This is a genomic window from Nocardia sp. JMUB6875 (assembly GCF_041154655.1).
GTDB lineage: Bacteria > Actinomycetota > Actinomycetes > Mycobacteriales > Mycobacteriaceae > Nocardia.
Genome location: NZ_BAAFGR010000047.1, coordinates 1 through 47,045 on the forward strand (window position 1 = coordinate 1; position 47,045 = coordinate 47,045).

The 47,045-nt window shown below is 66.5% G+C and carries 53 protein-coding genes and 4 tRNA genes; 38 read left to right on the plus strand and 19 right to left on the minus strand.

Features of this window, described 5'->3' with window-relative positions:
* From ACAM49_RS14465 to ACAM49_RS14480, 4 genes are all read left to right on the plus strand, one after another.
* Window positions 1–307: transposase (locus ACAM49_RS14465; RefSeq protein WP_369636007.1), on the plus strand; the 307-nt coding region annotated here is incomplete at its 5' end.
* Window positions 308–765: 458 nt separating this feature from the next.
* Entirely contained in the window at window positions 766–1,302 is a 537-nt protein-coding gene (locus ACAM49_RS14470) for a hypothetical protein (protein WP_369636008.1), read from the plus strand.
* A 311-nt stretch (window positions 1,303–1,613) separates the two neighbouring features.
* Window positions 1,614–3,194 carry a hypothetical protein gene (locus ACAM49_RS14475; RefSeq protein WP_369636009.1) on the plus strand — a complete coding sequence of 527 codons (1,581 nt, stop codon included), beginning with the start codon at window positions 1,614–1,616 and terminating at the stop codon, window positions 3,192–3,194.
* Between the two features lie 11 nt (window positions 3,195–3,205).
* The gene (locus ACAM49_RS14480) at window positions 3,206–4,390 is read left to right on the plus strand and encodes a hypothetical protein (RefSeq protein ID WP_369636010.1); all 1,185 of its coding nucleotides are present in this window, start codon (window positions 3,206–3,208) and stop codon (window positions 4,388–4,390) included.
* 35 nt (window positions 4,391–4,425) lie between these two features.
* Here ACAM49_RS14480 and ACAM49_RS14485 read toward each other — a convergent pair whose 3' ends face one another.
* Entirely contained in the window at window positions 4,426–5,202 is a 777-nt protein-coding gene (locus ACAM49_RS14485; RefSeq protein ID WP_369636011.1) for a maleylpyruvate isomerase family mycothiol-dependent enzyme, read from the minus strand.
* A gap of 219 nt (window positions 5,203–5,421) precedes the next feature.
* Window positions 5,422–5,940, minus strand: a complete 519-nt coding sequence (locus tag ACAM49_RS14490) for a hypothetical protein (RefSeq protein WP_369636012.1) — start codon at window positions 5,938–5,940, stop codon at window positions 5,422–5,424.
* A 372-nt stretch (window positions 5,941–6,312) separates the two neighbouring features.
* Here ACAM49_RS14490 and ACAM49_RS14495 point away from each other — a divergent pair, with 372 nt between their 5' ends.
* Window positions 6,313–6,726: a hypothetical protein gene (locus ACAM49_RS14495; RefSeq protein WP_369636013.1), complete on the plus strand. Its 414-nt coding sequence runs from the start codon at window positions 6,313–6,315 to the stop codon at window positions 6,724–6,726.
* 48 nt (window positions 6,727–6,774) lie between these two features.
* Here the strand turns inward: ACAM49_RS14495 and ACAM49_RS14500 are convergent, their stop codons facing one another.
* Entirely contained in the window at window positions 6,775–7,278 is a 504-nt protein-coding gene (locus ACAM49_RS14500; RefSeq protein ID WP_369636014.1) for an ML domain-containing protein, read from the minus strand.
* Between the two features lie 153 nt (window positions 7,279–7,431).
* On the opposite strand from ACAM49_RS14500, the gene ACAM49_RS14505 reads away from it, so the two are divergent.
* Entirely contained in the window at window positions 7,432–8,730 is a 1,299-nt protein-coding gene (locus ACAM49_RS14505; RefSeq protein WP_369636015.1) for a PucR family transcriptional regulator, read from the plus strand.
* A 19-nt stretch (window positions 8,731–8,749) separates the two neighbouring features.
* On the opposite strand, the gene ACAM49_RS14510 is transcribed toward ACAM49_RS14505, so the two are convergent.
* Entirely contained in the window at window positions 8,750–9,796 is a 1,047-nt protein-coding gene (locus ACAM49_RS14510; RefSeq protein WP_369636016.1) for an alpha/beta hydrolase, read from the minus strand.
* 297 nt (window positions 9,797–10,093) lie between these two features.
* Here ACAM49_RS14510 and ACAM49_RS14515 point away from each other — a divergent pair, with 297 nt between their 5' ends.
* Window positions 10,094–10,459, plus strand: coding sequence for a hypothetical protein (locus ACAM49_RS14515; protein ID WP_369636017.1), 366 nt, complete (start codon window positions 10,094–10,096; stop codon window positions 10,457–10,459).
* A 9-nt stretch (window positions 10,460–10,468) separates the two neighbouring features.
* On the opposite strand, the gene ACAM49_RS14520 is transcribed toward ACAM49_RS14515, so the two are convergent.
* The 3 genes from ACAM49_RS14520 to ACAM49_RS14530 all read right to left on the minus strand — a co-directional run bounded on the left by ACAM49_RS14520 (window position 10,469) and on the right by ACAM49_RS14530 (window position 14,987).
* Entirely contained in the window at window positions 10,469–11,875 is a 1,407-nt protein-coding gene (locus tag ACAM49_RS14520; protein WP_369636018.1) for a serine/threonine-protein kinase, read from the minus strand.
* Window positions 11,876–12,136: 261 nt separating this feature from the next.
* Window positions 12,137–13,888 carry a hypothetical protein gene (locus ACAM49_RS14525; RefSeq protein WP_369636019.1) on the minus strand — a complete coding sequence of 584 codons (1,752 nt, stop codon included), beginning with the start codon at window positions 13,886–13,888 and terminating at the stop codon, window positions 12,137–12,139.
* Between the two features lie 595 nt (window positions 13,889–14,483).
* The gene (locus tag ACAM49_RS14530; RefSeq protein ID WP_369636020.1) at window positions 14,484–14,987 is read right to left on the minus strand and encodes an NADPH-dependent FMN reductase; all 504 of its coding nucleotides are present in this window, start codon (window positions 14,985–14,987) and stop codon (window positions 14,484–14,486) included.
* 129 nt (window positions 14,988–15,116) lie between these two features.
* Between ACAM49_RS14530 and ACAM49_RS14535 the strand changes: the two genes are divergently transcribed.
* Both ACAM49_RS14535 and ACAM49_RS14540 read left to right on the plus strand, forming a co-directional pair.
* A complete protein-coding gene (locus tag ACAM49_RS14535; RefSeq protein ID WP_369636021.1) occupies window positions 15,117–16,319 on the plus strand; it encodes an LLM class flavin-dependent oxidoreductase in 1,203 nt (400 codons plus the stop codon).
* Between the two features lie 12 nt (window positions 16,320–16,331).
* Entirely contained in the window at window positions 16,332–17,699 is a 1,368-nt protein-coding gene (locus ACAM49_RS14540; protein WP_369636022.1) for an NtaA/DmoA family FMN-dependent monooxygenase, read from the plus strand.
* Window positions 17,700–17,744: 45 nt separating this feature from the next.
* Here ACAM49_RS14540 and ACAM49_RS14545 read toward each other — a convergent pair whose 3' ends face one another.
* Window positions 17,745–18,557, minus strand: coding sequence for an IclR family transcriptional regulator (locus ACAM49_RS14545; protein WP_369636023.1), 813 nt, complete (start codon window positions 18,555–18,557; stop codon window positions 17,745–17,747).
* A gap of 107 nt (window positions 18,558–18,664) precedes the next feature.
* On the opposite strand from ACAM49_RS14545, the gene ACAM49_RS14550 reads away from it, so the two are divergent.
* From ACAM49_RS14550 to ACAM49_RS14590, 9 genes are all read left to right on the plus strand, one after another.
* Window positions 18,665–19,681, plus strand: a complete 1,017-nt coding sequence (locus ACAM49_RS14550) for an ABC transporter substrate-binding protein (protein ID WP_369636024.1) — start codon at window positions 18,665–18,667, stop codon at window positions 19,679–19,681.
* 28 nt (window positions 19,682–19,709) lie between these two features.
* Window positions 19,710–20,726 carry an NrtA/SsuA/CpmA family ABC transporter substrate-binding protein gene (locus tag ACAM49_RS14555; RefSeq protein WP_369636025.1) on the plus strand — a complete coding sequence of 339 codons (1,017 nt, stop codon included), beginning with the start codon at window positions 19,710–19,712 and terminating at the stop codon, window positions 20,724–20,726.
* Window positions 20,723–21,568, plus strand: a complete 846-nt coding sequence (locus ACAM49_RS14560) for an ABC transporter permease (protein ID WP_369636026.1) — start codon at window positions 20,723–20,725, stop codon at window positions 21,566–21,568. Before ACAM49_RS14555 ends, ACAM49_RS14560 begins: the two co-directional genes overlap by 4 nt.
* Window positions 21,565–22,272: an ABC transporter ATP-binding protein gene (locus ACAM49_RS14565; RefSeq protein ID WP_369636027.1), complete on the plus strand. Its 708-nt coding sequence runs from the start codon at window positions 21,565–21,567 to the stop codon at window positions 22,270–22,272. Before ACAM49_RS14560 ends, ACAM49_RS14565 begins: the two co-directional genes overlap by 4 nt.
* A complete protein-coding gene (locus ACAM49_RS14570; protein ID WP_369636028.1) occupies window positions 22,269–23,459 on the plus strand; it encodes a M20 family metallopeptidase in 1,191 nt (396 codons plus the stop codon). The genes ACAM49_RS14565 and ACAM49_RS14570 overlap by 4 nt, the downstream gene beginning before the upstream one ends.
* Window positions 23,456–23,974, plus strand: a complete 519-nt coding sequence (locus ACAM49_RS14575; RefSeq protein ID WP_369636029.1) for an LLM class flavin-dependent oxidoreductase — start codon at window positions 23,456–23,458, stop codon at window positions 23,972–23,974. The genes ACAM49_RS14570 and ACAM49_RS14575 overlap by 4 nt, the downstream gene beginning before the upstream one ends.
* Complete coding sequence (locus ACAM49_RS14580; protein ID WP_369636030.1) at window positions 23,964–25,094, plus strand: LLM class flavin-dependent oxidoreductase; 1,131 nt, start codon at window positions 23,964–23,966, stop codon at window positions 25,092–25,094. The genes ACAM49_RS14575 and ACAM49_RS14580 overlap by 11 nt, the downstream gene beginning before the upstream one ends.
* Window positions 25,091–26,005, plus strand: a complete 915-nt coding sequence (locus ACAM49_RS14585) for an ABC transporter substrate-binding protein (RefSeq protein ID WP_369636031.1) — start codon at window positions 25,091–25,093, stop codon at window positions 26,003–26,005. The genes ACAM49_RS14580 and ACAM49_RS14585 overlap by 4 nt, the downstream gene beginning before the upstream one ends.
* Before the next feature lie 117 nt (window positions 26,006–26,122).
* The gene (locus ACAM49_RS14590; RefSeq protein WP_369636032.1) at window positions 26,123–26,254 is read left to right on the plus strand and encodes a hypothetical protein; all 132 of its coding nucleotides are present in this window, start codon (window positions 26,123–26,125) and stop codon (window positions 26,252–26,254) included.
* Window positions 26,255–26,303: 49 nt separating this feature from the next.
* On the opposite strand, the gene ACAM49_RS14595 is transcribed toward ACAM49_RS14590, so the two are convergent.
* Complete coding sequence (locus ACAM49_RS14595) at window positions 26,304–26,786, minus strand: SRPBCC family protein (RefSeq protein WP_369636033.1); 483 nt, start codon at window positions 26,784–26,786, stop codon at window positions 26,304–26,306.
* The gene (locus ACAM49_RS14600; protein ID WP_369636034.1) at window positions 26,783–27,118 is read right to left on the minus strand and encodes an ArsR/SmtB family transcription factor; all 336 of its coding nucleotides are present in this window, start codon (window positions 27,116–27,118) and stop codon (window positions 26,783–26,785) included. Before ACAM49_RS14600 ends, ACAM49_RS14595 begins: the two co-directional genes overlap by 4 nt.
* Window positions 27,119–27,310: 192 nt before the next feature.
* Between ACAM49_RS14600 and ACAM49_RS14605 the strand changes: the two genes are divergently transcribed.
* Window positions 27,311–27,775: a nitroreductase family deazaflavin-dependent oxidoreductase gene (locus ACAM49_RS14605; RefSeq protein WP_369636035.1), complete on the plus strand. Its 465-nt coding sequence runs from the start codon at window positions 27,311–27,313 to the stop codon at window positions 27,773–27,775.
* 255 nt (window positions 27,776–28,030) lie between these two features.
* On the opposite strand, the gene ACAM49_RS14610 is transcribed toward ACAM49_RS14605, so the two are convergent.
* Complete coding sequence (locus ACAM49_RS14610; RefSeq protein WP_369636036.1) at window positions 28,031–29,167, minus strand: Fic family protein; 1,137 nt, start codon at window positions 29,165–29,167, stop codon at window positions 28,031–28,033.
* 266 nt (window positions 29,168–29,433) lie between these two features.
* Here ACAM49_RS14610 and ACAM49_RS14615 point away from each other — a divergent pair, with 266 nt between their 5' ends.
* The 5 genes from ACAM49_RS14615 (at window position 29,434) to ACAM49_RS14635 (ending at window position 35,111) form a co-directional block, all read left to right on the plus strand.
* On the plus strand, window positions 29,434–30,357 hold the full coding sequence (locus ACAM49_RS14615) for a TIGR03564 family F420-dependent LLM class oxidoreductase (RefSeq protein ID WP_369636037.1): 924 nt from the start codon (window positions 29,434–29,436) through the stop codon (window positions 30,355–30,357).
* Between the two features lie 171 nt (window positions 30,358–30,528).
* Window positions 30,529–31,176, plus strand: a complete 648-nt coding sequence (locus ACAM49_RS14620) for a hypothetical protein (RefSeq protein WP_369636038.1) — start codon at window positions 30,529–30,531, stop codon at window positions 31,174–31,176.
* Between the two features lie 310 nt (window positions 31,177–31,486).
* Window positions 31,487–31,786 carry a hypothetical protein gene (locus tag ACAM49_RS14625; RefSeq protein WP_369636039.1) on the plus strand — a complete coding sequence of 100 codons (300 nt, stop codon included), beginning with the start codon at window positions 31,487–31,489 and terminating at the stop codon, window positions 31,784–31,786.
* A gap of 91 nt (window positions 31,787–31,877) precedes the next feature.
* Window positions 31,878–33,083, plus strand: coding sequence for an AI-2E family transporter (locus tag ACAM49_RS14630; protein WP_369636040.1), 1,206 nt, complete (start codon window positions 31,878–31,880; stop codon window positions 33,081–33,083).
* A 48-nt stretch (window positions 33,084–33,131) separates the two neighbouring features.
* Window positions 33,132–35,111 carry an APC family permease gene (locus ACAM49_RS14635; protein WP_369636058.1) on the plus strand — a complete coding sequence of 660 codons (1,980 nt, stop codon included), beginning with the start codon at window positions 33,132–33,134 and terminating at the stop codon, window positions 35,109–35,111.
* A gap of 45 nt (window positions 35,112–35,156) precedes the next feature.
* Here ACAM49_RS14635 and ACAM49_RS14640 read toward each other — a convergent pair whose 3' ends face one another.
* The 3 genes from ACAM49_RS14640 to ACAM49_RS14650 form a co-directional block, all read right to left on the minus strand.
* Window positions 35,157–35,954, minus strand: a complete 798-nt coding sequence (locus ACAM49_RS14640; protein WP_369636041.1) for a DUF1206 domain-containing protein — start codon at window positions 35,952–35,954, stop codon at window positions 35,157–35,159.
* Between the two features lie 135 nt (window positions 35,955–36,089).
* Complete coding sequence (locus ACAM49_RS14645; RefSeq protein WP_369636059.1) at window positions 36,090–36,329, minus strand: hypothetical protein; 240 nt, start codon at window positions 36,327–36,329, stop codon at window positions 36,090–36,092.
* 74 nt (window positions 36,330–36,403) lie between these two features.
* Window positions 36,404–36,559, minus strand: a complete 156-nt coding sequence (locus ACAM49_RS14650) for a hypothetical protein (protein ID WP_369636042.1) — start codon at window positions 36,557–36,559, stop codon at window positions 36,404–36,406.
* A 516-nt stretch (window positions 36,560–37,075) separates the two neighbouring features.
* On the opposite strand from ACAM49_RS14650, the gene ACAM49_RS14655 reads away from it, so the two are divergent.
* Window positions 37,076–37,249, plus strand: a complete 174-nt coding sequence (locus tag ACAM49_RS14655) for a CsbD family protein (protein WP_369636043.1) — start codon at window positions 37,076–37,078, stop codon at window positions 37,247–37,249.
* Window positions 37,250–37,385: 136 nt separating this feature from the next.
* Here the strand turns inward: ACAM49_RS14655 and ACAM49_RS14660 are convergent, their stop codons facing one another.
* Window positions 37,386–38,063: an RNA polymerase sigma factor SigF gene (locus ACAM49_RS14660; protein WP_369636044.1), complete on the minus strand. Its 678-nt coding sequence runs from the start codon at window positions 38,061–38,063 to the stop codon at window positions 37,386–37,388.
* Between the two features lie 410 nt (window positions 38,064–38,473).
* Between ACAM49_RS14660 and ACAM49_RS14665 the strand changes: the two genes are divergently transcribed.
* The 4 genes from ACAM49_RS14665 to ACAM49_RS14680 all read left to right on the plus strand — a co-directional run bounded on the left by ACAM49_RS14665 (window position 38,474) and on the right by ACAM49_RS14680 (window position 40,373).
* Entirely contained in the window at window positions 38,474–38,854 is a 381-nt protein-coding gene (locus ACAM49_RS14665; RefSeq protein WP_369636045.1) for a low affinity iron permease family protein, read from the plus strand.
* A 43-nt stretch (window positions 38,855–38,897) separates the two neighbouring features.
* Complete coding sequence (locus ACAM49_RS14670) at window positions 38,898–39,566, plus strand: class I SAM-dependent methyltransferase (protein ID WP_369636046.1); 669 nt, start codon at window positions 38,898–38,900, stop codon at window positions 39,564–39,566.
* 417 nt (window positions 39,567–39,983) lie between these two features.
* Entirely contained in the window at window positions 39,984–40,136 is a 153-nt protein-coding gene (locus ACAM49_RS14675) for a hypothetical protein (protein ID WP_369636047.1), read from the plus strand.
* 18 nt (window positions 40,137–40,154) lie between these two features.
* On the plus strand, window positions 40,155–40,373 hold the full coding sequence (locus ACAM49_RS14680) for a hypothetical protein (RefSeq protein WP_369636048.1): 219 nt from the start codon (window positions 40,155–40,157) through the stop codon (window positions 40,371–40,373).
* 279 nt (window positions 40,374–40,652) lie between these two features.
* On the opposite strand, the gene ACAM49_RS14685 is transcribed toward ACAM49_RS14680, so the two are convergent.
* A complete protein-coding gene (locus ACAM49_RS14685) occupies window positions 40,653–40,943 on the minus strand; it encodes a putative quinol monooxygenase (RefSeq protein WP_369636049.1) in 291 nt (96 codons plus the stop codon).
* 192 nt (window positions 40,944–41,135) lie between these two features.
* A complete protein-coding gene (locus ACAM49_RS14690; protein WP_369636050.1) occupies window positions 41,136–41,576 on the minus strand; it encodes a MarR family winged helix-turn-helix transcriptional regulator in 441 nt (146 codons plus the stop codon).
* A 100-nt stretch (window positions 41,577–41,676) separates the two neighbouring features.
* Between ACAM49_RS14690 and ACAM49_RS14695 the strand changes: the two genes are divergently transcribed.
* From ACAM49_RS14695 to ACAM49_RS14705, 3 genes are all read left to right on the plus strand, one after another.
* Entirely contained in the window at window positions 41,677–42,261 is a 585-nt protein-coding gene (locus ACAM49_RS14695; protein WP_369636051.1) for a cysteine hydrolase family protein, read from the plus strand.
* Window positions 42,258–43,418 (plus strand): FUSC family protein, encoded by a 1,161-nt coding sequence (locus tag ACAM49_RS14700; protein ID WP_369636052.1) that lies wholly within the window; start codon window positions 42,258–42,260, stop codon window positions 43,416–43,418. The genes ACAM49_RS14695 and ACAM49_RS14700 overlap by 4 nt, the downstream gene beginning before the upstream one ends.
* 247 nt (window positions 43,419–43,665) lie before the next feature.
* Complete coding sequence (locus ACAM49_RS14705) at window positions 43,666–44,049, plus strand: hypothetical protein (RefSeq protein WP_369636053.1); 384 nt, start codon at window positions 43,666–43,668, stop codon at window positions 44,047–44,049.
* On the opposite strand, the gene ACAM49_RS14710 is transcribed toward ACAM49_RS14705, so the two are convergent.
* Window positions 44,046–44,180 (minus strand): hypothetical protein, encoded by a 135-nt coding sequence (locus ACAM49_RS14710; protein ID WP_369636054.1) that lies wholly within the window; start codon window positions 44,178–44,180, stop codon window positions 44,046–44,048. The genes ACAM49_RS14705 and ACAM49_RS14710 overlap by 4 nt on opposite strands.
* 156 nt (window positions 44,181–44,336) lie before the next feature.
* Window positions 44,337–44,411 (minus strand) — tRNA-Val (locus ACAM49_RS14715).
* 354 nt (window positions 44,412–44,765) lie between these two features.
* On the opposite strand from ACAM49_RS14715, the gene ACAM49_RS14720 reads away from it, so the two are divergent.
* The 6 genes from ACAM49_RS14720 to ACAM49_RS14745 all read left to right on the plus strand — a co-directional run.
* Window positions 44,766–44,838, plus strand: a tRNA-Gly gene (locus ACAM49_RS14720).
* A gap of 23 nt (window positions 44,839–44,861) precedes the next feature.
* A tRNA-Cys gene (locus ACAM49_RS14725) sits at window positions 44,862–44,932 on the plus strand.
* 27 nt (window positions 44,933–44,959) lie between these two features.
* Window positions 44,960–45,034 (plus strand) — tRNA-Val (locus ACAM49_RS14730).
* A 103-nt stretch (window positions 45,035–45,137) separates the two neighbouring features.
* Window positions 45,138–45,713 carry a chorismate mutase gene (locus tag ACAM49_RS14735; protein ID WP_369636055.1) on the plus strand — a complete coding sequence of 192 codons (576 nt, stop codon included), beginning with the start codon at window positions 45,138–45,140 and terminating at the stop codon, window positions 45,711–45,713.
* Between the two features lie 104 nt (window positions 45,714–45,817).
* Window positions 45,818–46,597 carry a hypothetical protein gene (locus ACAM49_RS14740; protein ID WP_369636056.1) on the plus strand — a complete coding sequence of 260 codons (780 nt, stop codon included), beginning with the start codon at window positions 45,818–45,820 and terminating at the stop codon, window positions 46,595–46,597.
* 123 nt (window positions 46,598–46,720) lie between these two features.
* Window positions 46,721–47,045 (plus strand): hypothetical protein (locus tag ACAM49_RS14745; protein ID WP_369636057.1); only part of this gene is annotated, 325 nt, incomplete at its 3' end.

Genomic DNA, 47,045 nt, shown 5'->3' on the forward strand with positions numbered 1-47,045 from the left:
CAACTACGGCACCCACAAGACCCCCGCGGTCAAGAAATGGCTGCTGCGTCACCCACGCTTCCACGTGCATTTCACTCCGACCTCGGCCAGCTGGCTCAACCTGGTCGAACGCTGGTTCGCCGAGCTGACCAACCGCAAGCTGCGCCGCTCGGCCCACCGCAGCGTCACCGAACTCAAAGCCGACGTCCAAGCCTGGATCAACGCCTGGAACGCCGACCCGAAACCCTTCCTCTGGACCAAGACCGCCGACGAGATCCTCGAAACTCTCGCCGCCTACTGCCAACGAATCAACGACTCACGACACTAGGGCGGTGAGAATTCCGGACACTATCGGCATAGCTCCGCTCCTGTCTGCGTGGCAGAACATTCCTGCGGTTCCGGCGGTGCTCGTACGCTTGATAGGTTAGCCGGTCGAGCGGTCGACGCGGTCGATCAGCCGGATCCATTGCGAACGTGTCGGGCAGCGAGCTCGCCCTGAACTCTGACCCGATGCCCAGACCTTGTGCCACTGCAGCAAACTCGCAGCGGACAATAGAGGACACCTACTCCGCAGCTTCCGCCGCCACCCTGTCGCGTTGTACGGTTTCGGCACGCCAGGTCGGCGTCATGCTGGCCAGGGCGTGTTTCACATGTTCGATGACCAACTCGAATATTGTTGTCGTGGTTCGTTTTCCGGCTACACGATTCAAACTTCGGGTAGCCGCTGAATCTCGGTGCTCCGTCCAGTTGCGCTAGCGAATCGTCCCCCGCGACAGGAGGTTCGGCATGGTGGTCAAGGCATTTTCAAATTGCGTGCTACTCACGGTCGTCTGCACCGGCATCGGTGTGGCTACCGCCCAGGCGGTACCGCCCTCTGAGGAGTCGAGTGTGCACGGATCCGACGACGGTGTGTCCTATACGGCGAACTGGCCCACAGACCTTTCAAACGTGGCGATAACGCTCGACTCCGGTCGATTCGCCGTCGCGGCCGATACCTCCGCCGTCGATATCGTTTCCGCGGACGGCAAGGTGTCCGGCACGGTGCCGATGGTGTATCGCAGCACCGACCAAGAGTTCCGGCTCGTCCCGCAGGTGAACCCGACCGCAACCACACTCACGATTCAACGGCCCATCACACTCCCTGTCGTCAATTCCAATACGCCACTGCTGCACGACGTTTCCGCAACAGGAGCGGTGATCGGCGCGGCCATCGGCTGCGTGGTCGGCGTGGTGCTCGGTATCCCGTTCTTCATCATCGGCGCCCTACCCGGCTGCGCTCTCGGTGGACTCGCCGGCGGAGTTATCGGCAGCATGGCGCCGTGAAACCGCAGTCGTGAGCGACTGGCGTCGGTCTCGGGTCTATTGCTGAAAGAGTAAGCGGACCGCAGGAGTCTCCTGCGGTCCGCTTTCCGCATCCAGCAGCATTCCGAAAGACCCACCGACCAGCGACGGCCATAGATATCCGTGTACAACGATGCGCGAAATGGCCGTCTGGGTTGCGGGCGGATGCGACACGGCATTCTGAAATCCCGGGATTCGGGCCGGGCGGGCATACACTGGCGGCCAGTTTCTGGCACTCGCGAGTATTTCGGCAGGAAATCGGCTCGGCGCACCCAAATTCCCACGGAGAACGGATGCATTCGACGAGCGGTGGATCGGTCTCGGGACTGTCCCGGCGAATGCTGCTGCGAGGCGGCATGATGGCGGCGGCGCTGACGGCGGCGGGATCGCCGGTCGCGGCCGCCGATCCGGCGGCCGGGCTGCCCACCGTGGACGAACTGTGGGACGCGCAGCTGCGATTGAACGATCTCGGTCCGCGGTTCACCGGCAATGCCGCGCATCGCGGATTTGTCGACTACATCGATACGTCGTTGCGGGACATGGGAATCCAGGTGATCCGAGATCGGGTGTCGTTCACCCGATGGGAGGCCGGGCGGTTCGATCTGCGGCTCGATGGGACACCGTTGCGGACGGCAGGGTATGTGCCGTATTCGGGCAGCACCGGTCCCGAGGGCGTGGAGGGCGAGCTCGTCTATGCGGGAACCGATCCCCGCGACGGGTTCCCGCCGGGCAGTCTCCAGGATCGGATCGTGGTCACCGACGCGCGGTCGGTGCTGCTGCCGGTGTCGATGGTGCGGCCGGTCTTCGAATACCTGCATGATCCCGACGGCACCGTCGCCGACAGCGAGACCATCAGTGGTATCGCACTGAGTTTCAGTACGCCGCTGACCGTTTTCCGGTTGGCGGGTGCGCGGGCGGTCATTCTTGTTCTCGATGCGTCGCCGGAAAACGCCGCGGGACAATATGTTCCGTTCCTTTACCCGCTCGCGGGCATGCCCGGCCTGATCGTCGACCGGGAGACCGGCGCGCGCCTGCGGGAGCGCGCCCGCACCGGGGGACGCGCGCACCTCACGCTCGAAGCGACGGTGGAGCCCGGCGCGACCACCGACGACGTGATCGGGTTGCTGCCCGGTGCGAGCGATGAGATCAGCCTGATCAACACCCATACCGACGGGCCGAACGCGATCGAGGAGAACGGCCCGCTCGCGCTGCTGGCCCTGGCGCGCAAGCTGAGCGCGATTCCGCGTGAGCAGCGTCGTCGCAGCTACGCGTTCCTCTTCGCCACCGGGCACATTGCCGTGGAGGTCGGCGACACTCAGCGCTTCATCGGCAATCACCCGGACCTGATCCGCCGCGCCGCGTCGGCGCTGACCATCGAACACCTCGGCGGGCTGCAGTGGATCGACGATCCCGTCCTCGGCTACCACGCCACCGGGCAGCCGGACTTCCTGCCGCTGCTCACCTCGCAGAATCCGGCCCTGTGGACCACGGCGCGAGATGCCGTGCAGGCCAACGACCTTCGCCGCGGCGTGGTTATCCGCGCCATCATGAACGCCGGGATGCCCGGGGTGGGATCGGTACTCAACGCGGTCGGGGTGCCGACCGTGGCCGCGCTCGGCACTCCGCCCTACCTGCTCTCCTGGGCGGACAACGGCCATATCGACAAGCTCGATCCGCATCTGCTCCACCGCCAGGTCCGCACCTGTGCCGACATCCTCGATCGGCTCGATGCCGCGCCCCGGCTCGACCTCGCCCTCGGCGGCACGCTGTTGCAAGGTGGCGGGCAGTTGCTGCCGGAGGTGCTGGGTGCGGGTTGGAACGCGGCCCGTTCGATTCTTCCCTTCGCCGGCCAGTTCGGCATCGTCTCGCAGTGAAAGGAATCCGCATGAGCCGCTCCGGTTTTCGAGCGACCGGCACCGCACTCCTCACGCTGGCACTGGTCCTGGCCGCGTCCGTTGCAGCGCCCTGGGCCACCGCGCACGATCCTCAGCCCCGTGTTCCGCAACCCGCTGTTCCGCAGGCCGGTGCGCAGCCATCCGTTGTCCCGCAACAGAAACCACCTCGCGCCGGAGCGCAACAATCCATCCTGCCACCCCCCTCCAAACCTGTTGCGCCACAGGCGGCCACGCCGCAGGCGGGTGTTCCCAAACCCGGCGAGCTGCCGCCCGGCATCACGGCCCAGGCCGTCTTCGGCGCCATGGGCCCGTACGCGGTCGCCAGCACGGCCGTCCTGCATCCCTGTAAGGAATCCATCTGGGGCTTCGTCCAGGAACTCGTCATCCGCGCCTTCGGCAACAACTCCGAACCCACCTGCACGTATGCCTTTCCGCAGGGCGGGGATTCGCCGATCGCGGTGACGCTGTACTACCCGCAGGACATTCGCGACCTGTCGGCCGCGCCGCCGATCGTGTTCGTCCCCGGCATCGACTCCGATGTGGGCATGCACGATGCGAGTGCCCGGCACTGGGCCAGCCACGGCTTCGTGGTCGCTCTCGCCTCCGACTTCTCCAACTCCCTGCTCGAAATGCCGGCGCTGGGGCTGGCGACGGTCGTGTCCGCCAACCGCGACGAAAAGTCGCCCTTGCACGGGAAGGTCGACCTGTCCCGCACCGTGTTCGCCGGACATTCCGCCGGGGGGCAGGCCGCCCAGCAGTCCGGCGCCGCGTTCCCGGCGATCGCGCACCTGATCGACCCGCAGTTCAAGGTGGCCGCGGTGATGGCCCTCGAACCCGGACCACTGGCACTCGGTTCGATGATCTCGGTCCCGACGCTCATGCTCACCGGCCACGACGATTTCGTGGTCTTCGACGTCGCCTGGCCCCGGCTCTGGCAGTACAACCTCGTGAATGCCCCCGCCTACCTCGTGAATGCCAAGGGCGCCACCCACTTCAACCCCCTCGACGACCTCGAACACAACAAGTTCACCGGCATCATGATGGCCTGGCTGCTGCACATCACCATGCATGACGAAACCGCCGGGAAATTCTTCCTCGGACCGGAGTGGCTGCTGCCTTCCGACACGAGCTTCCTCGAGGTCTACCGCAACGAGGTGGCCGAACGACTGCACTGATACACCGGATCATTCGGACCCGCCGCGGGCTCAGGTCAGGCGGGTAAGAAACGGTCTCGGAAGCTCGAGGCGAGCCAGGGCTTTCGACCCCACGTGAGCACCCGACCGGTGAGAACCGGCCACCACTGACCGATCCTGCCGTAGTTGAGCAGGAGCATGGTGACCGGATCCGCACTGATATGTGCGTCGGCGGGCGGGGCATCCGTCGGGTCGACGGTCAGTATGCCGTTCCGGAAAACGTATGTGTAGCTGGTGAATCCGCGCAGTCGTAGGTCATAGGTAGCGGTATGCCCGGTGGAGTTGCCCGAATTGACCCAGCCGGGCACCACCTGGTTCAGGCCGTCGAAGACCAGCGGTACGTGCGCGGGGTCGATCGGCCATGGGCGTCCGAGCATTCGGGCGATGTCGTAACCATGGACGATCAGTTCGCCGAGAAAGGTGCCGCGGGCGCGATCGGCCCGGATCCGCTGATCACCGTCGAACATCATCAGCGGCGCATCCGCGCCGAACCCGTCGATGGTGGTGAGCAGCGCGTGGGTTCCCGCCACCAGTTTGGCCGCGAGCGCATGCGAATCGCGGGTGGCCAGGGTGCGAATCTGCTCGGCATTGAAGGCGGGCAGGTCGGCGGCCCGCGCCGGCCAGGTGCCGCGCCCCAGGGCGAGCTCGCGGTACCGGATCGACTCCTCCGCCACGTGCCCGAGCACGTCGACGATGCTCCAGCCCGGCGTGGCGGTCACCTCGCGATCGGGATCGGGTGCGGTAGAGGTCAATTCGGCGAATTGTCGCGCCAGCGTGCGGATCGCATCGGCCATCGCATCCATGAAACTGTCTCGAACTCCTTGATCAGACCCCTCCGGGGCCGGACTGATCAGCGAATGGCTCGGCGAAACTCATTCGCCCACAGCAATTCCCCCTGCAATACGTTCCACAACGCTAGCGACAACATCGCCATCACACAAATGGAGACGCTCAGCCCACGATTCGGCCAGAAATTGCGCCCCACCGGAGCGGAATTTGCGTTGGCGAATTTCTCAGAACAGCCGTTTGGTCTCGCGAGCTATCTCGAATCCGTGGCCGGTGGCGTCGTGGGTGCAGGTGACGCCGGTGCGCGCCGAGGTGCAGATGTAGCCGTTGACAGCCAGGCTGGTGTCGTAGGGCAGCTCGGTGGCGGCCGTGAATCTGTTGGCCCAGCGGTGCGATCCGCTCTCACAGGTCTCGCGTGCGCCGTCGGGGCCGACGCCGAGGCCCCACCGGCCATCCGGCGCCGCTTCACAACCGACGTGCTGGGCAGCCAGCGGCAGCGCGTTCGGCGCGTAGCAATTGACCGCGACATTGCGCTCGGCATCCGGGAAAAGCAGCATCCCACAAACGATTCCGGCAGTCGGCGAACGGAAGAAATACCCCGGATCACCGAACATTCCGATGCTCGCATAGGACGCGGGATCTGCCGCGACCGGACCATTTTCGCCCGGCTGCGCGGCGGCGTTCACACTGGCGGCCACGCCGAGAACACCCATCGACAACGTCGCGAGAACCACTCGTAGAAACATCGCGCACCCCTTCGGATCGCTGCCGTACCCCGGGCTTCCCGGTATTTCGATCCTGCGACACCTCCGCACCCGTACACGTGTGAGCCTCCACCACGAATTTCCGCCGGCCTGTGCCCGATCACAACCTCCCCAAGCGTCTCCGAATCTGACGGCGGCATCCTTCAGAGAATGGAGTCCGGCTTGAATGGAGTGTCGCTGAGGCGGTCTGATGCCCCCGACCCATGACAATGGTGCGCATGAATCATTGCCAGCGGATTGCTATGGCCTGTCTCGCGGCCGCTCTGGTAACGGTCATTTACGCGCCGGTAGCAGGTGCACTGCCAGCCGAGGGCACTCTGCCCACGATCGACCCCGCGCTTGTCAATGGGGGCCATGTGCGCGGAATGGGACTTCACGACCGATGGTCTGAAGGCCGCGGAAGCGGCTGAAAACATGTCTCCCGCCGATTTCGGGGGCAAGTCGCCCACCGCGGATGCCCGCTTCCAGATGTTCAAAACCCGGGAACTCACGAACGCCACACGGCTCGCGATGTGCGATAGATTCCGCGACTACTGGAAGCTGGTCGACAAGCTGAGGATGCAGTACTCGGAGGGACACCCGGTCAAGCCCGAGTACCGAGACGAAGCGATGTTTCAACAACTACCGGCGGAGAAGAACGCGGCGTACGCGCGGGCGGCTTGCCAAGACCTGCCGCGGGTCAAGCAGGCCGGTGGCCCCGCCAAGGACACCGATCTGTTCGCCGAAGTCTGGGCCGCATGCGTGGACGCGAAGCTGATCTCGAAGTAGCCGCCATCGGCGCTGTGGTCGCGATCAATCGTGGCCTTGGGCAGTCGATTACTTGGTCCGAAGTGGGATTGACACGCAGGCCAGACGTCGGCTGTCCCCACCACTCGCCCCAGTGAGCACGATCTGGAGCTGGATCGCCGTGTTCCGCGGGCTCGCCGTGAATCGGGGAGGGAAGAATATGCGTGGTTTGTAGCGGTATAGCTTACCGGCCTCGACCGGGCACGGCATATCCTGACATGCGCCAACCGTCCAATTTTCCGTTCGCTGTTTGGCATCGGTCATGGAGAGGGTGGACTCTGCTGTCCGCGCCGAAGCTCGACTAGTGAAAGTCAGAGTGAGGTCGAGTTCTTCGACCGGCGACACTTCGCAAACTGCATCGTTACAGCCAGCGATGTCGAGGCCAGTGACCTCATGGTCACCTTCGCCGCAGTTGGCGAACCGAGGGACTGCGTCGGCGGCGGGGGCTACGAACACGGCCGCTGCGAGGGCCAGTGCGATAAAGATGGGGCCGCGGTGAGGCACCACTCGCCCGATGCACATCAGATTTGCCATGGAAAGTATTGCACCACCGTGAATGCGCACGGCCCGGAAATGCAAGGGGCGGGTGTGTCGGGCAGGTTGGACGGGCCACCGCGGCACACAACCCGGTAACGGGTGGCCGCGGCAGCCGATGAATTTGCCGGATATTCGCTAGCCTGACTGGCTGTGGACCGCGAAATGCAGCCGTCATCCACGGTGGTGGCGGATACGAAATGGGTCCGGCTGGCGGATCGGCTCGCTCAGAGGACCAATGGGCTGGTGTCGGACACGCTCGACGAGGTCAGGCGTCAGCTCGAGACCTACCGGGCCTTGCCCGAAGAGGCCATGGCCGGTGACATCAAGCGCGTGACGCGCAAGAACATCGAGTTGTTGATCGCCATGATCCGATCCGGCGAGCTGCCCGAGCGTGCGGCGTTCGCGGAGATCGAGGAGTCGGCGCGCAACCGCGCCGAGGAGCGGCTGCCGCTGGCCGACATCGTCGCCGCGTACCACGTTGCGGGCCAGGTGTGGTGGCAGGCGATCACCAACGCGGCCTCCGTCACCGGGGACGCGGGCTCGCTGGTGCAGATCGGCGTTCTCGTGCACCGCTATCTGCGGGAGGCCGTCGCGGCGGTGCTGCGCGGCTACGCCGCGGACGAGGCGCCGCTGCCCGCCGTCGATCACGATCGGAAAATGCTGTATCAAGCCTTGGTTTCGGGCTCCGATCCAGCCGCGACGGCGCAGCGATTCGGGCTGCGGCCGGCAACGACATATTGGGTGATCGCGGTTCGGGTGCAGGCGAAGTACGCCGCACCCAGCGAGGTCGGCGCCAAGGTGGCGGCGCGCCGGGCGGCTCGGCGGCTGGAACGCGAACTCGATCGGGCCGGCCGCGGCACCACCCTGCGCAATGTCAGCCAATCCGGTGGCGTCGCACTGATTCCGATCGTCGACCCGCTCGACGGCGAGCGTGAGATACCGATCGAGGAATGCTTCGCCAAACTCGAGCGCGAACTGCTGAGCATCGAACGCGCCCTCGGCGCACCGGTACTGTTCGCGGTCGATCGCGCCGCCATCGACGACATTCCCGTCGCGGTCGTGGAGGTGCAACAGCTACTGGGCGTCGCGCAGTACGGACAGCGCGACTCCGGCGTCCTGCGATTCCGTGACCTGGCCGTCGAATACCAGCTCAGCCGCCCCACCCGGGTCACGCGGCTACAACGAAACATTCTGTCCCCGTTGGACGTCGATCCGGTCCTGCGCGAAACGCTGGAGGCCTACATCTGGCACCAGTGCAGCGCCAACGCGGCCGCCACCGTCCTGCACGTCCACCCCAACACGGTCCTGAACCGCCTCCGCAAGATCGCCGAGCTGATCAACCTCGACCTCAACCGCCCGCGCGACCTCATGCGTATCTTCGCCGCCATCATGGCCGCCAATTTCGGCCCGGACCCCGCCGCCTCCCAACGCGACATCTACTTCGACTGATGCCGAGGGGTCCGTCGGCTCAGTCAAGCGGTAGCCCCAGTCCGGCCGCCAGTACCGGCCACGATCTGGGGAGCTCGTCGGACCAGTAGCCCCACGAGTGAGTGCCGGTCGGCTGGAAGTCGAACGTTGCGGGGATGCCCAGCTCGTTGAGGCGGCCCTGGAGGTTGTGGGTGCACAAGTTGGTCGCCGCCTCGATGCCGCCGCCGAGGACGAGTTGATTCACCAGTCCGCCGAGCCCGGGCGGGCCGTGTGGATCGTCGAGCAGATCGTACTGTCCGGGCAGGCCGCTGCCAGTGGAGACGTACAGGTTCACCCCGCGCAACCGATCGGCGTGCAGCACCGGATCGTTGTCCGCCCACAGCGGATCGCCGGGTGGGCCGTACATGTGTGTCGCGTCGGTGGCGCCGCCGGTGGCCCACCAGATCGACAGGTTCACGAAGCCCATGCCCATCGGGTCGCTGATCTGTGCGCAGCCACTGTAGGCGGCCACACCGCGGTACAGGTCGGGGCGCGCGACTGCCAGTTGCAGCACCGACGTGCCCGAAGTCGACAGCCCGGCAATGGCATTGACTCCGGTGGTGCCGAGCGCCGCATCGATCAGCGGCGGTAGTTCGGCGGTGAGGAAGGTGCGCCACAGGTTCGTGCCCAGCACCGGGTCGGGTTCGCGCCAGTCCGTGTAGTACGAGGCGAATCCGCCCAGCACCTCGACGACATTGACGTTCTTCGTGGACAGGAACTCGAGCGCGCCGGATTTCAGATGCCAGGACGCGGTGTCCTCGCCGCCGCCCGCGCCATTGAGCAGGTACAGCGTCGGTCGCGGGGCCGAGCGGTCGGCGGGCAACTGCACGAGGATCGGCACCTCACGGTCCATGGCCGCCGAATACACGCTCCACACCGTCGAGCCGGCGGGCACCGGATCCGACGGCGGGGCCGCCGCCGTGGTGGACACGATGTGCGGCCCCTCCGCCGCGTGCGCGTCGAACTCTGCCGGTGCGAAACCGAGCGCGAGTGTGAATACGGTCGCCGACAGGGCAAACAACACCGGTCGCCAGGCCTTCGAAATCATCGTGGTCTCGTTTCGATTCGGCTGCCCGGCATGGCAGCGGCTATCGAAATGGTCGAGCACGCGAGTGTGGCCTCGATTGTGAGTGCGAGACAGATTTCGGCGGTGGGGTTGTGTAGCCCCACATATGCGCCATCGAGCAGCGAATTGGGACGCCGCCCAAAGCATCGCGCAATTCTTGTGGGCAACTCGAAGTCCGCTCCGTCTCCGGACGGTCAGCATTGCCAATACAGTCACTCCAGGGAAAGGCGAGGAATGAGAATCACATTCGCAACAGCGCGGGCCTCTGTGCTTCGTGCGGTGGGTGCCGGAGCGGTCATCGTGGCCGTCGTCGCGCCGAGTGTGCTTGCCGCACCGGCGGGTTCGGCCGCGCCGACCGGCAGCGTCGATGCCGGCAGTCTGGCGGCGGGCAGCGCCGCGGCGGGCAGCGGCCTCGCCTCGGGTAGCGCCGGTGGCGGCAGCGTGGCGACCACGCTGGAGGCGGTCGTCCAGAGCTTGATCGTGCAGGGCATCATGTTCGGGCTGGGCGTCGGCAGCAGCGCACTATCCGGTGCGGGAACCGGGACGACCACGAACCACCCGGCGCAGAGCGATGACCCGCACGCCGACAATTGCGTAGGGCCGCAGGGACAGTCCCAGAACTGTCGTTCAACCCCAAATCGATGAACCTGGAAATCAGTTGTCCGCGGCACCAAGCCAGCGAGTAACCGGTTTGCTCACCGCGACGCCGAGTACGACGATCGCGGCGGCGCATATCCCGAGGGAATGATCTGGATGCCAGTAGTGGTAGTGGCGCGACGAAAGGACGAGCCCGAGCGCACCGAACACAATGGTGAATCCAGCGCCCGAGACCATGAGCGGCCGGCTGAACCGCCGACGAGCGAACAGGAAGTCCGCCCCGAGGAGCAATAGCAGCGTGGCCACGATCTGGACGAGGGTGGGTAGAAACAACCCGATCACGGGGTTCCTATGAAGGATGCCGGCTCCGTAGTGTTCATAGTCCCAACGGATTTCGCTCAACGGGTCGATCAGCAGGAACCCCAGATACCCGCCCAGCAAGAGGGCCAGGATCGCGGCGCCAATGGCGACCACCGAACCTGCCCTGTTTCCGGATGTTTCCGCAACGTGCGTCGGCCGAGCCGCAGGCTGGTCGACATGGGGGCTCGTGCGCTGCGGCGTCACGCCGTCACCCGGGGCCGAGCCGTGTTTCACCAGGGTCGAGGCCTGCCGGTCGGCAAGTGCCGGATTGGCGTGACCTTGGAGCGCATCCCACGCCATGGCCGCGAATTCGCCACAGCTGCCGAACCTTTCACTCGGGTTCTTGGCCATCGCCCGGGTGATGACGGCATTCAGTTGTGGCGGCACATCCGGGCGGGCAAGTGCTGGAACGGGTTTGCTCAAATGTCCCGCCACCACCTGTCCGGGATCCGTGGCGGCGAAGGGCGACTTCCCGGCAAGCAGCGTGAACAGGGTGCAGGCGAGCGAATATTGGTCCGAGCGGTGGTCCAGCGGGTCGCCGGAGAGTTGTTCGGGTGATGCGTAAGACAGTGTGGCGGTGAAGGTTCCGGTCGAGGTGAGCTGCGTGTTGGATGCCAGCAGGCGGGCAATGCCGAAATCGGTGAGCACCGCCCGCTCCGCCCGCCCGGCCTCCGGCGCGGCCAAGAGGATGTTCGCGGGTTTCACATCGCGGTGCAGCACGCCTTGACTGTGCGCGTAGTCCAGGGCGGCCGCGACTTCGCCGATGATGCGCACGGCTCGCTCCACGGTCAAAGTGCGCAAATTCAGTCGGCTCGCGTCGATGCCCTGGATGTACTGCATGGCCAGCCACAGCTGCCCGTCCGCGATCCCGCGATCTTGTACCGCCACGATGCACGGATGGTCCAGTCGCGCAACGACCGTAGCCTCCCGCTCGAACCGCGCCCGCAACTCCGCATCCGCCGATACATCCCGAGTCAGCAGCTTGAGCGCCACGCTGCGCGGCAGCCGCGGATGCCGGGCCAAATACACCGTGCCCATGCCACCCTGACCGAGCACACCTTCGATCGCATATCCCGCGAACGTGTCGCCGACGACCGCTGCCACCCTGCGTGCTCCCTTCCCGAACCAGCCGGGCCAGCACAACGGGGCCGACCTCCGATCTCGCCGACTGTAGAGACACGCCGTGCGGCCTGTCTACCACAGAACCCGAACCGGTTACAGTGCGGCAAACTAAATGTCCGCTACCTCTACTTATCGGAAATTCGCTGAACCCAAAGGTGATTGAGACAACACAACACCAGAATTGTGAATCGCGGCTTGGAGCTCAGCTACCACGCTGGTTGTCGGCAAGGTTCTGCGGGGCCGTCAGAAGCGTGGGCAGTTGCCGGTGGCATAGTCGACGGATGCGGCGGCCCGGGAGTATTTCCACTGCGGCCCGAGCAGTTCGGTGTCGAGACGGCCGGCGGCGGCGGTGTCCTCGACGATGAGGCCGTACTCCTGCAACCACGCCGGGTACAGGTTCTTCGAGCCGATATAGAACGCGGCCCCGTCGACAGCGATCAGTTTGGTGTGCTGGCGATAGGCCTTGCCATTGGCCCATTTCGGGGTGTCGGCGGCGCGAATCGAGGCGAGTTGCAGGTTCCGGCACAGGGCGGAGCGGGCGCTGTCCTTCCCGCCGGTGCGCAGCTCGAGCCGCTGCAGTAGTGCGTTGCTGACCTCGGCCAGGGAACCGATATTGGAGTATCCGCCCGGCGGGAAGTGATTGGCCGGGTCGCTCACGACGATGCGGACCTTCACCCCCTGCACCATCTTCGCGGCGAGGACGTCGAAGAGCCGAACGTCGTAGCGCGAGAACGCCGGACAGGGACCGATGAGATCCTGCTGCGAGATCTCGATGTGCTCGCGGGCGCTCGCCACCAGTTCACGCTGGGCGGTCGAGTCCGGGTTGACCGTGTCGTAGTTGCGGTCGGCATTGCTGTAGTCGTGCCAGATATTCACGCCCGCAATGCATCCCGCCGCGGCGGCATCCGGCGGGCGGGGGTTGTAGTCCGAGGACTTATCGGCCAGGGCCAGCGAATTGCCCAATCCGCCGACCGCGATGACGGGCACGCCACCGGAGACTTCGGCGGGCATCGGATTCCGGTCGTCCTCGAGCCGGGGGAAACAGTCCGCGCCATTCGCGGTGGCGACCGAGGAATACCCCACCGAGGGACCGAAACCCGAAGAGCCGCCCGAGGATCCGGCGGTCACGCCCGGCGCGCTGTCCGCCGACCCCGACGCGGGCCCGCTCGCCGAGGAACCCGTACCCGGCCCTCGATGGTCGCACGTCCACGCCCACAGGCTGTCGAGGAACCTGCCCGCGATGCCCGCGGCCGGACCGTTCACCGCGAGATCGACGTCGATCACCGGATCCGGGGCGTCGAGATAGTCCCCCGCCCAGTCGTTGATACCCCCGGCGATCACCGACTCGCCATCGACCACAAGCAGTTTGGAGTGATTCCACGACAGACCGGGATCGTCACTGGCCATCTCGCCCACATTCAGGTCGATATCCGCCGCGGCCGCGCCCAGACTCTCGACCAGTGTGTCCCGATATGCCGCCGGGCCGATCTTCAACTTCGTCCCGAGCGGGACGGGGTTTCCCATCAGAATCCGCACGGCCAGCTTCTTTCCCCCAGCCGTGGCCGCTTGCAAACCGGCGACGATCGTCTCGTGGAATCGCCCATCCGGAAAAGGCCCAAGGCTGGAGATATCAACGGTTCGCGTCGCATGGGAAATGTTCGCGAGCATGCGCGCCAGCAGCCGCTCGGTTCCCGGCCTGGCCGCGCATTTGGCATCACCCCAGCATCCGGGATTCTGCAGCAGCCAACCCGACGCGTCATTCGGCGCCCCGGCCAGCTGATTACCGGCGGTGCGCTGCCACACCGACCCACGCAGCCCAGGTGAGACCTCACGCAGTTTCGCCTCGATCGCATCCAGATGCGGTGCCGACACACCCGCCGGCGGCTGCGCTCGCCCCAGCGGAATCGGTTGCACAGCAGGCAGATTTCCACCACCCACCACGACGAATGTGGCGCACAGCCCGAACAGCACCGCCCGCCTGCCGGTACCGGTCATCGACGGTCACCTTTCTATCGACATTTCCCACAATGGGCAGCCTCGAGGCAGGTAATGCTCCGGATCGATCAGACGAACACGCAATTCACGGAAAGCACGCCCACAGTAACCGAGATATCGTTCGAAATGTCCGATCCCGTGGCGGGTGTTTCAGATACCGTTTTCTGAACCAGCTACGACAACAACCGAGGACATTTGTCCCGCGATCGTGGGCCGGCCGGTTGCTACGGTTGACCTTTGTGACGATATCTCGCTGGTGCGGGTTCTCCCTGGCGGAACTCGACGCGCTTCTGAAGCGGGACAATCCGTCCGACGCGATCACCGAACAGACGTGCCCGCATTGCCACCGCGACAGCCTCCGCACGTATCTGCACGGGGCTGAGCGCGACGACACCCCGATGACACTGGCCCACTACTGGTGCCCGAACTGTCGCCGCTACACCGGATGGCCCGCACCCCGCAGCACCGGATTCTGGTTCAGCGACCCCCTCGCCGACACCTCCTGGAGCCGTTTTCTAGCGCTGTCCCGTAGCGAGGACGACTTCTTCGAAACCCTCGACGAGCTCTGGGCGAGCACAGAACTACCCCAGCGCATTCAGCGGGCTGCCCCAGCCGCCAGTGCCGAGACGACCGGCCGCCAGCGCGCGGTGTATCCCTCGATCACGCCGTCGGTCTCGAATGTGCGATCCGACAGGTAGAGGCCCGGTAGCGCGGCGGTCGCGCCGAGTTCGACCAGTACCGGCTTGAGCAGCAGGTCCGGGGCCAGCGCGTGCGCCGGGCCCGCGCCGAGCATGAGCGGCACCGAGATCACCCCGGCCAGGCCGGTGCCGCCGTCGAACTGTTCGAGGAACAGCTTCAGCAGTCCGGTGTAGGTCGCCTTGAAGGTCGGGCTGGCGAAGACCACTAGCGACGAATCCGCCACGGCGCGAACAGCTTCGGCGACCTCCGGATCACCCCAGCCCAGCAGCTTGGGCCCGAGCGAGACGAGATCGATCACCCGCGTCTCCGCCTCCGGGCGCAGACCGGCGGCGAGCAGCGTCGCCGCGGTGAGGGTGCGAGAGGCCGGTTTCGGGTTCCCGACGACGACCGTGACTGCCATGGTGTTTCCTTCCTCGAGCAGGTGATCCCCCGTATCGGGTCAATTCCTTTCTTCGCCACCGTATTTCCGCAGGATCAGGCTGATCTCAACCGTTGACCGCCACGACCGGGAAACGCGATGGTGCCTGACATGGCATCGACTCCATTGCACTTGGGCGCGGCACTCGACGGTGCGGGCTGGCATCCGGCGGCCTGGCGGGAACCGAACTCCCGGCCCGCCGAGCTGTTCGGGGCCCGTTACTGGACCGACCTCGCCGCCACCGCGGAACGCGGATTGCTGGACTTCGTCACCATCGAGGACAGTCTGGCGGTGCCGCAGGCTCCCGACGGTGCCGTGGATCGGGTCCGCGCCCGGCTCGACGCCGAGCTGATCGCCGCGCGCCTCGCACCGGTCACCCACCACCTGGGACTCATCCCGGTGGTGACCACCACCCACACCGAACCGTTCCACGTCTCCACCGCGATCGCCACGCTCGACTACACCTCCCGCGGCCGGGCGGGCTGGCAGACCCGGATATCGGGGACCGCCGCGGAGGCGGCTCATTTCGGGCGGCGCACCATCGATGACCTCACCCCCGCCGAGTTGGCCGAGGCGGTGGCGTCGGGTGTGTTCCCGGCCGCGGTGCACGAATTGTTCGACGAGGCAAGCGATTCCGTCGAGGTCGTGCGCCGGTTGTGGGACAGCTGGGAGGACGATGCCGAGATTCGCGACGTCGCTGCCCGCCGCTTCATCGACCGGGACAAATTGCATTACATCGACTTCCAGGGTCGCTCCTTCAGCGTGCGCGGGCCGTCCATCACCCCGCGTCCGCCGCAGGGTCAGCCGGTGGTGACAGCGTTGGCGCACGCGCCACTGATCTACGAATTCGCGGCCCACGCTGCGGATCTGGTGTTCATCACCCCGACGCGTGAGCACGGTCCCGCGCCGATCGTGCACCAGGTCGCGGCGGCCGCCGAGCGGGCCGGGCGGGCCGGCGAACCGTTGCGGATCTACGCCGATCTGGTGGTCTTCCTCGATACCGACGACGCCTCCGGCCCGCGACGCCTGGCTCGCCTCGACGAACTCGCGGGCTCCGAATTCCACTCCGACGCGGCGGTTTTCGCCGGTAGCGCCGAGGACCTGGCCGACCTGATCGCGGCGTGGCACGAAGCCGGCGTGGACGGCATCCGCCTGCGCCCGGGCGTGGCGGTCGACGATCTGAACGCCATCGCCGACACCCTGGTCCCGATCCTGCAGCGCCGCGGCCTGTTCCGGACCGGCTACGCCGAGCACACCCTGCGCGGGCTGCTCGGTCTGCCCACCACCGTCCCCAACCGCTACGCGAACGCCTGAGCGAGGTCACCCATGAGCACACCCCGTAAGCAGGTCATCCTGGGCGCCTACCTAGGCGGCGTGAATCATCACACCGCCTGGTGGCATCCGCGGGCCGGCAGCCAGATCGATTTCAGCTCCTTCGAGCACACCGCGCGCACCGCCGAACGCGGCAAGTTCGACTTCTTCTTCCTCGCCGAGGGACTCATCCTGCGCGAGCGCGCCGGGCAGATCTTCGATCAGGACATCATCGGCCGCCCCGACACCTTCACCGTGCTGGCCTCGATCGCCGCGGTCACCGAGCACCTGGGGCTGGCGGGCACCATCAACGCCACCTTCAACGAGCCCTACGAGCTGGCCCGCCGGTTCGCGAGCCTGGATCACCTCTCCGGCGGCCGCGCCGCCTGGAACGTGGTCACCTCCTTCGACGCGTTCACCGGGCAGAACTTCCGCCGCGGCGGGTTCCTCGACCCCGCCGACCGCTATACGCGCGCCGAGGAGACCCTCAATGCCGTTCGCGCACTGTGGGATTCGTGGGACGAGCATGACGTCGTGGCAGACCGGGACACCGGCCGGTTCCTGGCCCGCGCCGACGCCGGGGAATTCGCATTCCACGGCAGTCAATTCGACATCTCCGGCCGGTTCACCGTGCCGCGCAGCCCGCAGGGGCGGCCGGTGATCCTGCAGGCCGGGGTCTCCCCGCAGGGCCGGGCCTTCGCCGCCGCGAACGCCGACGCCATCTTCTCCCCGTACGGGAAGCTGCCCGAGGCGGCCGAGTTCTATCGCGACATCAAGTCGCGCGCCGTGGCCGCGGGCCGCTCGGCCGACGACATCAAGATCCTTCCGTCGGCGAGCTTCGTGCTCGGCGACACCGAGGCCGAGGCGATCGAGAAGCATCGCGCCATCCGCGACGAACAGGTCACCGGGCAGACCGCGCTGATCCTGCTCGAGCAGATCTGGAACCGCGACCTGTCCGGCTACGATCCGGACGGCCCGGTGCCCGCCATCGACCCGGATCCCGATGCCGCGCCGATCATTCAGGGCCGCGCGTTCGTGCACCAGGACCGCTTCGCGACCGCGAAACAGCTGCGCGAGGTGGCCGAGGCGAAGAAGCTGAGCCTGCGCGAGGTGGTCATCGACCAGTTCGAACGCGGGCCGCTGATCGGCACCCCGGCCCAAGTCGCCCAGCAGATCGACGATTTCGTGAGCAACGACGGTTCCGACGGCTTCATCCTCGGCTCCCACCTGGTGCCCTGGGGCATCGACGAATTCGTCGACCAGGTGGTGCCGCTGCTGCAGGACCGCGGCGTGCTGCGCGCCGACTACACCGGAAACACCTTGCGCGACAACCTCGGTCTCGCGCCCATCCGCTCCGCCGCCGCCGTCTCCGCCGAGGGCTGAGCCGATCGAACAGCGCCGAAGCTGTGGTCCGGCAGGCGAATTCGCCTACCGGACCACAGCCGTAGCGCGCCCACGCTGATCCGAGGATCGGCGCTGCCCCGGGGGCAGCAGCACCACTTCCAGGGCCGCCGCACACGCGGCGGCCTGCTCGGTGAACCACTCCAGTCGCGCGCTCACCAGAACCTCGGGCGAAGAGCGCAGCGCCAGTGCGAATCTCGCATTGCCGTCGGCGTCGAGCACCGGCACCGCGATCGAGCGCACACCCGCAGCCGACTCACCATCGTTCAGCGCGAAGCCCGCCGCACGGACCCTGCTCAATTCCTCGAGCAGGGTCCGTTGGTCGGTAATGGTGCGGTCGGTCTGCGCCGTCAACGGTGCGAGTTCGCCGATCTGCCCGTCGGTGAGATCCGACCAGGCCATGAGAACCTTGCCCAGCGCGGTCGAGTGCAGCGGCCTGCGCAGGGTCCGGCGATTGTCTCCCTCCAGCGAGCCGCCGACGAGAATCACCGCGTGCGCGCCCACCCGCACCGCCAGATCGGCGACGACCCCGGTGCGCTCCGACAGATCCGCCAGCTCCGGCTCGGCCCGGTGCAGGCCGCGCCGGTAGTACGCGGCGCGCCCGAGCTCGGCGACCGTCGGCCCGAGCCGGTAGCGCGCGGTATCGGGATCCTGCTCGAGGAATCCGGCCGCGGTCATCGCCTGCAGCAGGCGATGGGTCGTGGACAGCGCCAAACCCGTGCGGCGCGCCAGATCCGACGCCGACAGATCATTCGGGCTGTCACCGAATCCGCGCAATAGTGCCAGCGTGCGGTGGACCGCCTGCGCGCCCTCGCGCGGTTTGGCCGTATCTGTGCTCACCCCTCGAGCCTTCCACAATATGGAATGCCTCGCGAGTATCGGGCAAGTAATAATCCAGATGATTCCATATCGTGGATCAAATGGGGACATCGGACAGCATGTCCTGCATGTCCGCTTCCGCACTGCCCTCGACGCTCGACACCCTGTGGTTCACTCGCTGTCCGGTACCGACCGCGACCGGCATCGCCGCGGACCGCGGCTGGCTCGCGAGCGAGTTCGCACCCGACGGGATCCAGGTGCGCTCACTGCAGGACGCGGGGAACGGCCGCTCCCCCGAAGACCACTTCACCCACGCGCTCACCGGTCTCTTCCGCGAGGGCGGCAATGTCCCCGCCCTGTGGACCCGCAGCAAAGGCGAGCCCACCCGGTTGATCGGCCTGACCTGGATCGAGGAACGGCAGGCGATCCTGGTTCGCCGCGACAGCCCCATTGCCACACCGGCACAACTGGCGGGCGCGCGGGTCGCGATCCCGCGTCGCGCCATCGCCATCGACTTCTGGCGTGCCATGGCGCTGGCCGGATTCTCCGGAGCGCTCGCCACCGCCGGACTCACCCTCGACGACACGGTGCCCGTTGATATCGCGGCCGAACCCCATGCGCCACAATGGGTTGCGGAGCTGGAGGCGCTTGCCGACGGCCGGGTGGATGCCGTGTACGTGAAGGGCGCGTTGGCCGTCGAGGCCGCCGCGCGCCACGACGCGGTCATCGGGATCGATCTGGACTCCTTCCCGGATCGGGCGGTGCGGATCAACAACGGCACTCCCCGCCCGGTCACCGTGCACCAGCGCCTCCTCGACGAGCACCCTGAGCTCGTGGCGCGCTTCCTCGCGGTGCTGATCGAGGCCGCCGACTGGGCCGCCGCGCACCCGGCCGACGTCTCCCGCATCCTGGCCGCCGAAACCGGTGCGGGCGCAGCGGGAGTCGCGGGCGCGTACGCCTGGACCGACAGCGCCGACCTGCACCTCGACCTGTCCGGCGACCGCCTGGAACTGCTTGCGCGGCAAGAGAACTTCCTGCGCGGCCAGGGCTTCCTGGCCGGTCCTGTCGACATCTCGGCCTGGACCGCCGCCGAACCCCTCACCGCCGCCCGCGCGCTCGTGCGGGCCCGCGCCGCCGAACGCTGAACCGCCCCCAGAACATTCGGAGAATCCTATGGCCGTATCCCTCACACGCGCACTCGTCCTGGCCGCCGCCGTCGCCCTCACCGCCGCGATGTCCGCGTGCTCGAACGCGGGTGACGGCTCGAAGTCCGGCGACGCGGGCTCGACGGTCACCATTCGCATCCCCGACCCGGGCAACTCCGGTGCGCTGGCCCTGGGCAAGAAGGACGGCAGCCTGGACGCCGCGCTCGCCGCCGTCGGCGCGAAGGTCGAATGGACCGGCACCGCAGGGCCTTTCGCCCCGGCGGCGCAGTCGCTCGACAACAATCAACTCGATGTCGCGAGCGGATCGATCACCTCCGCGATCGCCGCGCTGGCGCAGAAACCCGGCTTCAAGGTGTTCGCGGCCGTGGCCCCGGACAATGTCGCCGAGGGCATCCTGGTGAAGGACTCCTCGGGCATCAAGTCTGTCGCGGATCTGGCCGGGAAGAAGGTCGTGGTGTGGCACGGCGGGTCCAGCGAGTACCTGCTGTTGCAGGCCCTGGCCCGCAACAATGTACCGGCCGCCGCGGTGACGCGAGTGTACTTGCAGCCCAACCAGAGTGCCGCGGTGCTGCATTCCGGTCAGGTCGACGCCTGGGCGACCTGGTCGACCTACTCCATCTCCGAGCGCGCCAACTCCGGGGAGCATTTCCTGGTCAACGGGGCCGATGTCGGGTCGAAGAATTACGCGATCTGGGCCGTGCGCAATGAGTTCCTGGTGCAGCATCCCGCGGTGGTGAAGGCGTTCTACGACTACCTGCACGCCGCCGGACTGGAGCAACAGCAGCAGCCCGAATCCGCCATCAATGTCTTCCGCACCGCCGGCCCCGACGCCGTCGACGGCCGCGAGAAGGCCCTGACCGTCGAATATCTGCGCGCGGGCAGCCCGGTATCGGCGATCACCGACGCCGACAAGACCGCCTTCGCCGAGGTCGCCAAGTTCTTCGCCGACCAGCAGGTGACCGACGGTGTCCTCGACCTCGCACCGCACCTGGTCGACGTCACCGCACTGGCGGCGACCCGATGACCGCCGTCGCGGCGGTCGAGCCCGACACCGGACCGCTGACCCTCGTCACCCCGCGAGTCCGGCTGCCGCGCACGCGTTCTCGCGGGCTGGCGATCACACTGCGCGCGCTCGGTCCGCTCGCGATCCTGGCCGGGTGGTGGATCGCGTCCGCCACCGGGGTACTCACCCCGGACCTGCTCGCCTCCCCGCCCGAGGTGTGGCGCGCGGCCGAAAAGCTGTGGGACAGCGGGCAATTGTCGGACGCGATCACCGTCTCCCTCGGCCGCGCCGGGACCGGCCTGTTCTTCGGCGTCACGGCCGGACTGACCCTCGGCGTCATCACGGGGTCGTGGCGGCTCGGCGAGGATCTGCTCGACTCGGCCGTGCAGACGTTGCGCGCGTTGCCGTTCCTGTCGCTGGTGCCGCTGTTCATGGTGTGGTTCGGGATCGGCGAGTCGGCCCGGGTCATCCTGATCGCCGTCGCCACCTCGTTCCCGATGTACGTCTCGACCTTCGGTGCGGTGCGCACCAGCGACCCCAAGCTGCTCGAGGCCGCCCGTGTCTTCGGACTCGGCCGTTTCACCACCATCCGCACGGTGATCCTGCCCGGCGCGCTCCCGGCATTGCTGTCGGGCCTGCGGCTGTCCACGACGCTGAGCGTCATCGCGCTGATCGCCGCCGAGGAGATCAACTCGTTGGCGGGCCTGGGTTATCTGATGGCGCAGGCGCAGAACTTCTCTCGCACCGACATCCTCTCGGTGGTCATCCTGATCTACGGCCTGCTCGGATTGCTCGCGGACGCCGTCATCAGGGTCCTGGAGCGGTTGTTGATGCCGTGGCGGACCGCGGGCGGCACCCGATGAGCACCGCGATCGAATTGACCGGACTGTCAAGGACTTTCGGCGCGCGCCGCGTCCTGGACGGCATCGACCTGCGTGTCCGGCGCGGAGAATTCCTGGCGCTGCTCGGTGCGAGCGGGTCGGGCAAGACCACCCTGCTGCGCATCCTCGCCGGACTCGACCGGCCCGACGCCGGAACGGTGCTGGTGCCCCAGGCCCGCACGGTCGTCTTCCAGGAGCCGCGGCTCATCCCCTCGCAGCGCGTGCTCGCGAATGTCGCGATCGGGCTGCCACGCCGGGCCGACACCCGGGCGACGGCGCTGACCGCGCTGGCGGAGGTCGGACTGTCCGACCATGCCCGGGCCTGGCCCGCCACCTTGTCCGGTGGTGAGGCGCAGCGGGTCGCGCTGGCTCGCGCCTTGGTCCGCGAGCCCGAATTATTGCTGCTCGATGAGCCTTTCGCGGCGCTGGACGCGCTGACCCGGTTGCGGATGCAGGATCTGGTGGCGGACCTGTGCGAGCGTCACCATCCGGCGGTGCTGCTGGTCACCCACGATGTCGACGAGGCGATCCGGCTCGCCGATCGGGTGGCCGTGCTGCGCGACGGGAAACTGGTCACCGACGAGGTGGTGTCCGTCGATCGCCCGCGCGACTCCGGCGATGCGGCGTTCGTCGCGTTGCGCCGCCGCCTGCTCGCCGACCTCGATGTGACGGCGGTACCGGCATGACGGTCCTCGAGGATGCCCGCGCGCTGCAGCCGGAGCTGGTGCGCCTGCGCCGCGCACTGCACGCCGAACCCGAAGTGGGCCTGTACCTTCCGCGCACACAGGAGCGGGTGCTGGCCGCGCTGGACGGACTGGATCTCGAGATTCGCCTCGGCGCCGGGCTGTCGTCGGTGGTGGCCGTGGCGCGCGGCGCAGGCAACGCAGACCCCGTGCTGCTGCGCGCCGATATGGACGCGCTGCCGATGCAGGAGAAGACCGGGCTCGACTACGCGTCCCGCATCGCCGGGGCCGCCCACGCCTGCGGCCACGATCTGCACACCGCGATGCTCGCGGGCGCGGCACGGCTGCTGGCTGAGCGTCGAGATCGCTTGGCCGGGGACGTGATCCTGATGTTCCAGCCCGGCGAGGAGGGCCACGACGGCGCGCGGCTGATGCTCGACGAGGGTCTGCTGGAGGCCGCCGGGGCGCGGCCCGCGGCCGCCTTCGCGCTGCACGTGGGCACCTCGAGCCCGGCCGGAACCTTCAACCATCAAAGCGGACCCGCGCTGGCCGCGTCGGGCACGCTGCACGTGACCTTCCACGGCACAGGTGGTCACGGCGCCTGGCCGCAGCGCACCCTCGACCCGATTCCGGCGCTGGGCGCGGCGATCGGCGCGCTGCAGACGATGGTCACCCGCCGCTTCGACGCCCTCGATCCGGTGGTGTTGTCCATCGGCTCGGTCCATGCCGGGACGGCTTCCACTATCGTGCCCGACGAGGCGACGCTGACCGCCACGTTGCGCGCGTTCAGCGATGAGACCCGGGCCCGGCTCGGCGCCGAGGCCGAACGCGTCTGCCACGGCATCGCCGCCGCGCACGGCCTCACCGCGCGGGTCGAGGTGGTCGACGGCTATCCGGCCACGGTCAACGACCACACCGAAACCAGTTTCGCCGCAGATACTTTGGCTGAACTCTTCGGTCCTGACCGCGTGCACACCGAGGCCCGGCGGGTGATGGCCGCCGACGACATCGGGCGGGTGCTCGCCGAGGTGCCCGGCAGCATGCTCACGCTCGGGGCCTGTCCGCCGGGTCTCGATCCGGCGCGTGCCGCCGGAAACCATTCTCCCCTGGCCGTTTTCGACGACTCGGTGCTCGCCGACGGCGTCGCCGCCTTCACCGAAATCGCACTGCGAAGGACCCATCTGGGATGACACATATCGTGCTGCCGCGCACAGCGGCCCCACCGCCGGTGGCGCTGCCGGCCTTCCTCACCGATCAGCGCCCCACACCGGAATCGTCGGCGCTCGCCCTCGCTCGCGCTGCCGACCTGGCGGGGCTGGCCGGTGTCCTGGTGCCGTTCGACCCCGAGGGCCCGGAGACGCTGGTGACCGCCGCGGCTCTGCTGCGGGCGACCCGCTACATCGAGGTCATCGCCGAATTCCATTCCGGCATAGCCACTCCGCAGTACACGGCGAAGTTGTCGGCGTCGCTGCAACGGTTCTCCGGCGGGCGGCTGGGCTGGAAGCTGCCGGACGATGATCCGGAGCGCGAAAGGTTCGTAAAGGTCGCTCGCGACTTCTGGCATTCGCCGGAGGGCTTGCCGAAGCCATTGTCCGACACACCTTTTCCGAATGTGTACGCCGACTCCTCGGGCTTCGTCGAGGTCGGCCATGATCCGGGCGAGGTATTCCGGTTGGGCGAGAAGGAGTCCGCGCATGCCGGTTGACATCTACTGGCGTCTCGCGATGGAGGGCGACCAGACCTCACTACACCGGCCCGGCAGCAGTCGCGGTGGGTTCGCGCCGCAGCTGCCCGATGCGCTGGCGCCCGGGCGGCGGGAGGGCGCGTGGGACGGCTTCACCCATGCCGACTATCTCGCCGAGGTGATCCGCTCGGCCGAGGACTCGGGATTCGTCGGCGGGCTGCTGCCCTCGTTCCCGCATACCGACGATCCATGGGCGGCCGCGGCGACGCTGGCCGCCGAGACCCGCACCTGGCGGTTCATGGTCGCCTTCCAACCGGGTTTCCTGCATCCGGTGCAGGCGGCGCGGATGACCGCCACGCTGCAGCGCGCCACCGGCGGCCGCATCGTCTACAACATCATCTCCGGTGGCGGCGGACCCGCGCAGCGCTGGTGGGGCGACGACATCGCCCACGACGACCGCTACGCGCGCACCTCGGAATTCCTCGATGTGCTGCGCGGCGTGTGGCACGGCGGCGGGAACTTCCAGCACGACGGCCGGTTCTACCGGATACAGGACGGCGGACTTCCGGAACTGCTTGCCGGACAGCCATTTCCGGAGATCTTCTTCTCCGGCTCGTCCCCCGCCGCCATCGCGGCCGCCGGACGGCACGCCGACTACTACCTGTCCTGGCTGGAGCCGTTCGACGCGCTGGCGGAGAAGTTCGACGCGGTCCGGGCCGCCAGCCCCAAGCCACCGAAGTTCGCGGTGCGGATCGACATCCTGGCCCGGGAGTCCGAGGACGAGGCGTGGGAGCAGATCCGGCTCGGCTGGCGCGCCGCACCCGAATTCGGCGACGCCGCAGGCGATTCCGTCGGTGCGCGCCGCGGCCGGGACTTCACCGCCGGAGCCGACGGTTCCGACTTCCGGGCGCTGGAGGTGCAACCCAACGTGTGGGGCGGATTCCATCGGCTGCGCCCCGGGCCGCCCTTCGGGCTGGTCGGGTCCTATCGCCAGGTCGCCGACCGGCTCAACGAATTGATCGAACTCGGCGTGGACGCGTTCATCCTGGCCGGCGTCCCGCATCTCGAGGAGGCGCGCCGCGTCGGCCGCCACGTCCTGCCCTTGCTTCAAGATCGTTCCGGAAAGGCTTACACCCCATGACCATTCGCGTCGGCTATTTCCCGCAGAACAACACCCTGTGGGTGCTGCGCCACCTCGGCATCCTCGAGCAGTCGCTGCCCGAGGTCGAGTGGGTGGATCTGCGCACCCTCACGAATCCCCGCGTCGATCCCACCGCGGCGCTGCCCTCGGCGCACGGCGACCACCTGTTCGACGGCGGTTACGACGTCATCGGCACCGGCTCGACGCCGCCGGTGACGGCGCAGGCCAAAGGGCACGACATCGTCTATCTCGCAGTCTCCGGGCCGCGCGTCGAGAACGGCCGGCTGGTCGTGCACGCGGACTCCGGCATTCGCGAGCCTGCGGACCTGAAAGGCAAGCGGGTCGGTCTGGGTCATGGTTCCTGGCAGACCACACTGTTGCTGCTGGCCCTCGAGAAAGCCGGTCTGACCTGGAGCGACATCATCCCGGTCGATGTCTACCACGACGCCGCCGACCGCTTCCTGGCCCGCGAGTTCGACGCCTGGGTCGGCTCGTATCCCTTCCTGACCGCTGTGGAACAGCAGACCGAGGTACGTGAGGTGATCCCCACCGACGGCCTGTTCAGCCACCGCTCGCTCTGGTTCACCGGCCGCGCCTTCGCCACCGCCCACCCCGGCGAGCTCGCCGCGATCCTCACCGCCCTCGACGCCGCCGACGCCTGGATCCGCGACCATCTCTCCGAGGCCGCGGCCCTGTTCACCGCCGACGACGGCCGCCCGATCGCGGAGTGGGAACACGCTCTCGCGACGCGCCCCTGGGGTTTGCTGCCCGTGGACGACGAATTCATCGCCGAGCAACAACACGCCGCCGACCTGTTCTTCGCCAACGGCCTCATCAACCGGCAGATCCGCGTCGCCGACGCGATCGTCCCCGAAATCGACGCTCTCGTTCGAGCGTTGCCCCCGAGGTAATCTCGCCGCCCACACCGTCACGGTCGCGACCGCCGAGGTCGCGACCGCACCGCCCGTCGCCGCTTCGCCGGCACACCCGCGATCGCCGAAACTGCGTGATCACTCCCCTCTTCAGACATGCCGCCTACCCGCACTCCCGATTCCGCCACTACCTTCACCCTCACCACCGACGACCTGACCGAGCTCTCCACCCTCGCCGAACCCGCCCCGGACTTCTGGCGCACCCGCGCCGAATTGCCGTGGGCCTGAGATCGATTGCCGTCGGCTCCTGGCCGCACGGCCGGATCTCAGGCCATGATCACCCTTGTGCCTCGGCGGCTTTCGCGAACAGGTCGAGGACGGTGCTCCAGCCGCCGCCCTGTTCGGCGATGGCCTGGTAGATGCCCTTGCCCTCGACGAGGCGGTCGAGATGGCGGTGTTCTAGTTCGACGGCGGTCTGTGTGGGCCCCTCCGGGGTGAAACGGATTTCGATCTCGCTGGCATGCGCGGGGTCGGCGTCGAACTGCCAGTAGCCGTTGATCTGCCAGGTCAGCACCAGTCGATCGGGTGGCTCCCAGGCCAGTACGCGACCCCAATCGCACTCCACGCCGTCAACGCCGCGCTCGTACCAGCGCCCACCGGTGCGCGGTTCGATCACCGCGTCGGCCATCGCGGATTGCCCGATGTGATAGTCGGCCGGCCACCAACTGCCGAAGTTCTCGGTGAAGAACGCGAATGCTTTGTCGAGCGGCATCGCGACGGTCGCTTTACCTTGCAGGACAGGAAGTTCGGGTGTGCTCATGACTGTTGCTCCTGTTCGGGATCGTGTGCCGCCACGTCGGCGGCCTTCTGAAAAGCGGTCAACGCGTCATCCCAGATCCGCTGGAAATACGCCTGAATCGCGGCCAAACCCTCCGGATTGATCCGATAGATCCTCCGCGTCCCCTCGGCTGTGGCCACCACCAGACCGCCCTCCTTGAGGACCCGCAGGTGCTGCGACACCGCCTGTCGGGTGATCGGCAACGTTTCGGCCAGCTCACCCACCGACGACGGTCGGCGGGCGAGGCGCTCGAAGATCGCCTTGCGCGTCGGATCGCCCAGGATCGCCAGATCGACATCTCTGAAAGTAGCCACTTACGTAAGTGTGAACTTTCATAGCAGCTCACGCAAGAGCCTGAGCTGGACAAGCGCTACATCCGCAATCGGCAACGGGATCCGCGCTACGGCGGTTGACACAATTGCGGACGCCGACCCGTGGCCTCGGCGCATACTCGGGCGAGTCGGTGTCACCCGCCCTGCGGGCTCTCGTGAAAGGGCTGATCTCCCATGACCGACGACAACATCGATGCGGTGTTCCTGCTGGCCGACACGGATCCCGAGGCGATGAAGGCGATCAATACCGAGCTCATCGCCGAATACCGTGCGACCGAAGGCAATCCGAGAGGAGCGTTCGAGGGTGCGCCCGTGCTGTTGTTGACGACGACCGGTGCCCGCAGCGGCGTGGTTCGCACCACGCCGGTCAACTTCACCCGAATTGGTGACGGCTATGTGGTTCTTGCCTCCAAGTCGGGTGCCGTGACCCACCCCGACTGGTATTTCAATCTCAGAGCCAAGCCCGAGGCGACCATCGAGATCGGCGGACAGACGATCGCGGTCCATGCCCGGGAAACAGTGGGCGCCGAGCGAACGGCGCTGTTCGCCGAACACGCGGCGCGGCTACCGCAGTTCGCGGCCTACCAGCGTCGCACCAAACGAGAGATCCCGGTCGTGGTGCTCGAGCCGGAACGGTAATCCACCGCAATCGGGTCCACAGCTGGAGTGGGACGACATGGAGGCACCCTCGGTATCTCGTTCGGCCCCGGCTACGCGGGTCGTCGTGATCGTGCAGCAGGAACTCTTCGCAGCGCCGGCGGCGCGCCGTCGCGGTGGCCGCTACCAGCCCAATTATTCGCGCCGCCAGCGGTATTCGTGGTGATACCGCCCTGCTTGCCTCGTGTCCAAAAGGGCTGGTTCCCACCAGCGAGCGAACACGGGTGGGAACAAGCGTTATCCGCTGTACGGATCATCCAGGGTGGTGGGGGTGCTCGCGACTTCCAGTACGTCTGCCGGGTAACGTGGTCCGGCAGTGTAGAAACGAGCTCGGGTACGACCAACGGGTTCGAGTACTCCGGCTGCGACAAGGTCGCGAAGATCGCGTTGCGCCTGTTGCAGGCTCAACCCTTCGGTTTGTTCATAGCGCGTCCGGCGGACACGGCCGGACATTGCGACGTCGTGCAATGCGCTGACGACTCTTTCGTCGAGACGAAGACCCTGGACATACCCGTCGAGCAGCGCCCACACCCTGCCGGATCGAACCCAACGAGCGTGCACGGTCTGGGCTTGCTGGTGATACGCGATCAGGTTGAACCGGATCCATTCGGACACATCCTGATCCGGCCGATAGGTGCTACCTCGCCGGCCGAGCACCTGGTAGTACTCCCAGGTGTTGCCAGGTCTGCCGAACCAGGCTTCGATGGACGAGAACTCTGGCGCGAGAACACCTTCGCGGGCGATCAACAGGGTTTGCAGTGATCGCGACATGCGCCCATTGCCGTCGGCCCAGGGGTGGATGGACACCAAATGCAAGTGCGCCATAGCGGCACGGACAAGCGGATGGCTCCCGTCGTCGGTATCGAGCCAATCAACGAGCTCGCGCATCAGCGCCGGAACCTTGTCGGCGTCGGGCGCGGTGTAGGCGGCGATACTCGGATCCCGGGCGTCGGTCACGTACACGGGGCCGCGACGCCACCGGCCGGCTGGCCGGCGCTCGGTGTGCCGGCGCCCCTGCAACATCCAATGCAGCGCATTGAGAAAGCCCTTGCCGTAGCCGAAATCGCTTACATCGTGCAGCGTTTGGATGTAAGTCATGATCCGCTCGTAGGCGAGCGTCTCGGCCTTGTTTTCCTCCGAGACCTCGACGTCTCGCTCCCCGGCGATCAAGTCCTCCACATCAATAGTGGAAACCCTGAATCCCTCGATGGAGTTCGACGCAGAGACAGCATCCGCCGTAAGGAACTTGCGCAGACCACCGGCCCACTTCCCCGGCTTGCCCTGAAGCTCGTGACGCAACTCGGCACGCATCCGGTCCACATCTGCGAGGACACGAATATCGGCTGCGGTCAGTTCGGGCGTCGGGAATAGCATGACACCTCAATAGTGTGACGCAATCATTACGTCAACGACCTCGGGTGCATCGTCAGCGCGAAACGAAACGGCCGGTCTGCCACATTGTGGATCGCACTGTTCATGCGAAACACACCGATGCGGTCCTCGATGTCATCGGCCGCTTCACACTCGACCTGCTGCCTTGACGATACCCATTGGCCCGCAATCGAATTCGAGTTGCATTCACGGTGATTCCAACGGGCCGTCCGGGGAACAGGTGAGTCCGGGTCCCGGTTGCGCAGGGTATGCCTCTTGGAATCGCACTCGCCGCACCGAACTCCGTCAACTATGTCGATGAGATCGTGGCCCAGGCCCGGTCGGTGAACGAGCTCGGCGTCGGGTCGGTGTGGTTCGGACAGCGGATGGACTACGACTCCCCCACGTTGGCCGCGATCGTGGGCCGGGAGGTGGCCGGGCTGCAGGTCGGGACCTCGGCCATTCCGGTCGTCGGACGCCATCCGCTGCTCGTCTCGTCGCAGGCACAGACCGCGCAGGCCGCGACACACGGTCGCTACCAGCTGGGGCTGGCCGTCGGTTCGACGCTCGCGGCCGGTGCCTTCGGAGCGAGTTTCGATCGGCCCATCGCCCGGTTGCGTGAGTTCCTGACGGCCATCCGGGAATTGCTCGATACCGGCACCGCCGATTTTCACGGCGAACTGCTGACCGTCGCACCAAGCCTGCCCACGGCGGTCGCCGGAGCGGAGCCGAGGATCCCGGTCCTGGTGGCCGCGATGGGACCGCAGGCGCTGCGCGTGACCGGTGAGCTCGCGGACGGGACACTGCCGTACCTGGCGGGACCGAAGACCCTCAGCAGCCACATCGTCCCGGCGATCACGGCGGCGTCGGCCGCCGCGCCGCGCGTGGTCGCCTTCATCCCGGCCGTGGTCACCTCCGATGTCGAGGGCACCCGCGCGAAAGCGCTGCAGCAGTTGGCGTTCTACGAGCGTGTCCCCTCCTACCGCCGCGTCATCGAGCTGGAGGGCGCGTCACGGGCCGCGGAGCTGGCCCTCATCGGCAGCGAGGAAACCATCGCCGCCGAAATCCAGCGCTACTACGATGCCGGGGCCACCGAGGTCGTGCTCACCTCCACCGACCTCGCCGGTCCCGCCGCCCAGCGCCGCACCTGGGCGCTGGCGGGCGAACTGGCGGCCGGATCCGCGAAAGGGTAATAGCAGCTGGCCGACTGCGCGATCCGGCCGCAATCGATTCTCTCCGAATAGCTTTCGCGCGGATAGTTCGATCAGCCCGGGGTATCTGCCAGGTAGAAACACACCGACGAGTCCCGTTGACCCTGCCCCGTCGCCGCGCTCGTCGAGTCGCCTGCCCGAGATGGAGTTGCCATGCCCCCGTCAGCAGCCGCCGAATACGACCCTGCACCGAGCACAGTCTCGCTGCTCGAGTTCGCCGACGCGATCTTGCGAGCCGCTACCAGCCCGGAGCGGATCGGCGCGGTCGTCACCCGAATCATCCAGGACCACAGTGATATCGGCGCGATTGCCCTCGGCCCCGGAGGGCTGCTGTCCGCACGGGTGGTGAACCGGACCGACCTCACCCGGATCGAACCCGACGAGGACGATCTCTGCCGGTTCGGCGTGTGCGTTCCGATGCTGGTGTGGCTCGACGTCGGTCTCGGCCGCATCAGCGCCCGCTTCGTCGCCGGGATACAACTCCGAACCCGTATCGCCCTGGTACCGGACCGGCCCTGCGCCCTGCTCATTCAACACACTCCTATCGGTACCGCCGATATTGCGGTCTCCGTGAAAGGACAAAACTTGTTGGGCTGGTTGATCGCGCGGTTCGTCCCGCTCGAGCGACTCGTCGCTACGCAGGTGGCCACACACGCAGACGCACTACTCAGTCGCCCAGATCTGGCACAGCTGACCAGAATCGACGTACTCGAACTGATCGACCGCGCGTGGGACGCCGGGTTCATCGTCGATCCCCTCGCCAGGAACCAAGGAATCGGATACCACCAACCGGCTGGTTGAATTCCGAACAGCGGGTAACCGCCGAACATGGAACAACTCGTGATCGTCGCCCTCGTGGCGCTGCCTCTGGTGATCTCACTCCTCATAGCCCGCGGATTGCTTCGCGGTCCTTTGGACTCCGTCAAGCCACCGGAACCGACCGAACCACCCCCGCCCGAATATCGCAGCGGTTGGTACGTGGATCAGCTCTACTCCGGCCGTCGCCCACCGGAGTGACCGATGAGATCGGCAGGCGTAGACCTACACTGTTGACACGGAGTTGGTGGAGGCGTGTACTGAAGTCAGCAATCTGCGCCACTAGAGGTTCTTCATGATCACTGCTGTAGGTGTTTCGGCTCTTGCCGTCGCCGTTATCGCCGGGCTTGCGGCCGTGTTCTCCACGGACGGCGACCCGCACGCATTGACCGGCGACTTCATCGTCGTGCGCTATCACGTCGCCGACAACGCCAGCCTCTTGTTGCTATGGGGTGCAGTCGTCGGCCTCATCGCGCTCGTCGTGCTGGGGCGGCTGGTGATCGATGCCAAGCGGGCCAAGCATCGCGAACTGGAGCAGGCACACGACCCGGCCGCATCATCGATCTCACCGAGGGCAGCCGCGGCATCGAAATAAACTATGCCACAAGCATTTTCGCAGATCACCGGTAGATTTCAATGCCCCCGTCCGCATCGTGTGGTCCGGATCGTCACAACGGAGGCACACCATGATTGGGGACCGCGCACACGAACCGATCGACCGGCATGCGGTCGACGCGGCAGAGGCCGGCCACAGTGACGCGGTCGCGCAACCGCACACCGCGGACGAGGGCGGGCAGATGATCGCCGCCGAGGCCGCGGCGGCGCGGGCCAGCACGCAGGAGAATCCGCTCGGTAAGCCGGGGGCGCGTTTCGATCGCCGCTCGCCGTTCATGATCGGAATGGCCGGTGCGGCCGGGGTGGCGGTGACCTTCGGCGCGATTCAGGCGGTGATCGCGGTCGCGCAGGTGCTGGTGCTGATCACCATCGCGTTGTTTCTGGCGATCGGCCTGGAACCCGCTGTGTCATGGCTGGTTCGGCCGCGGTTTCCGCGATGGGCCGCGGTGACGGCCGTGGCCGTGGTGGCCATGGGCCTGTTCGCCGGGTTTCTCGCGGCCGCGATCCCCCCGCTGGTGACACAGGGTGGTGCCCTGGTCCACAACGCTCCGGACTACGTCAGCCACCTGTCACAGCGATATCCGCTCATCGGCATGCTCAACACCCGGTTCCATCTGCAGGACCGGCTCCAACAGGGCCTCGGATCCGATCCCGCGGGCCTGATCGGTGGTGTCCTGGGCGCAGGTCGCCTGGTGTTCAGCATTGTCAGCGACACGGTGATAGTCGCGGTACTGACCTGCTATTTCATGGCCAACTTCCCGCAGGTCCGGACCTCTTTCTACCGGCTGTTCCCGCGCTCCCGGCGGCCGCGCGCGATCCTGATCGGCGACGAGATCTTCGTCAAAGTGGGCGGCTACATCATGGGGAACCTGGTCATCTCCCTCATCACCGCGGTACTGACCTTCGTCTGGCTGTCGATCTTCGGTGTGCCGTACCCGCTGCTGCTCGCCGTCCTGGTCGCCATCCTGGACCTGCTCCCCGTGGTGGGCTCCAGCATCGCCGGAATCATCGTCGCGCTGGTCGCGCTGACCGTATCCCTGCCGATCACCGTCGCCACGGTCAGCTTCTTCATCGCGTTGCGCTTGGTCGAGGACTACCTGCTCGTACCCCGCATCATCGGCCGAACCGTGCAGGTTCCCGCGATAGTGACCGTCGTATCGGTCCTGCTCGGCGCCGCGCTGCTCGGCATTGTCGGAGCGCTGCTCGCGATCCCGGTCGCCGCCGCGCTATTGCTGATAATCCGCGAAACGGTGCTGCCCTCCCTGGATGAACGGTAGGCGGGCACCGATATGGAGCACTCCCTCGTCACCTCGGATCCGGGCGCGATGGCCACCCGGGAGTCGCTGGGCTATCGGTTGAAGCGCCGGTTGCTGGGGCCGCCGTTGGTGACCGACGAGTTGGCCGGTCAACGACTGTCCAAACCGGTCGCGCTCGGCGTGCTGTCCCCGGACTGCATCTCCTCCTCCGCCTACGGCACCGAGGAAATGCTGCTGGAGTTGCTCCCGATCTTCGGCCTGCTGTCGTTCACCCTGGTGCTGCCGATCACCGGGGTCGTCTTGGTCATCTTGTTGTTGATGACCTTGTCCTATCGCGAGATCGTGCAGGTCTACACCAAGGCCGGTGGCTCGTATGTGGTCGCCAGGGAGAACTTCGGCCCGTGTGTCGCCCAGATCGCCGCGGTGGCGCTGCTGATCGACTACGTGGTCACCGTCGCGGTCCAGGCCGCCGCGGGCACCGTCGCGGTGGTCTCGGCCGTTCCCTCGTTGGGTCCTTACAGCGTGGAGATCACCGTCGGCGTCGTCGGGTTGATCGCGTACGGTAATCTGCGCGGGCTGCGAGAAGCGGGGCGCGCCTTCGCCTTTCCCACCTACTTCTTCATCGGGGCCATCACGACGATGGTCGTGGTCGGCGTCGTGCGGGAGTTGCTCGGCGGCCTGACCGTCTACGACCCGGCATCGATGGCCGGGACCGTGCCGGTTCATCAGGTCTCCGGACTCGCTCTCGGGATAGTGGTGCTCACCTTGCTTCGGTCGTTCGCCAACGGCGGGTCATCGCTGACCGGCCTGGAGGCAATATCCAACGGGGTCAGCTCCTTTCGCGAACCCGCGGGGATCAATGCCCGCACGGTCCTCGTGACGATGGCCGCCATCCTGGGATTCCTTGTCGCCGGCGTGTCCTGGCTTGCCCACCTCACCCACTCCGCCCCCAACCTGAGCGGCTACCCCTCGGTGATCTCCCAGGAGGCGCGAGCGGTCTTCGGGCACGGAATCCTCGGCAACGTGCTCTACATCCTGGTGCAAACGGCGTCCGCTCTCATCCTGTACACCGGCGCCAACACCAGCTTCAACGGATTCCCTTTCCTGGCAAGCTTTGTCGCCGGGGACTCGTTCCTTCCCCGGCAGCTGACCAAACGCGGCCACCGGCTGGTGTTCTCCAACGGCATCATCGTGCTGGCCGTGACGTCGGTGGCCCTGCTGATCGCCACCGGGGCAAAGGTCAACTCGCTGGTGCCGTTCTATGCCATCGGGGTGTTCACCGGCTTCACCATGGCCGGCTTCGGGATGGCCAGATATCACCACACCCACCGCGAGCACGGGTGGCGGCGCAAACTCGCCATCAACGCCACCGGCGGCGCCATGTCCCTGGTCGTGGTGGCGATCTTCGCGATCGTGAAGTTCACCGAGGGCGCCTGGCTCGTAGTGATCCTGTTTCCCCTGCTCGTGGTGGCCCTCATCAGGCTCAATCGCCGATATCGAGAAGAAGGGGCCGCCTTGGCGGTGCTCGCTCCGGTCTTCGACACCCAGCCCACCTACGAGCGCCACCTGGTGCTGCTGTTCGTCGACAACCTCGACCTCGCCACCCTGCGGGCGCTCCGATACGCCCGCGGCATGAAGCCGGATACATTGCGGGCCATACACTTCACGCTCGACAGCGTCCACGCCCGGCGACTCGCGGACGCCTGGAACACGGTCGAACACGGCGAGATCGAACTGGAACCACTCCCCTGCCCCGATCGCCGACTCCAGCACGCGGCACTCCAACTGACCGCCGATTCGGCCGCCGATCCGGGCACCGAGGTCACCATCGTGCTGCCGCGCCGCACCTACGGCCCGATCGTCGGGCGACTGCTGCACGACCACACCGCCGACCACATCGCCGCGGTGGTCAGCGCCATCCCCAACGCCGCGGCCACCATCGTCCCCTTCGACGTAGATCTACCGGTCAAAAAGCTCTCCCACGCCCACCACAGCGGCGAAACCTATCTCGACACCCGGCGTCGAACGACACCGCCACCGGCACAGTGAGATTCAGCATCTTCGGCGGGGCTGGAGTGCTCGTGGGCCGCACGGCTACATCTTGATGTCTCGGGCCATGGCGAAGCTGTACAGGCCGTAGGTGATGATGCCCAGGCCGGCCACGATGAGCAGGACTACACCGTAGGGTTGCGCGCCAAGGGTTTTGAACGCGCCGTCGAGTCCGCTTGCCTTGTTCGGCTGGGATTGGCTCGCGGCAAGGATCACCAGCAACCCGACCGCGGCGATCGCCGCACCCTTGGCGATGTATCCGATCGTGCCCAGCCAGCGCACGAGATCGCCGGTGGTGCCCTTGAGATCCTTCAGGAAGTGCTGGGTGGCCCCTTTGTAGATGTGGTAGCCGCCGATCGCGATGATGATCAGCCCGCCCGCGACGAGCCCGATCGTGCCCGCGGTGGTTTGCATCAGGCGTGCGCTGAGACCGGCACTCTGGCCACTGCTCGATTTGCCGTGGCCGCGAGCAAATCCGTACGCGGACAACGCGAATGCGAAATATACAACGGCGACGAAGAAGGCCTTGAGGCGATCGATCACTACGGTCTTCTTGTTGTCGGCATCAGGTTTGGACGAGCTGCCGAGTGCGGCTTCGACGAGCCGCCACAGCGCCATCAGTACAAACGCGACTACGCCTATCCAGAGGGCGGCGATGCCACCGGGCTTGCCGGCCAGTTCGGTCATGGCACCGGATTGGTCGGCGGTGCCACCGGCACCGCCGAGGGCGATCCGGATGGCGATGTAGCCGATGAACAGGTGGACGAGGCCGCTCATGACGAAGCCGCCCCGGGCGAACCGCTCGAAGACGCTGTTCTGGGCGATCCGGACCGTCGAACTCATATCCCTTGTCCAGCTTCATCATCGGCAGCTGACGCCGCGCCCCGACCGCATGCCGTGCGCGAACTGTGAATTGGCGAGGCTGTGCCGATTAGACAGGCGTGAGCCACGTGCACGGCCGCGCACCTCGTCCAGGAATTACTGACTGGGCTGCGGCACGTCGACGTGGCAGTCACCGATTTTCGGGTTCATGCCGAGATAGTTCAGCGGCCCGGCGACGATGGTCACCGCGATGGTTCCGGTGCTGGCGCAGTTGGTCGGTGCGCTGTCGTAGTAGTGGCGTTGCCCGGCGGCGACGGCGCCGATGATCAGCCACACGAACAGCAGCAGGGCGACGATCCCGGCTATCCCCGTGGTCGAGCGACTACCGCCGCGCATCCTCCGGCCCTCGTTCGCGTATGTTCTCATTTTCTAGCTCCAATATCTTCAATGCTGTAGTGCTGGTGCGGATTTCAGTAGTAGTGACGTCGGCCGCCGACCGCGTGGCCGGCCATTCCCGCCACCATCAGCGCCGCGCCGATGAGCGCGACGATGACTCCGAGGGTGACCAGCAGCGGGATACCGAGCACGAGTCCGACGACGAGAATGACGACTCCGAGAATGATCATGATTTGATACCTGATTTCGGAATGCGTGAAATGTCACGCGGCAAGGTGCGGAATGGCCGATGGGTGCGCAGTTATCAACGTTGATCGCCACGTGGGTGCGATCGAACTCCTGGCCCACGCCGCATGCGCGGTTCGCGGACTGGTTCGTCGGGCCCCTGCCCGGCGGCAATGCCGGGTTCATCGTCCGCTGCATCGGCGCTGCCGGTGCAGCTGAAGTAGGTGGGGCGGTTGTGGTGAGTGCTCATCGTCGAAGCCTGTGCTCGGATCTATCGCTTCTACCAGTAGACGCCACCTCGAGCTTGATGTCAACACCGTAGACCTACAGCATATTGCTGCACTGTAGCCTAAGCGAACCAATGCACAGCCGATGGCCGAAATCAGCTGTGTCGGAGGCGAATCCGGCCAGAAGCATCCGCCCCGCATTGCGCCCCTGTTTGACCCGGCCGGTTCGGGCTATTCGCGGAATGAACCGGCCGGGCATGGCAGGTCGGCCACCTCTACGAAGGGACTTGCGGCATGAGCGCATTGGACAAGGCGAAGAACAAGGCCGACGAACTCGCGGCCCGGGCCAAGGAGACCACCGGCAAGGCCACCGGCGACAAGAGCCAGGAAAACGAAGGCAAGGCCGACCGCGCCAAGGCCAGCCTCGAGGACGCGGGCGAGAAGGTCAAGGACGCATTCCGCAAGTGACCTGACGTCACCGGCGTCGGTTCGAGCGGGTAGCCACCTTCGGGCGGCCACCCTCTCCGAACTTTGTACAGTCCAAGGGATGTCACTCAGGAGCTGGTGAAGATCACCAGCTCCGAGGCCTTGGCCGTGCGCCCGTTCAGTCGCGTAATGCCTGTTCGCGCAACGTGTTCAACGTTCGGGACAGAATGCGCGAGATCTGCATCTGCGAGACACCGAAGGATTCGGCGATCCGGATTTGCGACTGGGAGTCGAAGAACCGCATGTTCAGCACTTGGCGGTCGCGCTCGGGCAACGCCTCGATCAGTGGCTTGACCGCAATGCGGTCCTCCACCGTGCCGAACGCCGATTGCTCGGCCCCGAGCAGGTCCAGCAGCGCCGTCGACTCGCCGTCGCCGGCGAGACACGCCTCGATCGAGAGGCTCCGGTAACCGTTGCCGGCGATGAGGGCCTGGGTGACCTCGGCCGGATCGACATCGAGTTCCGCGGCGATCTCACCGGCTGTCGGCATCCGGCCCAAGCGCTGAAACAGCGCTTCGATCGCAGACCCCATTCCGAGCTGAATTTCCTTGAGCCGCCGCGGCACTCGCACCGCCCAGGTGTAGTCGCGGAAGTGGCGGCGAACCTCGCCCATGATCGTCGGTATCGCGAAGGACAGGAACGGCGTGCCGTAGCCGGGGTCGAAACGGTCGATCGCGAGCACCAATCCCACGCGGGCGGTCTGCAGCAGATCCTCGAAGTTCTCGCCGCGGCCGATGTACTTGCGCGCGATGTGCTCGGCCAACGGCAGACAGCGGCTGATCAGCTCGTCGCGCAAGGGTTTTCGGCGCGGATCCACAGCATCCAGCACTACGAGCCGGGCAAGCAACGGTTCGAGATTGTCGTAGCTGTCGGTGCCACGCGAACGTGGTGCCCTGACGGGCGAGGGAAGTGTCGACCGATTGTTCATCGGTGCCTCGGATCCAGAAGTGATCGGTTTGCGACCTTCAGTAGACCCCACTGCGCACCCGGCGTCAACACCGTAGGTCTACACCCCTAACAAGCGCCCATCCGACCATCCCGGCAACGAGTACGAAACCAAATACCCGCCAATCCGTTCTCCAATGTAGATCTACGTCGTTGACACCAGATTCGGGGCGGCGTGTACTTGAAGGATCAGCGGACCGACGCCCGGACGCTGCGTGTACCGGGCGCGGGCCGCCACACTTGCGTGAGAAGGACTGTCAAATGCACACCACCGCACGGGACAGATTGACCATCTTCGATCGGTTCGCCACCGCCACCAGCATCCAGGCATCCAAGGCCGGGTTCTTCATGGCCTGCGTGCTGATGGTGCTGCTGTGGGCGCCGACCTTCCTGATCATGCCCAGCATCGACACCTGGCAACTGGTGATCAACACCGCCACCACGATCATCACCTTCCTGCTCGTCGCGCTGCTGCAGAACACCCAATCCCGCGCCGACAAGGCCGTGCAGCAGAAGCTCAACGCCATCGCCGACGCCCTGGCCGACTTCATGGGCGTACTCAGCACCGACCACCCCGAACTGGACCGGCACCGCGCGGAGCTCACCGACGCCGTCGGCCTCGAGAAACGAGAATCGTCCTGACCAGCACCACACCGGCGAACAGACACGTGCCGACCAAGACCCGATGGTGATGCGAGGACAGGACCGGAAGCTGGCCGGAATCCAGCGCGAGTACTGGCAGCGCATGTATCGCGCTCATCCGCAGATATACGGCGACCAACCATCGCCGCCGGCACTCTATGCCGCCGAGGTGTTCCAGTCGGCCGGCGTGCGGGACGTCCTGGAGCTGGGCGCCGGACAGGGCCGCGACAGCCTGCACTTCGCACGGCTCGGATTCGTGGTGCAGGCCACCGATTTCAGCGATGTCGGCCTCGCACAGCTACGGGCCCGCGCCGACACGGAAGGTCTGCATACCTTGCGCACAGCGGTGCTCGACGCACGGACACCGCTGCCACTGGCAGCCGAGTCCGTGGATGCGGTATTCGCGCACATGCTGCTGTGTATGGCGTTGTCCACCAACGAGATCCATGCGCTTGCCGACGAGATCCGCCGCGTCCTGCGACCGGGCGGCACCTTCGTCTACACCGTGCGCCACACCGGCGATCCGCACTACGGAGTCGGAATCGCCCACGGGGACGACATTTTCGAGCACGACGGCTGCGCCGTGCACTTCTTCTACCGTCACCTCGTCGTCCAGCTCGCCGAGGGCTGGCGCTTGCGCGACATCCGCTCGTTCGACGAAGGCGAGTTACCGCGCCGCATGTGGCGAATCACCCAGACCCTGACCGACTAACGTGACCGACTTGGAGCCGTGGTCTTTAGACGTACTCACCCGCGACCCTGCCCCAGCAGTTCACCCACAGGGCCGGCGAGCTGAATCCAGCTCAGGCAACCAGTCATCAGCGGGTGCCCATTCACCCGGGCTGACACAAATGGATCCGAGTCACACCAATATTATCGGCCGCCCGCAGCCCGGAGGCAGTAAAACCATTGCAGGGCAGACGGTCTCATCAGGGTAGATGCTCATGATGAGTTCACGGCAGTTCTGTGGCTGACCCAGGAAACCACTGTAGTCCTCATGTGTAGACCTACGCTGTTGACATCGAGTGTGCGGCGGCGTGTACTTGAAAGGACAGAGATCCGAGACTCGTCCTCGGCTTCTACAGATCCCGCGTGACACCTCACGCACTACCGAAATCAGTTGTTTCCCATGCTCGTTCTTGGAGTCGCTCTACTCATCGCCGGATACTTCCTCGTCATCCCGCTGCTGACAGTGGCCGGACTCGTGGTGCTGGTCCTCGGCGGACTACTGATGCTCGCGGGCATGAACGGACACGCCATCGGCCGCCGCCACTACTACTGAGCCCGCCCCGGAGTCATCATGATCACCTTCATCGCCCTGGTCGCCGGAATCGTCATCGGCGCAATCGGAATGGCCCGACTGGACCGCCGCAGGCCCGACAACCGGCATCCCGGCCTGCCGCGCGCTGTCGATCAACCACAGCCCGAGGACACCCCGGCGGCCCGCGACCTTGACGAGCATGCCGGCGGCTCGAGGCATATCCGCACCAACCCGAGCTGGCGGGACCGGCACGAGTAGCCGCCACCGTGGAACCCACGCCGCCGAAAGATGAAATCCGATGACCGCCCACGTCGCTGACGCGATCTCCACGACGCCGGCCGCGCGCGCCGGGCACCCCATCCCAGAGCAGGCCGAAAGGGGCTTACCCCCACCCGCGAGCGAACGCTGGTTGGAATAAGCCCGTTATGGTGGTACTAACGCTAATCAATCCGAACCACCCCACGGCCCGCGGACCGCAATTGCGGGTCAAGCCAGTCGGTACGGGCAACGCTCCGTCAAGGGCTCAGGCTGCGGCTGTCAGCTGATACGCGTGCCCTTGATCAGCCAGGTCGGGCCGACCGCCCATCCTTGGATGAGTTCGAAGAACTTCGCGGCATATGGGCCATTCAGATGAACGTCGAATGCCGCCTCATCCGCATAGGCTTCATTCAGATAGATCTTGTTCGGGTTGTCGGCGTCCTCGATCACTTCGAAGCGCAGTGATCCGGGTTCGTTCGCAATCGACTTTTCGGCATCCTCACGGGCAACGGCGATGAACTCCTCGCGGCGGTCGGCGGGGACTTCGAAGTGGACAGCAATGTGGTACATGGGATTTCGTCCTCGATGTAGTGAGCGGTAGGGGCTGTTCGGACCCCGATGCCGTCGTAACCGGCAGCGAAGCCAATATTTGCGCGATCCCCGTCGCTTACCCAGAGCCAGCCGAAGCCTGGGCAGCCGATGCCTACCCTCGACGTGGGCAGGACTGCCGCTGAGTCGCTCACATATTCACGGCTTCTGCCGTCAGGTGCTGCGCCCGGCCTTGGCAGCCTGCGCGCAGCGCTCCAGCAAATCGCACAGCTGGTCGGCCTCAGCCGCCGACAATGCGGCCGCCACGCTCGCCTCGACGAGGTCCAGTTGCGCGAGCGCTTCGGCGTACTTGGCTCGCCCGTCCGCGGTGGGGACGACCTCGACGGCGCCGGTCCTGGGATTCCGGTGGCGCTCCGCGAGTCCCGCCGCCTCCATGCGCGGCAGCAGTGCGGCCATGGTCTGCGGGGTGACCTCGCAGCGCCGCGCGATCTCCGCTGCCGTCAACCCCGGATCCACGCTCAGCACCCGCAGCGCCGTGAACTGCGGATGGGTGAGTCCCGCCGCATCCAGGGCCGCGTTCTTGGCCACCCGGATACGGGTATCGGCGCTCTTGAGAGCGGCGAGCAGGCGCTGCGGGAGTACATAGGAGCTCATAACAATAAGCTTACATCTATCAGCTAGCTGATATGAATCAGTTAGCTGTGTTAGGCTCGTGGCCGCAACAGTTAATCTCAAGCAACTTTCGGAGACTCTGATGACAAAGACGGCCCTCCTGTCCCTCGACATGATCAACGAGCTGCTTCACCCGGACGGCAAGTTCGCCGCCTTCGGCTATCCGCAGGAGGCGCGTCGGCGCGGCACCATCGACAGAGCGGCCACCGCGCTGGCCCGCGCCCGCGCACAGGGCATCCCGGTCATGCACGTCGCCATCGGTTTCTCCCCGGACTACGCCGAGGGCACCACGGTTTCCCCCTTGCTGGGCCAAGCCCCGCAGTACGGGTCGCTGCAACTGGGCACCTGGGCGACCGAGTTCCTCGACGAGGTCGCGCCGGAATCCGGTGAGCCGGTCATCGTCAAGCACCGAGTCAGCGCCTTCTACAACACCGATCTCGAACTGCGGCTGCGCGCCCTGGGAATCGAGCGTGTCCTACTGATGGGCTGCTCCACCGACCTGGTCGTCCAGGCCACCGCCCGCGAGGCCCATGACCGCGACTTCATCGTCGAAATCCTCGCCGACGCAACCTCTTCCGAGAGCCCGGAGCTGCACGAGTCCGGCCTCGCGGTACTCCGGCACATCACCACCGTCACCACGGTGGACGAGGCCCTGCCTGCCGTATGACCGCCGACCGGGCAACACCGGAGCGGATGGCCGCACTGCTCGACCGGGCCGATCATTCGGTGCGCTCGATGTGGGCGATATACCTCTCGCGTGAGGCGCCGGCGCGCTACGACCGCCGCCTCGCGCTCGGCAGCGCACTGGCGATCGGGCTTCCGATAATCGGCGGGGTTGGCACCGGGCATGCCGGGGCCGGAGTGCAGGCAGCCGTAGCGGCCTGGTTCACCACGCTTACCGTGCCGAAACCGGACTTCCCCAGCAGGTTCCGGCAAATGCTCACCCAAAGCGCGATGCTCGTAGCGGCCACCGGGCTCGGCATGCTGGTCGGTGGCCGGGTCTGGGCGACCGCCCTCGCCGCGATCGCACTGTCGTTGATCGTGCCGCTGCCGGGGGTCGCTGTGACTCCTCTCATCGCGATGATTCTGGGGACCGCGCCGCAACCCGGAATCGCTGCGGTCCAGCATCTTTCGCGCTTCCTGGGCGGGGCGCTGCTGGCGAGCGCGGTGCTGCTGATCCCGTTCTTCGGCGGCAGCTACGCGCCCAGGTCCGGTGGCGAGCATGCCGCGTCATGCCACGACCGCCTCCGGCCCACATGGGCGGGCCTGCGCACAGTGGTCTCCGAGGGCGATCCCCGGGTGCGCTACGGCCTGCGGGTGGCCGTCTGTTTCACCACGGCCTACATCGCGTCGGCCCTGGTGCACATGCCGCATGCCCAGTGGATGCTGATCGGCATCCTCACTACGTTGCGGTCCACCTGGGACGACACCCGGGGACGGATTGTCAAGCGCTTGATCGGGCTGGTCGCCGGCTGCACCCTGACCGCCGCATTACTCGCGTTCACGTCCGGCGCCCCGTTCGCGGCGGCCATCGCCATCGCGGTCTGCGGCGGCATCGCCCGTCCGATGCGCGGCTTCAACTACGGCTTCTGGCCGATCTTCGCAACACCGGTGTTGTTGCTGCTCAGCGATTTCGACGTCCGGCTCGGCTGGGTCGATGTCATCGAGCGACTCACCGACAACATGCTGGGCGCACTACTCGCCGCCCTCTCGCTCCTGCTGTTGTGGCCCGGCCGCGAAGCGGACCATGGCCCTCGGAATTCACCCACGGCCCACGGACCGCAATTGCTGCCCACCCGCTACCCCCGGGGAAACGCGCGATAGGCATGATGGTGCGTTCGGCCGGCCACGGGCCGTCCGGCTCCGAGCCGCCCCCTGAGCCGCCACGACTGACAGCCGGGTAGAGCTGTCGTTCGACCGGCTCGCCGCCGACTCCGGCGCTCAGCGAAACGAACCACCAGCTCCTGGGTTACATCACCACCCGTGATCGACGACTCGGTGGTGGGGGCGATCTCCGTGGTGGTGCAGACGCCGTGTCGTCGGCAGGCGCCGTCGAATTAGCATGGAACGTATGAGATCCGGCGCATTGCCGATCGTGCTCGCCACCGCGTTGTCGTGGCTCGGCCTCTACCTCCACAACGTCAACGACCTGCCGCACCAGACACCGCAGTCGCCCGAGTCCGCCCTGCCCGGCGCACTACTGCTGATGCTGCTGGCCGCATGGGCGGTGCGGCCACTGCGCCGCGCCTGCACCATCGCATTGCTCGGATGGGGCTGGCTGAACCTCGTCGGCGGTGCCCTGTCCGTGCTTCCGCTACCGATCTGGCCGTTCTACCCCGAGCAGACCCTGCATCACTACGCGTGGCACGCGATGTACGCGGTGCTCCAGATCCCATTGCTGGTGGTAGCGACCCGGTACCTGCGCGACCGGAGGCCAAGCAGCCGGTCCAACTAGAACAGCTCCCAATCCTCCAGCTGCCCAATCACTTCCTGAAGGCGTGCGGGGCTCATTCGCTCACGGCAGGCACTGAAGCGCGCCGCCTCCTCACCGAGACCGTCTTTCAGCGCTTCTACATAGATGATCATGGGGCTCATCGAGACGCAGGTGGCCGATGCGACGAATCCCTTGTGCCCCAACCTTCATCAGGCTGAACGGACCTGCAAGGGCCGCTCGTCATTGAGAAAGCCGAAAAGGGGCCTACCCGGACCAGCGAGCGAACGCTGGTTCGAATAAGCCCCTTATGGTGGTTCTAGCTGGGATCGAACCAGCGACCCCTCGCGTGTGAAGCGAGTGCTCTCCCGCTGAGCTATAGAACCGTAGCTCCCGCCCTGGTGGGCGGTGTTCTCGGCGGCGTTTCCGGCGCTTCGAACGAGACAGAACTTTACACAGATCTGCGGCGTCGCACCAAATCGCGTGCGTATGGGCGAAAAATGGGGCTGCGACGGGCGGGTCTGTCGTGTCGCGTGGGGTTCACCGGATGGTCGCCCGCGGGCCATGGGCGGTTAGGGGTCGTGGGGTGGGATGAATACGACCCACGTCCAGGCCGCGGCGGACTACACCTTTGTAGTTCACATTTACCCCCATCTACCAGGCGATTTGTTACCTGCGCTGATAGTCGGCTAATGTTCTACCTCGTCAGCGGGACAGCCGAGAGGCGCCCGGGACGAAATGCGGATGTAGCGCAGCTGGTAGCGCATCACCTTGCCAAGGTGAGGGTCGCGGGTTCGAATCCCGTCATCCGCTCGAGAGGCCAACACGGCCTGCTTGGCGGTGTGGCCGAGTGGTGAGGCAACGGCCTGCAAAGCCGTGCACACGGGTTCGATTCCCGTCGCCGCCTCTTCTTCATTGAAGAGCATGAAGACCCGCGCGATTAGCTCAGCGGGAGAGCGCTTCCCTGACACGGAAGAGGTCACTGGTTCAATCCCAGTATCGCGCACCAAGTTTCATCCAGATCAGGCCCGGCTCCCGCCGGGCCTTTCTGCATTTCTGACATACTTTCGCCGGGCTCTTTCTCTAGTTTCTCGTTGCCGGGAGGCGAGTTGATGAAGGTATTGATTGCGGTGGCCGCGGCTTCGGTGGCGCTCGTTGCGGGTCAAGGGGTGGCGCACGCGCAGGAAGCACAGTCATTGGATCGGCTGGTGGGGTTGGTTGTGGATCGGCTCGAGACCGCTGACACCGTGGCCGCGGTGAAGTGGGCGGGGGCGGTTCGGGATGGCGGGGAGCCGGTGATCGATGATCCGGCGCGGGAGGCAGCGATCTATGACGCGATGGGTGCGCTCGGGGTCGAACGCGGGCTGCCGGCCGGGTGGGTGCGGGCGGTGTTCGAGGGGCAGATCGAGGCCAACAAGCTGGTGCAGCGTGGACTGGTGGCGGAGTGGCGCAGCCAACTGGTGAGTGCTCCGGTTCCAGCGACGGATCTCGCGGGCATTCGGCCCGTCATCGATCGCGCCAATACCGGGATCGTGGATGAATTGTCCGCTCGGCGAGCCGAGTTGGCGAGCGGTGACTGTCCGGCACGGTTGACCGGCACCGTGCTTGCCGTCGCGGGTGCGCGCCACGTGGATCTCCTCCATCAGGCCGCGCTGGTCCGGGCCGCGCTGCCGCTGTGTGAGGCGTGACCGAATTCCGCTGAAGCACTGGTCGGCTCGCTTATCCGGTGTTTATTCGGCGATGGTTTCGGCCTTCCGCGCGCGCGTAGCATCGAGCGGCGGGGGGAGGACGCATGGCGAAGAAGGCGTTGTCGGGGAGCGACATTGCGATTCTGGTCCTGATGTCGGTGGGGATTCTCGCCGGGATGCTCGGATTGTTCGGGTTGCTCGACGGGTTGCGGGAGGTTGCGGCGAGCGGTGGGGTGACGCTGGCCGTGGCTGTGGCGGGACTCGCGGTGGTGCTGATGGCCAGAGCCGTACTGCGGGGGTCGGGTGGATCCGGGTCCGAGGCGGTACCGACACCGAAAACCGCTGTGACATCGTCGAAGTCCTTGGTCGGACGCGAATCCACGGCTTTGCGGCCGATCCTGCCCGGCGTGCCCGTGCACGGAACCGTGGATCTGGCGCTACGGGCCACCGGTGCCGCGCTCGCGCCCCGGCCGTTGGATACCCAGGCACTGCTGATCACGTTGATGCAGGCCGACTCCGCGGGGCAGTGGTATCGATTGTGGTTGCGGACCGGAGGTTTGGAGACCATCACCGGCAGGGTCGTGCTGGATCCCGCCAATTACGCCGCGGCGACCTGGGAAGGCGTTCCGCTCACCTATGCCTGCGCGCGTGCGCTCGATATCGCCGGGCGATTGTCGCAGCGATACGACATCTGGCCGCTGACCGTCGGCATGCTGTCGATCGGGCTTGTCGCGGACCCCTCGGCCGGTGCCGCGCAGGCGCTCGGACCCGCGGATCGCGATGAGGTGCTGGAGATCTTGCAGGCCGATGTCCTGGGTGTTCGGCTGACCGGGCTCGAGCACATCCTGCGCCAGGTGCTCGCCGAGACCGGCGTACACAGCTGAGTCCTCCCCGCGAGGATGACCACTGACCTCCATGCACGGCGGGCTGTAAGGAATTCGATAGAGAGTCGTAAGGCTGCGGTCGTACATTCACTCGGAGTATCCCGACGAGAGACTGGAAAGGCCATGGCGCTCCGCATATCCGGTCGCGCGATCACCAGCGACCTCACTCCCGAGACCGCGCACCTGGTGCCGGGTCCCGGCGGTGGCGCGTGGGCGTTGAGCTGGCTGCCGGGGTGGGATCTGACCCGGGAGCAGGCGATCGACGGGATGGCGCTGGACGAGATGCTCAGCGATCCCTCGGCCATCGACCGGGAGTGGGCGCTGGAGATGGCGGAGCTGCGGGCGGAGTCGCTGGGGATGGGGCTCGAGGATGTCGTGGTGCGGCTGTGCGCCCGGATCATCGAGCGCGACCGGATGCACGGGGCGCACCAGCAGGCGGGGGCGGACC

Excerpts from the sequence above, each read along its gene's own strand:
- ACAM49_RS14580 (WP_369636030.1), top strand. The coding sequence starts at position 23,964 with ATGCCGGTTGACATCTACTGGCGTCTCGCGATGGAGGGCGACCAGACC.
- ACAM49_RS14685 (WP_369636049.1), bottom strand. The coding sequence starts at position 40,943 with ATGTACCACATTGCTGTCCACTTCGAAGTCCCCGCCGACCGCCGCGAG.
- ACAM49_RS14680 (WP_369636048.1), top strand. The coding sequence starts at position 40,155 with ATGATCACCTTCATCGCCCTGGTCGCCGGAATCGTCATCGGCGCAATC.
- ACAM49_RS14650 (WP_369636042.1), bottom strand. The coding sequence starts at position 36,559 with ATGATCATTCTCGGAGTCGTCATTCTCGTCGTCGGACTCGTGCTCGGT.
- ACAM49_RS14470 (WP_369636008.1), top strand. The coding sequence starts at position 766 with ATGGTGGTCAAGGCATTTTCAAATTGCGTGCTACTCACGGTCGTCTGC.
- ACAM49_RS14740 (WP_369636056.1), top strand. The coding sequence starts at position 45,818 with ATGGCGAAGAAGGCGTTGTCGGGGAGCGACATTGCGATTCTGGTCCTG.
- ACAM49_RS14710 (WP_369636054.1), bottom strand. The coding sequence starts at position 44,180 with ATGATCATCTATGTAGAAGCGCTGAAAGACGGTCTCGGTGAGGAGGCG.
- ACAM49_RS14665 (WP_369636045.1), top strand. The coding sequence starts at position 38,474 with ATGCACACCACCGCACGGGACAGATTGACCATCTTCGATCGGTTCGCC.
- ACAM49_RS14615 (WP_369636037.1), top strand. The coding sequence starts at position 29,434 with ATGCCTCTTGGAATCGCACTCGCCGCACCGAACTCCGTCAACTATGTC.
- ACAM49_RS14565 (WP_369636027.1), top strand. The coding sequence starts at position 21,565 with ATGAGCACCGCGATCGAATTGACCGGACTGTCAAGGACTTTCGGCGCG.
- ACAM49_RS14575 (WP_369636029.1), top strand. The coding sequence starts at position 23,456 with ATGACACATATCGTGCTGCCGCGCACAGCGGCCCCACCGCCGGTGGCG.
- ACAM49_RS14605 (WP_369636035.1), top strand. The coding sequence starts at position 27,311 with ATGACCGACGACAACATCGATGCGGTGTTCCTGCTGGCCGACACGGAT.
- ACAM49_RS14550 (WP_369636024.1), top strand. The coding sequence starts at position 18,665 with ATGTCCGCTTCCGCACTGCCCTCGACGCTCGACACCCTGTGGTTCACT.
- ACAM49_RS14640 (WP_369636041.1), bottom strand. The coding sequence starts at position 35,954 with ATGAGTTCGACGGTCCGGATCGCCCAGAACAGCGTCTTCGAGCGGTTC.
- ACAM49_RS14700 (WP_369636052.1), top strand. The coding sequence starts at position 42,258 with ATGACCGCCGACCGGGCAACACCGGAGCGGATGGCCGCACTGCTCGAC.
- ACAM49_RS14595 (WP_369636033.1), bottom strand. The coding sequence starts at position 26,786 with ATGAGCACACCCGAACTTCCTGTCCTGCAAGGTAAAGCGACCGTCGCG.
- ACAM49_RS14670 (WP_369636046.1), top strand. The coding sequence starts at position 38,898 with ATGGTGATGCGAGGACAGGACCGGAAGCTGGCCGGAATCCAGCGCGAG.
- ACAM49_RS14585 (WP_369636031.1), top strand. The coding sequence starts at position 25,091 with ATGACCATTCGCGTCGGCTATTTCCCGCAGAACAACACCCTGTGGGTG.
- ACAM49_RS14620 (WP_369636038.1), top strand. The coding sequence starts at position 30,529 with ATGCCCCCGTCAGCAGCCGCCGAATACGACCCTGCACCGAGCACAGTC.
- ACAM49_RS14490 (WP_369636012.1), bottom strand. The coding sequence starts at position 5,940 with ATGTTTCTACGAGTGGTTCTCGCGACGTTGTCGATGGGTGTTCTCGGC.
- ACAM49_RS14525 (WP_369636019.1), bottom strand. The coding sequence starts at position 13,888 with ATGACCGGTACCGGCAGGCGGGCGGTGCTGTTCGGGCTGTGCGCCACA.
- ACAM49_RS14625 (WP_369636039.1), top strand. The coding sequence starts at position 31,487 with ATGATCACTGCTGTAGGTGTTTCGGCTCTTGCCGTCGCCGTTATCGCC.
- ACAM49_RS14630 (WP_369636040.1), top strand. The coding sequence starts at position 31,878 with ATGATTGGGGACCGCGCACACGAACCGATCGACCGGCATGCGGTCGAC.
- ACAM49_RS14570 (WP_369636028.1), top strand. The coding sequence starts at position 22,269 with ATGACGGTCCTCGAGGATGCCCGCGCGCTGCAGCCGGAGCTGGTGCGC.
- ACAM49_RS14495 (WP_369636013.1), top strand. The coding sequence starts at position 6,313 with ATGTGCGCGGAATGGGACTTCACGACCGATGGTCTGAAGGCCGCGGAA.
- ACAM49_RS14555 (WP_369636025.1), top strand. The coding sequence starts at position 19,710 with ATGGCCGTATCCCTCACACGCGCACTCGTCCTGGCCGCCGCCGTCGCC.
- ACAM49_RS14655 (WP_369636043.1), top strand. The coding sequence starts at position 37,076 with ATGAGCGCATTGGACAAGGCGAAGAACAAGGCCGACGAACTCGCGGCC.
- ACAM49_RS14500 (WP_369636014.1), bottom strand. The coding sequence starts at position 7,278 with ATGGCAAATCTGATGTGCATCGGGCGAGTGGTGCCTCACCGCGGCCCC.
- ACAM49_RS14535 (WP_369636021.1), top strand. The coding sequence starts at position 15,117 with ATGGCATCGACTCCATTGCACTTGGGCGCGGCACTCGACGGTGCGGGC.
- ACAM49_RS14645 (WP_369636059.1), bottom strand. The coding sequence starts at position 36,329 with ATGCGCGGCGGTAGTCGCTCGACCACGGGGATAGCCGGGATCGTCGCC.
- ACAM49_RS14735 (WP_369636055.1), top strand. The coding sequence starts at position 45,138 with ATGAAGGTATTGATTGCGGTGGCCGCGGCTTCGGTGGCGCTCGTTGCG.
- ACAM49_RS14675 (WP_369636047.1), top strand. The coding sequence starts at position 39,984 with ATGCTCGTTCTTGGAGTCGCTCTACTCATCGCCGGATACTTCCTCGTC.
- ACAM49_RS14690 (WP_369636050.1), bottom strand. The coding sequence starts at position 41,576 with ATGAGCTCCTATGTACTCCCGCAGCGCCTGCTCGCCGCTCTCAAGAGC.
- ACAM49_RS14485 (WP_369636011.1), bottom strand. The coding sequence starts at position 5,202 with ATGGCCGATGCGATCCGCACGCTGGCGCGACAATTCGCCGAATTGACC.
- ACAM49_RS14540 (WP_369636022.1), top strand. The coding sequence starts at position 16,332 with ATGAGCACACCCCGTAAGCAGGTCATCCTGGGCGCCTACCTAGGCGGC.
- ACAM49_RS14610 (WP_369636036.1), bottom strand. The coding sequence starts at position 29,167 with ATGCTATTCCCGACGCCCGAACTGACCGCAGCCGATATTCGTGTCCTC.
- ACAM49_RS14695 (WP_369636051.1), top strand. The coding sequence starts at position 41,677 with ATGACAAAGACGGCCCTCCTGTCCCTCGACATGATCAACGAGCTGCTT.
- ACAM49_RS14705 (WP_369636053.1), top strand. The coding sequence starts at position 43,666 with ATGAGATCCGGCGCATTGCCGATCGTGCTCGCCACCGCGTTGTCGTGG.
- ACAM49_RS14480 (WP_369636010.1), top strand. The coding sequence starts at position 3,206 with ATGAGCCGCTCCGGTTTTCGAGCGACCGGCACCGCACTCCTCACGCTG.
- ACAM49_RS14530 (WP_369636020.1), bottom strand. The coding sequence starts at position 14,987 with ATGGCAGTCACGGTCGTCGTCGGGAACCCGAAACCGGCCTCTCGCACC.
- ACAM49_RS14475 (WP_369636009.1), top strand. The coding sequence starts at position 1,614 with ATGCATTCGACGAGCGGTGGATCGGTCTCGGGACTGTCCCGGCGAATG.
- ACAM49_RS14510 (WP_369636016.1), bottom strand. The coding sequence starts at position 9,796 with ATGATTTCGAAGGCCTGGCGACCGGTGTTGTTTGCCCTGTCGGCGACC.
- ACAM49_RS14635 (WP_369636058.1), top strand. The coding sequence starts at position 33,132 with ATGGCCACCCGGGAGTCGCTGGGCTATCGGTTGAAGCGCCGGTTGCTG.
- ACAM49_RS14560 (WP_369636026.1), top strand. The coding sequence starts at position 20,723 with ATGACCGCCGTCGCGGCGGTCGAGCCCGACACCGGACCGCTGACCCTC.
- ACAM49_RS14590 (WP_369636032.1), top strand. The coding sequence starts at position 26,123 with ATGCCGCCTACCCGCACTCCCGATTCCGCCACTACCTTCACCCTCACC.